The following is a 57,671-nucleotide window of genomic DNA, read 5'->3' on the forward strand; positions in this document are numbered from 1 at the left end:
ACGGACATTTTCCTGCGATAATTGCGATACGGTTCTTGACCGGGATTTTAATGCCAGTTTAAATTTGAAATACGCAAAAGAATACACGATTATCACAGAACGATAACGTGTATATGTAGGGTGGGCTACATCCGAATTTACGCCTGTGGAGTGCTAAACCAACTGTAGTAGTGAGCAAGTAGCGAGGCAGGGTACGGAGAAGCAGGAAATTGTCTAGCGTAGAAGAACTTACACGTTTTTCTATGTTTTTAGTAGCAGGATATATGGAACTAGGAGCATTCTCTGTAAGTCTACCTGTAAAAGACATTTATAAATCAAAAGTATTTTACGAAGACCTCGGATTTCATGTCTTCGGAGGCGATATCAATCAAAATTGGCTTATTATGAAGAATGGAAGCTGCATAATTGGGTTATTCCAAGGAATGTTCGACAAGAACATTCTAACCTTTAATCCAGGTTGGAATGACAATGCTGACAATCTTGAATCGTTTACGGACATTAGAGATCTTCAAAAGCACCTGAAAGCAAAAGGTATTAAAATGTTGACTGAAGCAGATGAATCAAGCACAGGGCCAGCGAGTTTTACAATTGAAGATCCAGATGGTAATCCCATTCTTGTAGACCAACACGTGTAAAGCGCTAGATTCTAGAACAATTCAGAGTTCAATAAGAACCTAAAAAAAGCTGAGCTCATATGAGTCAGCTTTTTTCATTAGAATCAACTTAATTTCAAACTACCTTTACACCGCGATTAAGTTTGCTTTCCGTATTCTTCAAACCTGTTTTTTTAACTTCCATATCTCTGTCGCATAATCTTGAATTGTCCGGTCGCTGGAGAACTTTCCTGAGTGAGCGACATTCGTAACACTTTTATGGAGCCAGGATAATTTATCACGGTAAGTCTGCTCCACAAGCTCTTGGGTTTCAAGATAAGGCTCAAAATCTTTCAAGACAAAATATGGATCATTTTGGGATAGAATATTGTAATAAATATCCTTGAACTCAATTTCATGCGATCCAAATTCGCCGTGATTTAACTGATTTAAAATCCGGCTAACCCTGTCGTCCGTATTATAAATATTCGTAGCATTATAGCCACCATGTTGATAATAATTCAATACTTCATCCGCTGTTAAACCGAAAATGAAAATATTTTCATTGCCAACGGCTTCTTTAATTTCAACATTTGCACCATCTAGCGTACCAATTGTTAAAGCGCCGTTCATCATCATTTTCATGTTTCCAGTACCAGACGCTTCCTTACTCGCGGTTGATATTTGTTCACTAATATCGGCTGCCGGTATGATTTTTTCAGCGAGGCTGACATTATAGTTTTCTAAAAAAACAACTTTCAGCTTACCTTGAATTCCCGCGTCATGATTTACAATTGAGGCCACCTTATTAATAAGCTTGATAACTTCTTTCGCTAAATGGTAGCTCGGAGCAGCTTTTGCCCCGAAAATAAATGTACGGGGAATCATATCTAGATTTGGATTTGCTTTTAATTCATTGTATAAATAAATAATGTGGAAGATGTTAAGTAACTGACGTTTGTATTCATGAAGCCGTTTAATTTGTACATCAAAAATGGATTGATCATCTACTAAAATACCCGTACGGTCATGAATGAGGTTCGCTAATACTCGCTTATTTTCATGCTTCACTTGATGAAACTTTTCTAAAAAAGAAGCATCCTTCGAATACTTTAATAAGCTGATAAGCTGTTTGGGGCGTTGTATCCACTGCGGACCAATTGATTCTGTTATTAGTCCCGACAATTTGGGATTTGCTTGCAACAGCCAACGGCGATGGGTAATTCCGTTCGTCTTGTTATTAAAACGATCTGGGAAAAGTGCATAAAAGTTCTTCATTTCCTTTTTCTTTAAAATATCCGTGTGAATTTGGGCAACACCATTCACACTGAAGCTACCAACAATTGCGAGCCGCGCCATGTGGATTTGCTCATCAGCGATAATGGCTAACTTCGGAATTTTCTCTCTAAGCTCCTTATGATCAAACCAGAGTCCTTTACAAAACCTCTCGTTAATTTCATCAATAATCATATAAATACGCGGAAGTAAATGCTCCATCATCCCTTTTGGCCAGGTTTCAAGCGCTTCACTCAATGTCGTATGATTCGTGTAGGCAATTACTTTTGTCGTTACTTCCCAAGCGCTGTCCCAACCAAAGTGCTCTTCATCCATAAGAATTCTCATTAGTTCAGGGATCGCTAGGGATGGATGAGTATCATTCACTTGAATAACCACTTTTTCAGGTAAATACTTTAACGGTTTTTTATGATTCTTTTTAAAGTCCTTAATGATATTTTGTATACTGGAAGAAACAAGGAAATACTGTTGCTTTAATCGCAACTCTTTTCCTTCGTACTTCGAATCGTCAGGGTATAAATAGCCGGAGATTTGCTCAATCGAATGCTTATGATCAAGATTATGGTAATAATGCGTTTCTTCTTCGGAGGAGTCATCCCCATCTTGACCAACTGATTCTGCACTCCAAAGACGAAGTGTATTAATCACTTCATTTTTATAGCCAACAATAGGGATATCATAAGGGATTGCCATGACTTTATCTGTATTTTCATGCTTAAATTCAATATTCCCATCATTCCGCTGAAACATATGTACGTTTCCGTGATAATGAATGCAAATGGCTTCGTCCTCTTTTCGTGTTTCCCAAGCGTACTGATCCTTTAACCAATAATCCGGAAGCTCAACCTGGTTACCATGGATAATTCGCTGTTCGAATAAACCGTAACGATATCTTATTCCGAATCCATGTCCAGGGTATTTAAGTGAAGCTAATGAATCAAGAAAGCAAGCCGCTAATCGGCCTAAGCCACCATTCCCTAAACCAGCGTCATGCTCTTGGGCATAAATGTTATCAGGGTCGAACCCTAACTGCTTCAGCGCCTCATTCGACTGGTCAAGCATCCCACAATTAAGCAGGTTACTTTCAAGTAAACTGCCTACTAAAAACTCCATCGATAAATAATAAATTTGTTTAACACTTTTTTCGTTATATCTTTTTTGAGTCAATTGCCAATGCGGTAGTATCTCCTCATTGACAATTGAAGCAATCACATAATAAATATCTTTACCGGTCGCATCCACTACTTCTTTTCTGTTGTCTTCATGTAATTTGCTTATAATACGTTCTTTAAACATTTCCACGGTTAATTCTTGCAAGATTGTGCCCCCTATACGTTTATTGGCATTAATTGTTCATAAATATTCGCATATTCTCGAGCTGAATCCTGCCAGCTGAACTGACTTTTATTTACGTTTTTAGCTAATACAGACCACTGAAGAGAATCATGATAAATTCTTAATGAATAGCGTAAGGTGGCTAATAGATCATCAGCATTGTAATTTGTAAAACTAAATCCATTGCCTTCGCCAGTTATTTCGTTAAACGGTAGAACTGTATCTTTCAGGCCCCCTGTCTCTCGCACAATGGGTACCGTTTTGTATTGTAAGGCAATGAGTTGGGCTAATCCACAAGGTTCAAACTTGGATGGCATGACAAAGAAATCTGCACTTGCATATAATTGCCGCGCTAATCCTTCATCAAAAGCCAACAAAGTCACAAGTTTCTTTGGATGGCAATTAGCAGCTTCTGCAAAAAACGTTTCAAATTCCGCGTCGCCGGTTCCTAAGATAATGAATTGAACATCTTCGTGGAGAAAATCATCTAAAATATGTTGAACAAGATGCAAGCCTTTTTGTTCAACAAGCCGGGTAATAATAATATAGAGCGGCTTTCCAGCTGCGATTGGCAATCCTAGTTTCTTTTGGATCATCATTTTATTTTCTTTCTTTTTAGCCCTTGAAGAACGATAGTTAACTGCAATCGACGAATCCGTTTGAGGATTATATTCTTTAGTATCAATACCATTAAGAACACCGATTAAATCAGCGGATCGTTCCAAAAGAAATGGGTGAAGTTCTTCACCATAATAGGGATTTTTTATTTCTTCTCCGTAACTAGGACTAACGGTTGTGATTTTATCTGCATGAAACAAACCACTTTTCAAACAGTTCAACATCCCATTCCATTCAAAACCACTGATATGCTCCCGTGACAAATCAAAGAAATCCTCAAATATTTCGATTGGCATCAGCCCTTGATACTTAATATTGTGAATAGTCATAACTGTTTTCATATCGGTAATTGGCTGAAGTATTTTGGCAAGGGCAACAGCCATACCCGCTTGCCAATCATGTGCGTGGAGTACATCCGGTTTAAAATCTAGATGAGTTAATGCTTCAATAACAGCACGACTAAAAAACAAAAACCTTTCGCCGTCATCATAATATCCGTATACCCCTTTCCGGGTAAAATAATACGTATTTGAGACGAAGTAATAAATGATATTATTATATTTTAAAGTATAAATACTTGCTTCCGAATTTCGCCACCCTAGCGGTACATTGAAGCTCATGTGAAACTCCATTTGATTTCGCCATTCTAGCGGTATTTCATCATAAAGCGGAAGAATCACTCGCACTTCGATTCGTTCATTCTCTTTCAATGCTTGTGGAAGTGACCCGATTACATCTGCTAATCCACCGGTTTTAATAAAGGGTGTGCATTCCGAAGCTACAAATAATACATTTTTCATATGAAATCTTCCCTTTCTAACCCACGATTTCTTATTTTACATGATTTGTCTTTTTGCGATGACATATGGTTTATCCTTCGATCCGATTAATTTTTGATTTGCGGTCACTTGAACGTCTTTATCTAATATCACATTCTCTAAATAGACACCTGCTTCAATCTTACAATGCTGCATAATAATCGAGTTTTTTATCGTGGCACCTTCTTCTACAGTTACACCTCGAAACAACACACTACCCTCTACCTCGCCGGCAATAATACACCCATTTGCCAGTATCGATTTTTTGACACTCGCTTCATCACGATATTTCGTAGGTGGCTGATTCCCAACCTTTGTTCTAATAAATGGTAGCTTATAAAACAGTGCCTGATAATTTTGCTCGGATAATAGATTCATATTATGTCGATAATAACTCTCGATTGAATTGACAAACGCACCGTAACCATTGTTCTTATACGTCTGAACTTTTAACTTAGCAAGATTCTCTTTAATTCCATGGACGAAAAAATGATCTTGATGGTGTGCGATACATTGATCGACTAATGTCATTAATAAGTCTTTATTAATAATGTAAACACCTGTGAAAAGGTTATGATCTTCCTTATCATTCGTGATAGCAGTGACCCAGCCATCTTTATCTTCTTCAATACGAAAAGCAAAATCATGTTCAGTATTTAACGTCTCGACACGAGTAGAAATTAGCGTTACATCTGCTTTATTATCAAGATGACTTTTAAACGCATCTTGATAATTCGTATTTGTTATAAATTGACTTCCGCTAATTAGCACATAGGAAGATTTTCCACGATCAAAATAATCACGGTTATTATGGAAAAAACTCAAATCACCTTTAGAAATATCAGATGGGTCGTTCCAATCCGGTGGAAGAATAAACAAACCACCATTCCGCTCATCCATCTCCCAACTATCACCTGTTTGAAGATGATCCATTAGGGACCTATATTTATTGCGAGTAAAAATCGCTACTGACTCTACACTAGAATTCCCCATATTGGAAAGTGGAAAATCAATCAAGCGATAGCGACCTGCAAATGGAATTGCGGCACCACTACGAAAATAAGTTAATTCATGAAAATAGTGATGCTCATGTTCCAGATTAATAAGACCCATCATTGTGTTCATCTATCTTTTCCCCCTTAAATTGTCTAGTTGAATCAATTTCATAATAGAACAAGTAACCTTGAAATCCGGACGATGTTAATTGTTGCTTCAGGTGGACGATTTCCGCGAGCACGGCTTCATCCCTACTCTGTGCTCGTAACGCCGCGCTTTCGCTGAAGAGTCCAACAAAGTAATTTTACTTCTATGTGCTTGTCTTAATAACTTAACGCTAAAATCTCATCCAGTGTCCCTTGATTGATCACGCGAGGCTCTTCATCAAATCCAACGCTAATCTTTGTCCCTTCAGGAATCTTTGTATTTTCCATTACAATCACTCGTTCTAAAACTGAGTTTTTCCCCACCTCTACGCCTGGGTACAAGATTGATTGTTTAATCATACTGTCAGGGTGAATCACTACATTTTCAAATAAGACGGAACTGTCAACTGTTCCACATACCCAACATCCCGAATTGATCAATGAATGCTTCACGACAGCAGTTTCCCCGATATATTCTGGTGGGATATTCGTTTCATTGGTGTATATTCTCCAGTCTTCATTGTTTAACAAGAGACTCCAATCTTTATCTAGCAGGTCCATGTTGGCTTCCCAATAGCTTTCAATTGTACCGACATCCTTCCAATAACCTTGAAAACGATATGCATATAAGCGAAGACGATTACTAAGCATCGCTGGAATAATATCCTTCCCGAAATCATGACTGGAGTCACTATTTTCGGCATCCTCCAATAAATAGGACCTTAACGTTGCCCATGAAAAAATATACACACCCATAGACGCTAAATTATTTTTTGGATATTCCGGTTTTTCATCGAATTCGTAGATGCGCATGTTCTCAGTCGTATTCAAAATTCCGAACCGTGATGCTTCCTCCCAAGCCACTGGGATTGCAGAAATGGTAACATCAGCACCCGTTTTTTTATGATTTTCCAACATTGCTGCGTAATCCATTTGATAAATATGATCACCGGAAATAACAAGGACATATTCCGGGTCATGCCGGTCGATAAAATGAATGTTTTGATAGATTGCATCGGCCGTACCAGAATACCAATCTCCTCCGTTTTTCGCTGTATAAGGGGAGAGAATTGTCACACCAGTATTTTGCCGATTCAAGTTCCACGGTTTTCCATTCCCAATATGTTTATTTAATTCAAGTGGTGAATATTGAGTCATCACGCCCAATGTCTGAATCCCTGAATTTGTACAATTACTTAGCGTGAAGTCGATAATTCGATACTTTCCACCGAAGTGCACTGCTGGTTTCGCTAAGTTATTCGTTAATTCGCCTAATCGTTTCCCTTCTCCGCCAGCCAACAACATGCCTACACAATTTTTCATTAATTAGCCTCCTCGATAAAATCCGTTATTTTTTTACGTTTAAAAATGGTGATAGCTAAAGGTGGTACCTTTATTTTTATATGCTGTGAGTTTGCGTGCCATTTTTGCGGGATACTAAAGTGGTCAGCTTCGTTTAGCTGTCCTGATCCCCCGAATTGCACAGCATCTGAATTAAATACTTCTTGATAGGTTCCAGGAGTTGGCACGCCAATTTTATAGTCAAAACGGACTTCCGGTGTGAAATTGCAGACAATGATTAGTTCATCTCCTGGGCTTGTACTACGTCTGCGAAAAGCAATCACACTCTGATCGATATTATGAGGATCAATCCACTCAAACCCTTTGGAGTCGTGATCCAATTCATAAAGTTCCGGATATTCTAAATAGAAATGATTGAGCGCTTTTACATAGTTAAAAATTGCTTTATGAAGTGGATAATCTAACAGATGCCAATCCAATTGTTCTTGATCCTTCCACTCGGCATACTGTGCTAGCTCACCTCCCATAAATAATAATTTTTTACCAGGGTGTGCCATCATATAGCCATATAGCAATCTAAGATTTGCAAACTGCTGCCACTGGTCACCAGGCATTTTATCAAGCAATGATTTTTTACCATGAACGACTTCATCGTGTGACAGTGGGAGTAGAAAATTTTCCGAATGGGTATACATAAATGAAAAAGTAAGTAAATTGTGATGCCATTTACGGTAAACTGGATCAGCTTCCATGTATGTAAGCGTATCGTTCATCCAGCCCATATTCCATTTAAAATTAAAACCAAGCCCTCCTGCATATGTAGGCGCCGTAACAAGTGGTAAATCTGAACTATCTTCAGCCATCATCATTGCACCAGGCTCATATAAAAAAATAACTTCATTTAATTTTCGAATAAAGGCATATGCTTCAAGATTTTCATCTCCACCGTATGAATTGTAGATTTTATCCTTGTCATCTGATTTATCGAAGTTAAGATAGAGCATACTAGCTACTGCATCTACACGAATGCCATCGATATGGTATTCTTCCAGCCAAAAAAGTGCATTAGAGATTAAAAAACTTTGCACTTCAGGTCGCCCAAAGTCGAAGCTTAACGTCCCCCACAATTTCTTTTCGGCTTTACGGGGATCGGCATATTCATATAATGGCTCCCCATCAAATTGACGAAGTGCAAATGCATCCTTACAAAAGTGGCCAGGAACCCAGTCCATAATGACGCCGATGTTCTGCTGATGGCACTGATCAACAAAATATTTAAAGTCATCCCGAGAACCATAACGCGACGTAACAGAAAAATAACCCGTTATTTGATAGCCCCATGACAGGTCAAATGGATGCTCTGCAAGTGGAAGTAATTCAATATGTGTATATCCGAGCGATTTTACATAAGGAATCAATTGATCAGCAAGTTCGCGATATGAATAAAATTCTCCGTCTTCGTTTTTTTTCCAGGAGCCTACATGAACTTCATAAATTGATACGGGTGAGGTATACACATCAAACGTTTTCTTTTCTTCTTGCCAATCACAATCACTCCACTCAAATTCGGAGAGAATTGGGGTTAAAGATGCCGTTTCAGGGCGAAGCTCAGATTGAAGAGCATATGGATCTGCTTTCAGTAGTACCTGACCGTTTTCCGATACAATTTCATACTTATAAGGGATGTTTTCAGGAATATCAGTATAAAAACCAATCCATAAGCCTTCATTCGTGATTCTCTTTAAGGGGTGTAAATCGCCTATCCATTGATTAAAATCACCGACTACGTAGATTTCTTTGGCATTAGGTGCCCACACTACAAATCGGTAACCTTGAGTACCCTCCCATTCAATCGGATGACAACCTAACAATTGGTGGCTATGATAATTCGTACCTTGGTGAAATAAAAAAATATCCTGTTGTGAAATATGATAATACACGTGCTGACTCCTTTCTTGAGCCAATTAAGATTATATTCATGAAGGTAAATGAATATGACTATTTTTTTGACGTGGGCCATTTTTCATTTACTACTTGTAATAGCTGGATAAATGAAGGACACGACTTTTATAATCTCTAGCAGCTACAATCGGAACGCAAAAACCTTATGGATAAGGGTTGCACCAAATTCTATATTAGCAGATTATTGTGCAAATAAATTTTAAATCGTTCTACAAATTTCTATTATTTACAATTTTAATGTCGATTAATGCCGAATGAGTGACTAAACTCTGTCTCCATATTTTTAAATCAATCATATTGTTTAAACTTTATTTAGAATGATAATAACTCTATTCAAGAAAAATTTATTACTTTACAGTTAAATTTTAGGTAAGTTTCTTATAATGGAGGTAGAACATATACTAAGGGTAAGCAAGTGTGTTGAAATCGTGGAGGTAGAGACATCGGCGCTCGCACATCCTGTATAGGAGATTTAAATAAGAAAGGGGTTGCTTTTATGGAGACTCATGTAGCTTGGATCGATGATGTTCACGTGTTAACCGTCATCGTGAACGATAGCTCACTATTGCTGCACACGGAAGAACCACCCGTCATTTATTGGGCAGCAAAAGAGAAGTATTTTTTGACAAAAGTTAAAAAATTAAACGCCGATTCCACCGCGACAATTATTCTCTTGGAAGAACTGCCAATCGGAGAAAATCTTGTACTCCTATGGGGCACAGTTAAGGTCCCGGTATATCCTAGAGCAATCGTTCGAACAGATTGGTTTGATCAGCACTATGCCAATTTGAATACTACATTAGGGGTTGACTACGCTGACTCGGCAACAACATTCTCCATTTGGGCCCCGACGGCTACTTCTGTCAAGTTACAGTTAGATAATCGTGATTTTGTATTAAACCGACAAAATAAAGGACTATGGAAAATAAAGATTCATGGTGACTGGCATGGTTTTACGTATGATTATAAGATTATCGTCAATGGACAAACGACATGTTTGAATGACCCCTATGCGAAAGCTATGCTTGCTAATAGTGAAAAAAGCGTGATTATTGATCCTGCTAAAACAGCTCTACCCAACTTTAGCAAGCGGAACAGGCCAAAACTTCAAAATTTACAAGATGCAATTATCTATGAGTTACATGTAAGAGACGCAACGAACCAAGAAGAAAGTGGAGTTGTTCATCGAGGTAAATTTTTAGGTTTGACAGAAACAGCTACAACAACTAAAAATGGTTTTTCAACAGCACTCACTTATATAAAAGAATTAGGTTGCACGCATGTTCAACTGTTACCCATTAATGATTTTGCTCGTGTAGATGAGACCAATCCGAATGCTAATTATAATTGGGGGTACGACCCCTTATACTTTCAAGTACCAGAAGGTAGTTATTCCGTGTCACCTAATGACCCCGTAGCAAGAATCCATGAATGTAAAAAGATGATTCAAGCATTTCATCAGCAAGATATCGCGGTCATCCTTGATGTCGTTTATAATCATGTTTTTATCATGGAAGAATCACCATTCGAAAAACTTGTTCCCGGTTATTACTTCAGGTATCACAGTAATGGCAGTCTTAGCAATGGAACTGGGGTAGGGAATGATTTTGCAACAGAACGTACAATGGCACGAAAGTTCATTTTAGATACGATTGATTGTTGGCTTAATGACTATCATGTAGATGGATTCCGCTTTGATTTAATGGGGGCTATTGATATCGAGACTATGAACAAAATACATGACCGTTGTAAAGAAGAAACAGTGCCGATTATGCTGTTAGGTGAAGGTTGGGATCTTTCAACAGCATTAGCTTCCGAAAAGAAAGCTACCTCGATGCACTCCAATCAATTAACAGGTATTAAATTTTTCAATGACTACTTCCGTGACTCACTCAAAGGACAGTTATTTTACAAACACGATACTGGTTATGTAAATGGTCAAGGTCGTTTCATCGAAAGGCTACCCCACCTCATATCTGGAACCACTTTAGAAGAATTTGGTACACCATTTGTGTCCGAAGTGAACCAAACGATTAACTACGTGGAATGTCACGATAACCATACACTGTGGGATCGGCTTCTACTTAGCAATGATCAAGACAGCGAATTGACGCGTAAGAAAATGCACCAACTTGCTTCAGGAATCACGTTATTAAGCCAAGGGATTCCATTTATCCATGCCGGTCAGGAATGGTTTAGAACTAAACAAGGCGATGACAATAGCTATATTTCCGGTGATCAGATTAATCAATTGGATTGGCGAAAAAGAGAAGTAGAAAATGACAATGTTGAATTTATTAAAACGCTGATTGCACTACGAAAAAAATATGATGTATTTCGCCTGACTTCTAAACAAGATATTAGAAGAAGATTATTTATATTAGAGACACCTACACCCGTTTTTGGCTTCACGTTATTAGGTGATAACGAAGACTTTGCAATCTATGTAAATCCAACAAAAACATCCTATCCGTTACGCTTACCTTCATCGGCTAGATGGCGAATTATGGCGAACAATAATTTTAGTAACAACACAGCGCAACAGGAAGTAAAAGGTGAATTTATTTCTATCGATCCTTATGAGCTAGTCGTCTTAAAGAAATCACGAGAGATCAAATAAGCAAAGGGCACCCAAATGCTTGGCTTTTGGGTACCCTTTTTGTGCGTTTTTTTAGCTGAAGAGTACATGTGCGAGAAACGATTCACAGTTCAATGTTGCTCAGGCAGCCTACAGCAAGGCTTCCCTTTAACTGGATTTCAGGAGCTTCTGTGCATATAAACAATTCAAAAGTCCTTTCACTGCAACTTCGCCTGCATGGATCCATCTGTTTTTATCGATGATTTTCCCGTCTGTATCAATCGGTTGCTGGAATTGACTAAATCCAGTAGCATCTAATAATGAATTTTCATCACTATCTAGACCGACATGCACGACATGCTTAATCACGTAAGGTGTTCCAAACCGTATGATAGCATCATGTTTATCAAGTTCTCCCTCCGTGACGAAAAAAGGAATTCGGATATAAATCGTTTCACCACCTTCGCGGCATAAAACATGGTCAAAGCATCCTTTATGAAAATCCCAATTCCCCCCCAAGTGATAGCCGAGCCCTTCAATACAATTGCTAACAACACCAAAAATGGCCTTTTGTCCTTCAATCTCAGATTGTAATTTCAACATAACTTTCCCTCCTTTTTATTTATTCCTTAGATAGTATTCACAAAAGAAGGAGGAGAAATACTACCATGATTGGTTTGTATTTGTATAACCCTTTAGTGCCGTTAGTAACAAAAACACACAAAACATGATAGGGCAAAATAGTAGGAGCAAAGCCATATGTTAGGGGTATAGAACATAAAACAGCCACCTGAGGTGGCTGTTTTCAAGTTGCAATTCAATCTCTATCCTTCGTCCCATGGTTCTTCTTTTTTTTCGCGTTCTCCCGTTCCTTCCTGAAATCCGGTTCTTCACCGAACTCCGTCCCATAATTTGGATTGGAAAATCGAGAATGGCGGTCAGTTACCGTGTCCATCTCTTCGTTCGGCTTGAATAATAAACCAATACATACCAATCCACTTATTCCAACAAGACCATAGACTACCCTAGACAGAAATACACCTTGACCACCAAATAGCGAGGCAACTAAATCAAACCGAAAAAAACCGATCAAGCCCCAGTTCAGTGCGCCAATGATTACTAAAGCCAGTGCGATCCGTGAAAGCACACTCATGCATTAACTCCTCCTTCAATTGGAAAATAATCGAATCTGTAATTACCGGAGGCAGATTTGTAACGACTTCACAACCAACACCTTACGATAATTGCATTCATTCGTTCTTATCATTTGCCAAAAGAGTTTTTTAATACATTTTTTATTAAAGTGACACTGACAGCCAAACCTTCTTCTGCTTAAACAACCCTGAAATGGGTATTCTAAACCTAACATGAATAGGAGTGATTTACCCATGAGCAATGTTCCAAATCGCTGTCCCCTTACAGCTGTTGAGGCAATTGATACAATTGAAAAATTAGCAGGGTTGTTTCCTGCCTACCGTAGAGCACATGCAAAAGGAATTGGGTTTGATGCAAAATTCTCTCCAAATGGCTGTGCTGCCCCTTACACAACTGCTTCACACCTATTACATCAAGACACTTCTGCAATCGTCCGTTTTTCACATAGCACATCAAATCCGAACCCTACAGAACAGTTAGTTTCAGTAAAAGGAATGGCAGTTCAATTTCAACTACCCGAAGGCAAGGTTACCAATCTCACAATGGTCACCATACCGGTATTTATTACGAAAACACCTGAGGAATTTATACAATTACTGCAATTATTCACCAGTGATAAACGATTATTCTCCCAGAAACTTTCCACTCTCAAGAATAATCCTAATTTCCATGCAGCATTTACAATCTTAAAAAACATCATACCACCAAAAAGCTTTGGAACAGGACACTACTATAGCATTCATGCTTATTATTTGATTAATGATCAGAAACAACAACAAGCTGTTAAATTCGAGTGGGAGCCTATCGTTGAAAGTAAGAACCAAACCGAAAACACATCATTATTTACTAATAGAAATGCGTTGGAGGATGATCTATTGAACCGTCTGAAGGATGGGCCTGTACGTTTCAAGCTACTTATTCAACTGGCACAACCAGGGGATTCCATAGATGATTCTACACAAAAGTGGCCAGACACTCGAGAAAAGATTTGTATTGGCACACTTTCCATACTAGGAAGACGAGCAGATAATGCTGAATCACAAGTATTCGACCCAACTATCGTCCCTGATGGCATTTTATGTTCGGATGACCCTGTCCTTCACTTTCGCGCGAAGGCCTATGCCGAATCAGCAAAAAGAAGGCAGAATTCTCTATAAATAAAACATAATATCTAAGCAATTTAAAAGCCGAATCCATATTAGGAACCGGCTACTTGACTTATTTCTGTCATTAGGTCGTTATATTTCAAATGCGCTAAAGCTTCCATTGTCATCAAAATCTTTAACATGTACAACTCTATCGGAAAACTGTTCAACCGTATTTGTACTGCAACCGATTACGAGAGAAAGTACATTGAAGGATTTCTCTTGCCTCTTCTTATTGAAAGCCTTAAGAAATGAATCCATTACTTGGTCCTCGCCATCTGTCACAAAAATGACATCAGCTTGTTTAAAACGACTTTCATTTATAATGTTCATTGCTTCGTCAAGTGGAAGGGCAAAGTTCGTCCCACCACCTAAAAAGGTTCGAGCCAAACGAACCATATCAGAAGCTTTCATTTTCCCATTTTTATATTGATAGATTTGTGTTCTAGTCGAGAATACGATTAAGCAAAAATCCCTTCGTTGCTTTCTTGCAATTGACATAAGGGCTAATGTAAAACCTTTGGATTGGGTATCCAGTTTGCTCATACTGCCTGACTGATCTAGACAAAATACGATTGGACCTTTCTCTAATACCTCGGGTCCTTTCTGTTTAAATTGCATAGTCTGGCCTTCCACAAAGCGACGAAGGAAATCGTTTTTCGTTATGGGGTGCATGTATAAGGCCAATTCCATCGGTAGTAGCCTCTCCATATCATTCCCTAACGTAACTCCCTTTCTTTCCATAGATTCACTATGTTTGGATTTCTGCTTTTTACGGGCTATCTGTTTGAACCGACCCGCCCAATCTGCTATTTCCTTCATCTTTTTATCAGTAGATATTTTTTCAGCTATTGCTAGTTGGTCACGTAAAGGAACTTTTTTCAAATCTGCATCACCCCGCCCTGCAGTTGAGCCACCAAGTAACGATCTTAGACCCTCTTTCACCTGTTTTGTTTCTTGCATAGCTTGAGCCATTGCTTGTGAAAAGCTTTGGCTATTTTTTCGAAGTGCCTGTTGCAATTTCTCATTCAATTTGGCCATCGCTTGTGTAAGCGTTTCTTCTAGCCTCTGATTGCCTTTTCCAGCCCCCTCTTGCCATTCCTGCTGTTGAAGATCCTCTAACATTGCATGGATTTCCAGCATTAGTTTGTGAAGGTCCTCATCTTGCGCTTTTTGGTCAGCTAACCATTTGTTCGTACTCTCTCCGAATTTCATTGTGCCAATAGCTGACGACACATCATCCAAACGTGTGAAGCTTCGATAGTTTTCAAAGGATTCATCCGCCATAATTCTTTCCATTATTAATTTATTAATAATAAGATCGCTGTCTACGCCGACTGCCTTAATTTCAGGTTTCATCTTAAATAAGGATGCCCAAATATCAGCCAGCAAGGGTTCAAATGCTGGTAATACACCTTCGGCTCTTATCTTCTGAAGCCCCTTTGACATCTCAAAAATTTCTTTGAAACGTCTTTTATCAAACGCATCCGTATTTAATACAGAGCGATTATCATTGTGAAATTTACTTCTCTTCACGAAGCACACCCTCTTTCACATTTTAAAAAAGATGCCGTAAGACTCACTCTCAATGGTCTTCTTTCCATGTGGAGCATCAAAATCCATCGGCTCTAAAATACTGTCAAGAATTTCTTGATGCATGGAATTCACTTTATGAAGTAAGGCGTCAATATCTGTTTCTCGACTTTGGTTGTGTATTTTAAGCTGATTCAAATCAGCCACTAAAGCTTTCAGTTTTTGAGAAGCTTCCATTGCAGCATCTGTCGAGTTATCCTGCAGAATGGAATGGAACACTTCCTTTGCTTCAATTTGCATGGAATCGAGAGCCCTAGTCACAACATCTTGTGCATGGCTACGAATAATGAAAGCCGCTGCATCTTTTTGGTCCACGGTTTCCCAAAGAGCATTTTCAAGGAAGACAATATCATCTACCTTTACGACTTGCCTTTGATTTATCAACGCTTTTGCCCGCAGGACGTTTAATGACTGCTTGAACCGTCGATCTGACGGGCGAATTCCTTCATCCCGCAACTCTTTACGTATCTTCGATAAGGTCTCGTATACTTCATCAGGAATGGCTACCATGTCCGTGAAAAACTGAAGTTGCACCAATTCATCCATCGTCATAGATGGCATCTGCTCATATTGCCCAGCATCTTTCATCATCGAAACAAAATTCGTTTCATCTGCAATATAGTCCATTTCAAATCGCAAAAGGAAACGGTCAAATAGTGCTTCAAGCCCTTCCCCTTCCTCGGGATATTCATTAGATGCACCTATAACAGATATTAAGGGGACTCGCACTGGTGACCCGTTATTATAAAATAGCCTTTCATTAATGAGGGTGAGTAAACTGTTTAATATGGCGCTGTTCGCTTTAAAGATTTCATCAAGAAATACCAAATTTGCCTCTGGCATTTTTGAAGCCGTATTGCGCTTGTACACACCTTGTTCAAGGTCTTTCAGTGATAATGGACCGAATATCTCTTCAGGTGTACTAAACCTTGTCAGCAGCCATTGAAAGTATTGTGTGCCTTCTACAATATTCGCCATTTCTACTGATATTGCGGATTTCGCAGTACCAGCCGGACCAATCATAAGCAAGTGTTGTCGTGATAAAATCGCGATCAAGATTGCTTCCACCACATTTTCGCGCTCAAAGAACTTGGCATTCAGCGCATTTTTAATGTCCTCTAGTTTCGAAAAATTGTTCGTCATTTATACTCCATCCCTTCATCTGTCAGTTTAATACGCAAGGATGACCGCATTCCGATTGTCGACTGAAATCTTAAACCCTTCCCTGTATTGAAAGGATCATGTGAATTTAATCAGCTTTCCCAATCCAGCTATGTCTAAATCTGAAACAAAATATATTTCAAATTAAAACATGGATAGAAAAGTACAGGGAACTGAAGAACTTTATCGGCCACAACCTTTCTACCAACAAAATCCAGGCAGCGGTGAGTAGTCCGCCTTTCCTTACTAAAAATGAACATGTGACCAAATCGAATTTGACTGCGTTTTAAGTGGTTGTGGGCATGATAGGACATATCATGATCTATACGCCTTTCATTATTTAGGAGGTAAAAGGGATTTTGATTTGTGGAATAGAGAGGAGATTCGTTTCAATACAGTGTGAGCAGCCGAAGATACAATTTCTGCTGCTTTGTGCTTTTTCATGAAAGTGCCAGGTTCTATTGCAATGCAATCGCCGGAGCCTGGCACTCATAAGTAGTGTTAAATGAACGTTACTTTATCCTCAATCGCGATGCGTGTTGTCTGATGAGCTGGAGCGTTTTCTTTGCCTATTGTAATTAGAACAATCGGGAAAAAGCGGTCAGATAATTTGAAGCGCTCTGCGAACTTGACTTTGTCGAACCCACCCATTGGTCCAGTAGCATAACCCCGTTCCTTAGCGATTAGCATAAATTGCATCGCGGCCAGCCCAGAATCGAAAGTTGCTAAGTTCTTTCGTGCCTCCTCAGGTGCATAAGGATAGGCTTTTTTAGCATTGCCGACGATTACTTCTTTACTAGCGTCATCTATATACCCTGCCTCAGACATGCTGTCATATACCAGCTCGATATTTTCATGAAATTCTTTGTCTCCTAATACCGCAATGACAGCTGAAGCCGTTTCAATCTGCTCCTGATTGTACGCAATCGCACGTAAATCTTTTCTCTCTTCGGCATCTAAGAAAACGATAAATTCCCAAGGCTGCAAATTGCTTGTAGAAGGCGCTTGTGTGGCTGCCTCCAACATTTCTAGTATCTCTTCTTTGTTAATTTTATAGTTTGGATCGTATTTCCTTACCGAACGCCGTTCTCGAATTACTGTAGAAATCGTATTAGTCATTTAAATTCCCCCTATTATTTGAACTAATTTTTAGTAAGTACATTTCCAGCATACTTTTAGTAAGTGCAAAATGTCAAGTGTTTTGTGATATGGTATGATGAAGAAAAGTGAGAAAAGAGGTTTTGCCGAATGAACAAGAATGCAAAAGAACATGCGCCAAGCAGTGAATCTTCGTGCAATGCTTACCGGCTCGCAATTGAATTTATAGGGAAACGATGGACGGGGATCATTATTTATCAGTTATTCGAGGGGCCAAAACGCTACCACGAATTGCTGAATGCTATTGACGGAATTTCGGACAGGCTGTTATCAGAGAGGTTGAAGGATTTGGAACAAGAAGGTCTACTGAGGAAGCATGTCATTGCAGATGCACCAAAAAAAGTAGAATACGAACTGACTCCCCCCGGCTATGAATTTATAGAAGTATTCAAAGCGATTATGGATTGGGCGGAGAAAAAAGAAGCGTACTTGAATGAGCTAATGTGATGTTTCTGTTGACGTTATAAAAATGAGAACAAAAGTACAGGTTTTAGGCCTGCTTGGTATATGAAAATAACAGCGTGAAAAAAGAGCAATCCATAAGTCGAAAAACTTCTGGATAGTTCTTTTCATTATTTCTGCTCTAACAGTCTTTTCATTCTATAAATCCTTCCATTTAGAAATCTATAGCTAGAAATTATAATCTTTGTCTTTGTTACCTTGTAGAAGATGAAAGTAACAAGGCACGACACAAAATGCTAGTATCCTTTGCATCTTAAGCAGGCTAACTGTCGTCCTATTTGTAAGAACTTATAGAAGCGAGTGAATGATATGAAAAAGAAGATCGTCATTGCGGGTGGAACAGGCTTTATCGGTCACTATTTTGAGGAGAAATTTACGAACTTAGGATACGAAGTCATTATTATCTCAAGGCAGTCACAACATCTTTCTTGGACAGATAAGACAGGAATTGTTCAGGCTTTGGAAAACGCAGAATTGCTCATCAATCTTGCGGGTAAGTCCGTCAACTGTCGCTACAACGAGAAGAATAAGCAAGAAATCCTACATTCCAGAACAGAGACGACTCACATCTTAGGGCGTGCACTGCTTGCCTGTAAAAACCCACCCTCTTTATGGATTAATTCAAGTACCGCTACGATTTATCGACATGCGCAAGATCGTCCTATGACAGAAGCAACTGGTGAGATTGGAACTGGTTTCTCCGTTGATGTAGCTAAAGCATGGGAGAAATCTCTATTTACGTTCGACCTTCCTCAGACAAGGACAGTCGCTTTACGAATAGCTATCGTACTCGGTAAGGATGGCGGAGTGATGGAGCCCTACCGTAATCTCGTACGCTTCGGACTTGGCGGAGTCCAAGGTTCCGGTAACCAAATGTTCAGCTGGGTTCATATAGAAGATGTATTCCGAATTATTCTGTTCCTTCAGGACAATAAACAGTTGAATGGCGTATTCAATTGTTCAGCCCCCCACCCCATTACGAATCGGGAATTCATGACACAACTGCGCCAATCGATGGACCGAAAGATGGGCTTGCCGTCACCGAAATGGATGCTAGAAATGGGTGCGGTCTTTATGCGAACCGAAACAGAATTGATTTTAAAAAGCCGTTGGGTTGTTCCGGAGAGGCTGGAAAAGGAAGGGTTTCAGTTTGGGTTTCCCACAATTGAGACAGCGCTTCAGGACATACAAAAAAGTTAGCATTGGCATGAATTATTGTTGTCTTCTCATCACTACCACGACAAAAAAATAACCAAGTTAATGACCACTTGATTGTAGGGTCATCAGCTTGGTTTGTAGTTAGAACTTGTTCTGCCGTATCATGTGAGGCAGGTGCATCAATACACGTTTCAAAAAAGTCTGTAATCATCGTTCCTTCAAGCGCGAAGTATCCTTCAATTCCTGTATCGTCTGCGCCCCGATTCCGAACATCGACATCCGAAGTTCCATTTCCCGAATTTGCATCACTTCAAGGACATCTTCTGGGCTTTGGGTCGCTTCTTTCAGAATGGATCGCCCGAATCCGACTAGGTCGGCACCCAATGCAATGGTCTTAGCACCATCCAGCCCCGTCCGCATCCCACCACTGGCAATCAGCGGACGGAGGGACCCAATCTTTTCGCGAACCAACCTGATGGATTCCGCCGTCGGTATTCCCCATTCGCTAAATGCTTCAGCGGCAATACGTCGGATTGGGTCTTGGGCACGGAACTTTTCCACCTGGCTCCAGGAAGTGCCTCCCGCTCCGGCGACATCTATAAACGCAACACCAGCCTCAATTAACTGTTGGGCAATCTGACCATCGATACCCCATCCAACTTCCTTGACGCCAACCGGAACCTCCAGCGTACTACACAGTTGTTCAATCTTCTGTAATAACCCTTTAAAATTCGTATCTCCCTTTTCCTGAATCACTTCCTGGATACTGTTCAAATGAAGGACAAGCATATCTGCCTCGGTTATCCCGATAATCTTCCTGCATTCCTCGACACCGTATCCGTAATTGAGCTGAACAGCGCCCAAATTTGCAATGATTGGGACACTCGGTGCGTACTTTCTCATCAAAAAAGAGGAGGCATGTCCGCCGCTGTCGAGCAGCGCACGGGTAGATCCGAGTCCAAGCGCCCAACCCCTTTCCTCTGCTGCTATTGCCAGATTCCTGTTAATTGTCTCAGCAAAGGCTGTCCCACCTGTCATGGAACTGATAAGGAACGGCGTTTTGCATTCAAAACCAAGGAATGTGGTTTCAATAGTGATTTCATCAAAGGCAATTTCGGGGAGCGCATTATGGATGAACGCAAACGACTCCAATCCTGTGGAAATCGACTCCCCCGTAACTTTTTCGTTTAGCGTAATTTGAATATGATCTGATTTTCTTTGCTCGATTGAATTAGTCAACTCCAGCACCTGCCTTTACTATCTTAGAGTCCTCTACACCTGAAATTAATGGAGTCGAACTTCTGCCACTGTTTGTTCTACTTCTGCACGTGTCATTTTTTCGCGCCCCTCTTTCATCGCTTTTAACGATTTGTGAGCCAGGGCAAGCGGCAAACGGCAGAATAATAAAATGGTTTTCTTATTGAGTGACTTCATATATTCATCTGCTTTTGCCAGGTTTTCATCTGCATATTCGAATAGCTCTTCACGATTCCAACCATCAGGCAGAAAACTTATACCACGTTCTTCCAAATCTTCCTTCTCATTGCGCAAAATGTTTACTGCCTGAAGCCCTCTCCCATAACCGATGGCAAGTTCCCGATCAGTTTTTTCTTCGCCATGATACTCCCACAGGTCCGAAAGCATGACGCCAACAAGTCCGGCAACGTAATACGTATAGTCATCCAAATCTTCACGTGTGCGGATTTCCCAGCTTGCTTTTGCCCATTTTGCCATACCAAATGCCATTTCACGAACAGCGCTCGTCACGATCGGTAGGGCATTTTTCGGACAAACTTGCAGCCAATCTCCTAAACGAAGTGTAACCTCAGGCAGTTGATCTTTTGTTCGTCCAAGAATTCTTAAATACGCTTCGTTATCAAATGGTTGTTTAAATAATTCGCTTATTTGCATTAAAATCGTGTATTTTACATCATTGTCCAATTGTTCATGATCTTCAATTTCATCAATTGCCCGAAATATTAAATAAGCAGATGCAACCGCATCCTTTAACTCCTTTTGCAAAAAAGTAATCGGAATATAAAATGTACGACTCGTCTCTTTTAGCACACGCATTGCATCTTTTGGAAATATACTCATTGTAATTTCGACCTCCCAGTATAAAACTAGCTATACCCCTCATCTTAACTTAATTTTCAAAACAATTCACTAAAAAACAAAAAAGGGTTCCAAAACAATTCTAAATTGAGTTGGAGCCTTTTCGCATCACTAAGAAAGGTACCACACAATGATGACAATTCAACTATCAGAATAAATATACACTCTGTATATGATCTTTCTCATACCACGCTTATTTTTATCCGATTGTGTTGTATTTTCTGAAAAGCTTCGTGCACAGGTAGCATTTTTTCGTTATGCCGTTATGCGATAGACGAACAACCATACCGACTATTGCTTCATCTTTAGTATACATTTTATGTATTTGAATAACCTATACTTAATTAGACAATAAATTTTTGGCCTAATAGTAAAACCACTAACAAGGAAGAGATGTTAGTTTCAAATTAAACTCTGAATTGTTCGGGGACCAAGTAATTTATTTGAGGTGGTTAACAGCTAATGGTAAATACGCAAACGTTTGAATTCAAAAAGAATATACCACTAATGGCCGTTTTATTATCAGGTGCATTTATTACAATATTAAATCAAACCCTTCTTGCAACAGCCCTGCCGCCAATTATGAAGGATCTCCAAGTTACAGAAAGTACAGTTCAGTGGCTACAGTCGATTTTCATGCTCGTCAACGGGATTATGATCCCAATCACAGCATTTTTAATTGGAAAATTTACAACAAGGAAATTATTCATTACTGCGATGAGCATATTCGCCTTTGGTACATTAATTGCTGCAGTTTCTCCTAACTTTGTCTTCTTGTTATTTGGACGGGTTTTTCAAGGAGCAGGTGCGGGGATTATGATGCCACTTTTGCAAACGATTATGTTCCTCCTCTTCCCCATTGAACAACGAGGAAAAGCGATGGGTATGTATGGTCTTGTCATTGCATTTGGACCAGCAATCGGACCAAGCCTATCAGGATACCTTGTGGATCACTTCGCATGGAAAAGCGTCTTTTATGTTGTCCTACCAATTGCTTTCGTGATTATCATTGCAGCCTTCTTTTTTCTGAAAAACGTTACGGAACTAACCAATCCAAAGATGGATTACTGGTCCATTGTCCTTTCTACACTTGGTTTTGGCGGACTCCTTTACGGCTTCAGTATTGCCGGTAACACGGGGTGGCTTCATGTAAACGTTGGCATATCCATTATAGTCGGAGCTATTTCGCTCTTTCTATTCATCCAGCGACAATTGAAGTTAAAAGAGCCTATCCTCGAATTTCGGGTGTTTAAATATTTGGTGTTCACGTTGGCCACTGGACTCGGGATGATTGTATTCGCCTCCATGATTGCAACAACCGTGATTTTACCAATCTTCATGCAGAACCTACTTGGATTCAACGCCTTTCATTCCGGTCTAATGCTCTTGCCAGGCGCCATCGTAATGGGCATCATGAACCCAGTGACAGGAACACTGTTCGATAAATTTGGAGCAAAATGGCTGTTGCGCACTGGATTTGTCATCCTTACAGTGACAACGTTCATGTTTGCAAATCTTTCCCAAGAAACCACTTTCACGTATTTAGCAGTCTTGAATGCGGTTCGGATGTTGGGCATCGCCATGGTCATGATGCCATCTACAACGCTTGGGTTAAATCAGTTGCCAAATCACCTAATTGCTCACGGAACAGCCATGAACAACACGTTCCGTCAGATTTCTGGTGCAGTTGGTACTGCTGTTCTTGTCGCCATCACGGTTACAGCGGCGGCAGGTGACGAGTCGGTTTCAGGTGCCATCCATGGTGTCAATGTAGCCTTCCATGTGGCAGGATACATTGCCTTTTTCGGACTTCTGTTGTCATTTACAATTAGGGATTCGAAGAAAAAACAAAGATCGACGATAGTATAACGTAAAAAATCTCCCGCACCATTTGAGTGTGAGCTCTGAAACAATTCTAAAGGGATATCAAAACGAGTATGTGAGCAATAGTTGCTCACATACTCGTTTTTTATTTGGAACTCCTTGATATCTGTTCCAGGCGGATGCGTTCCTCTGGCATGGCTTCAGCCGCTTTTGCCAACAAGATGTTGGTCCTCCAGTGGAGAAGGATGGAACTATATCCCTCTTTGATGCGGTAGGACGTCGCGAACTTAGACTCAGTAGCAGTGTCAGGTACATTTATTACAATTCAAGATAACGGTCAGAAATCATAAAGCAATCGGATCATAAACTCTTTGATATCAAACACATCCTCTTGAACTGACGACTAAATTTCAACCATTAGTTAGATTGCACATTCGCATCTTTATTGTAATTAAACTGAGAAGAATCAACTGGTGTATACCCAGTTGGCGTATAGAATCTCAATAAGTCTCCACTTACAACTTTATCAGAAAGTTTCAATTTGTATTCCACTTCTTTTTTGATCGTATTTGCAAACTCTAATTGACTATCATCAAGTGGTAAACCTGTTTTATTATCATAAAATTTTTCATTAATGGAATTAATCGTAGGACTGACAAAATCGCCATTTCTAAATGGAACAATTTCATTATGCTCTTCTGATAATAAATCTGAACCAAATTGGATAAAGTTTTTCGTATCAATTCCTAGTAAATGTAATAACGTTGGAAGAAGGTCTGTTTGGCCACCATAAGTATGGTTGGTTCCTCCTTGCATTCCTGGAACATGTATGATTAACGGTACGCGTTGTAAATTAGCACTTTCATATGGTGTAATTTCTTTTCCCACGACTTGTCCCATCGCTCTTTTATGATTATCTGAAATACCATAATGGTCACCATAAAGAACAATCATCGTATTATCATATAAGCCTAATTCTTTTAATTGATTGAAGACTTGTTTGATTGCTTCATCTGTATAACGCGCTGTTTGGAAATAATCATCAACACTTACATCTCCAGTATTGGCTTTATCAATTGTTACTAAGTCTTGATTAAGATTATATGGAAAGTGGTTTCCTACCGTAATAAATTTCGTATAAAAAGGTTGTGGTAACGAACTTAGAAGGCTTTCTGATTGTTCATAGAATGGTTTATCTAACAAACCATATTCAGCCATGTCATTTGAAGAACTCGTGTCATAATAACTAGCATCAAAGAAGTTATCGAATCCAAATGATTTGTACATTACATTTCGATTCCAGAAACTCCCGTTATTACCGTGGAATACAGCTGATGTGTAACCATAATCTTTTAAGATACTAGGAGCTGCTTGGTACGTATTTTGTGCTTTTGTAATAAAAGCAGACCCTTGTGGTAACCCAAATATCGAATTTTCCAGCATAAATTCTGCATCGGAGGTCTTACCTTGACCTGTTTGATGAAAGAAATTATCGAAATACATTGTATTTTCATCTTTTGTTAATGAATTTAAAAATGGTGTAACTTCTTCACCATTTAATTTGTAATTGATAAGAAAGTTTTGGAATGATTCTAAATGTAAATAGATAACGTTCATTCCTTTTGCTGCACCAAAATATTTTGCAGTAGGTTTTGCGTAGTTAGATTGTGTATAGTTAATCACTTCTGTAATATCACTACTATCCGCCAACGCTCTCTGTGATGATGCTGCCATAGTTTCTACTGAGTCATAAATCGAATAGTTATACATTCCTAGGTATTTCACAATGTAGTTTCTATCAAAACCCCGAGTTAATAGTTGTGGACGACTTATTTCAGCTAGTCCCAAGTTTATGATTGATACTACTAATGCAAAAGCAATAATTGCTATTGCTTTTTTATATCCAAAACGATTTGTTTCTTTTTGTATTTTTCTTGAGAATCGTAGGTAAAACATGACAAATACATCCACAAAGAACAAGATATCAAAAGGTTTAATTAAAGTAAGAATACTACCACCTAAATCTCCAAAGTTCTGCGTTTGGAAAAGCGTGGGTAATGTAATGAAATCACTAAAAAATCGGTAATAAACAACATTGGCATATAAAAGAATAGAGATAAGCGTGTAAACTACAACTAGTGATGTATATTTTTTCTTCCCTTTAAATAAAAATGACAATCCTAGAAATAACAATGCTGAACCTAGTGGATTTAATAGTAAAAGGAATTGTTGAAGAGGTCCTTCTACACCTAGTTCAAATTGTGATGTTTGAGTGATATATGTTTTAATCCATAACATGAAAACAGCAAATAAATATATCCCTAAAAAGTTGTTAAAAAGATTATCTTTTTTACTAATTAGATTTTTCATTTTTGCACCAACCTTTTATTTATTTGAATTAAAATATTTATTTATATTAATTTAGATTATTAGTATTAAATCCCAAAAAAATGTTACTTCACAATAACTTTTTTTTGCAGTAAAAGAAGTTTACTCCCTTTTTCACCCTTCTGTCAAGGTTTTGAAATCCAACAAAGAAAGAGGTACCTGTGTCAGACACAAAGACGAACAATTCATGCATTCGAGTAATTATACAAAAATAAAGAAAAATGGCGTTGGTATTTATTCATTTTGTATTATTATACAGTTGTGTTGTATTCACTGAATAGTGCCACGAACAGGTACCTAACACTATGTTTCTATCTTGTAAGCAACGTACAGTCGAGAGATTTCCGGAAAAGTTTCAATGAAATTTAGAAAGATTTAAAAGACGTAGCCTGTGTTCAGTCATTAGTGTGTGGTGCCTTTGCACGAAAATTTCATGTTTGTCTCTTGGAAGAAACAACCCAGAATTGTGTTTGAATTATGTGGTGCACAAGCAGCCATCACTAAAAAATCTAAAATGCAAAAGCAGGATTCCCGATAACATCGAGTCCTGCTTTTTATAAAAATCACTTTATACTATTACTTCAAATAAAACGACGACCCATCAATCATCTCAACATCGTCCCTATTTTTAACCTCTTTAATAACGTTAAAAAGAGCTTCATCCTTCTTTTTCGCCTCAATCATACAATCGATTTGAGGAACCGAACCTTTGATTTCCTTTAAAAAACTGAAAAACATGTCCACATCCACATAATCTGAATGGTGACGGAATGCGTCCTCACTTTTTGGACTAGAGATATGCATTTTGATTGGGAGGGGCGAGTCCTTCCATGTTGCTACTACACGGTCCCAATTATCTTCCCACTTTTCATGATGATGGTGAGCCAGATGATGATGAAAATCAAATACAAGCGGAATTCCTAACTTTTCACATACATAAAGCGTATCATCCAGTGTAAATGAAGTATCATCATTTTCGAGCATGATCATCTGTTGAATGTGCTTTGGGACATCCACCCAATTTGCAACAAATCGGTCCAAAGACTTTTCTGTTTCTTTATAGTTGCCACCGACATGGAGCACACAACGATGAGTAGAATCAATGTTCATTCCCTTTAACAATAAATAATGCATAGTTAAGGTTTTTAATGAATTCTCCAATACCTCTTTTCTTAAGGAATTCAGCACAACAAAATGATCGGGATGAAAATCAATTCTTAGCTGATGTTTTCTAACAAACTCCCCAATTTCCGCCAATTTCTTTTTTAACGGCTCCATATAACCCCAATTAGGAAGTTCTACATGGTTCGCCAATGGAATCAGTCGAGAGGTTAAGCGATAAAAATGAATTCCATTAAATACATTATGTTTCAGCAATCTATGTGTATTTTCAAGATTAGCCAGCGCGATCCTTTCCAATTTGCGAATCGCCGCCTCACGATCCCCGATCTTTTGGAACTGAGCAAACGTCATTGTTTTGGATGGAGAAGCATTTTTCAGTTCCATACTCATCGCAACATATCCTAGTCGTACAATCGTCATTTTACCACCTCATCCATCAGTATGAAGCTAATGTGGTGACAGTAGACATTGTTATGCCCTTACGATTAAACTATCTTTCTTGCTTTTCAAGTAGATTGCATAGGTAGTATAAGCAGGTAGATCACATCCAAATTTTTGATCCAGTTCATATAGATTCTCTTTTTGTAGATACGAATCCGAAGAAATCCCCACTCATCAAGTGATTGACGAGAAGTGCTATTTGAATGATCTAATTGTATTAGTGCGATGTTAAATAATTAAAATTCGATAATTGTTATAAAAATACAAATGAAATCGTTCTAAACATTGTTTTAACAGACTTTGCATTTTTTTATACAATTGCAGTCAATTTTCTGGATTGTTCATCGCAGGTACCTGAAATTAAGACAAACAGGAAGAGTTGCTTTATGGCAAGCGTGGACTCGTTTTGACACGGAAAAAGGGAATTTCACACCATTCGCCTACAGAAGCATCCGCGTAGCCGTGTTGGATGAATAAAAAAAGAAAAATATATTTGATTCGAACACAACCCAAATGGACAATGAAGCTCTAGAAGGGTTGCTCAAAGTCGCTGATACAGTCGAATTCGAATGGTCTGAGGCAGTAGACGAAGCATTTGAACAACTGACAGCAGCTGACCGCAATCTCGTTCACTGGCTATTTGTGGAGGGGTTGTCCTTGTCCGAATGCGCAAAAAGGGCTGCTATTTCACTTCCGGGCATTAAAAAACGTCGGCAGAAAATGATCGCGAAGTTACGGGAGGTTATGGTGTAATAAGTTGAAGGTTCAAGGAGAAGGTTGGAGAGTAACAAACAATTAGAGAATAAGAGATTTAAAGCCATTGGAAAAATAACATTCCAATGGCTTTTTTGCAGTACCTGATGTATTAAAACAACTAATCATTCAACTCTCCAACAAAACTAAATCATCCTTCGTAATTTCTTTTTCGAGCGCAAGCCTATTTTGTTTATTGCTTGCCACAGCCATTCGATAATCGACTTTACGCGTCATTTCTTTCGCTATTTTTTTAGCAAGACCGGCATTTCCGAAATGACTATCTCTACGCGCATAAATCTCTTCATAGTGACGAACTAATGCACTCTTTGCTTCATCTGTTATGCCGTACCCTTTACTATAGAGGTCGGTAATCTCCATTAATTCCTTTGGTGTATAATCTTCAAAATGGAACGTTAGTCCGAAACGTCGACGGAGTCCGGGGTTACTGTCTAAGAAACGATTCATTTCTTTTTCGTACCCTGCGGCAATTAATAGGAACTCGCCTTGTCGATCGGACATTTTTTTCAGCAACACTTCCACTGCTTTTTTCCCGAAGTCATTCTCTCCACCACTCGCAAGTGTGTACGCTTCATCAATAAATAACGCACTACCCATCGCTCGTTCAATTAGCCCGGCTGTCAGCTTCTCCGTTTCACCAATATGACTACCGACTAAATTGCTGCGATCTACTTCAATCAGATCGCCTCGTTCTAATAATCCAAGTGCTTGATAAATACCAGCGAGCACACGACCGACCTCGGTTTTACCTGTCCCTGGGTTACCAATCAATAGCGTATGGTTCATCAACTTCTCTGTAGAATGATTTTCTCGTTTGTAGTATCTCATTAATTCAATCATTTTATCTATTTCAGCCTTCACAGAACCAAGGCCGATAAACTGATGGAGTTCTGCACGTTTATGAGCGAGTAGTACTTCATCGATTGGAACTTCGTACGTCTTCACTCCACGCTCTTGTACCGTTTGTACAACGTCTTGTTCTTCAAACGTCGTCAATATCTTTTCCGTCCACTCTTCACGCGGAAGTTTCGCAATTCTCATCGACTGAGCAAGCCCGATTTGATCGTATAGTATACGTGCCATTCGAGCGTTACTAAATGTTTCATCGCGCATACGATAACGTTCCACGAACTCCTCATAAACTGCTTGTTTGGCAGCAGGAGTAAGCACATAGCTGCCTTCACACTGGCTTAAGAAGATTTGAAGCAACTCATCTGGTGTATAGTCTTGAAAGTGAATCTTTTCAGTAAAACGATCTTTCAATCCCGGATTAGACGCTAGGAAACTGTTCATTTCTTCGGTATAGCCTGCCGCGATGACAATGAATTCACCGCGAGAATTTTCCATTGCAGGAAGTAACGTTTCAATTACTTTTTTACCGAAATCATTACTAGAATTGCCCCCTGCTGCAAGCGTATACGCTTCGTCTATAAAGAGGACGCCACCCATAGCTTCCTTAATAATTACTTTCGTTCGTTCTTCTGATTCACCAACATGCGTTCCAACGAGATCTTCCCGCTTCACTTCAGTTACGTGGCCTGTCTTTAATAAACCTAGTTCCTTAAAAATCTTTCCTATAAGCCGAGCGACTGTCGTTTTTCCAGTACCCGGATTACCTTGAAAGACCATATGAGGCGCTACCATCGGATTAGCTTTCATTCCACGCTCTAATTTAAATTGATTAATGTCGCTTACGTTTTTAAACTCCTGGATTTTGTCTTTCACATCTTCCAGTCCAATAAACCCGTTCAAACCATTCATGAAAACATCCATCTGATCAGTAGGTGATGAATCTACAGTAGAGGAATGTCCAGCACTGCCGCCTAATTTACTAGTGATTGGTGGAACCTGCAAGTCCGTATCGGTGAGCACAGGAACACTGTCATCCCAACGAACTAAATCTCCTGCTTGGTTGTTCTCAAAAGAACAGTCGTTAAGAACCGGAACTGAACGCTCGAGTCTCAGTCCAGCCTTCTTTCCATTCATCACTTGCACCCCAGTGAATACAGCATCCGAACAATCTTGCAAGATGATTTGATCATCATGATGACCATGTACTCGAGTTACCGTCACTTCAGTACGCTCCACCTGACTCAAGACGATTCCTGACGAGTTACCGTCATAGATTTCACACTCCGTTATAAAGACTTCTTCAGATTCCGTTGCTCTTATTTGTGGCCTTTTATGTTTGAACAAAATTGACCGTTCTAATGAAATAACTACTTCAGGACCTACAAGTATGCCGTTCTTATCACCACTCGATATTCTACAATCGGTAATTTCTGCTTTAGCCGCAGCACTGAGTAAAACGTTGGATCCCTTATGACCGAAGATGATGCAATTGGCTGCCGTCAACTTGGATTCCTTCACAACTATCCCTGCACTATCCCCACTCTTTACTTCGGTCGCCGACAGAATTACTTCCGATTGTTCAGAAGCAAAAATCTGTACACCACTATGATGGCTAATAAGAGAATCCGAAATAGTCACTTGACTACTTGTCACGTAAACTCCTTTATTGTTTCCACTCTCAATTTCACAACCCAGAATCGTGAACACGCTTTGAGTAAACGCAGAGAGTTGAGTCATCTGATTGTACTTCACTTCAGATTCAATGAGTGTACACGTGGAATTTCCGGAAACAATTCCTCTAGACTCACCCGAAAGGATCTGTGTTTTTGTAATCGCGAGTTTGCTTTGTTCGTTACAGGAAATTTGGTCTCCTTTTTGGTTTTTAAACTGTGAGTCGGATAGCTCAACTGATGAACCACTGACGTTCATTCCTTCAGCCTCACCATTTTCAAACGTACTTGCCTCGACTTCGATATGGGATCCATTCGTAAATGCTACATGCTCCAAACTTTGGTTTTTAAAGACACAATTTTTCAGGACACCCTTAGATTGATCACAATAGATTCCTTGGACATGTCCAAAATAAAAATTCGTACTTTCTACGTCCATAGAACTGTATTGTTCCAAACGAAGTTGAACCCCGCGATTTCCGATGAATGAACTTTTGGTGATTGTTGCTCGACTCGTTTCATACAAGCAAAGGCCTTCTTCTTGCCCACTTAAAATTCCGGAATTCGTTACCGCTACTTCTCCTCCCCCGCGCACACTAATTTGTGCAGACTTGACTGTGTCTTCTACTATGCATTCGAACAAAGCCAAACGCCCTAATACCTCAATCCCTTGTATGTTTTTTTGAAAGATCGAATGCTCTGCGGATACTTTTGCAGCTGCATCAACTCGCATTGCAACTCCTTGAATCTCAGAGAAAAGACAGTGGTGAAGCGTTACATCTCCTGATTCGATATGTAAACCATAGTCCACTGGATCAGTGCCTCCTCCAATACTGATCGATTCGATACGCACTTCTTCCGTTGTCGCGATACGAACACTTCCTGTTAGACGAACTGAGCTCGCTTCACCTTCTGAACTTCGAAGAACGAGCGGCTTATCGATTGTTACATGTTCATAATAAACACCTTCATCAACTTCCACTGTATCTCCTGGTAGAGCTGCCTCTACTGCAACCTGAATGGTTTTGTAGTTGGATCCTTCACGCTGAGACACTTGAATAATTGCCACGTATCTTCCCACTTTCTATTCGTAAATTCAATTGATTTCTATACTTTGTATTTTTCTAAACACAATTATACGAATGAGTTCTATCATGAGTTAAGTATACTAGTAAGCCTAGGGACAGAGTAAAGAACTGCTTGTGAACAAGAGTAGATAGCAAAATTTTAAGGTACCCTTCAAGTCACTTTGTTCTTGTACTTATAATTTCATATGCAGGTACTTAAAATAGACATTCTTTAAATACTTCAAAACCATCACTTTGAGACTCCAAAGTGATGGTTTTGACTGCTCAAACCTCTTGCTTTGAGCTCCATTTCCACTAATTGACGATTGGATTCTGCATTCCCAATATTCTACGATGAAAGCACCCGGGGATAAAAGAATCGTGCACGGTCGAAAGCACCGCAGTCGTGAATAATTTTGAAGAGGTTTTGAACCAGTACGAACCGATTATATCGGCATTCATCCGCACTCTCAACATTTACCGTGACCAGGAAAGTTTTAGACAAACGGAAGAGTTGCATTATGGCAAGCGTGGACTCGTTTTGACATAACACAATACCGCTATGTCTCTTTTCAAGCGCTAAATTCGACCGATTAATTAACCATATAGGTTGCATTTGTATCTCCAAAAAAGTAATTTTGCCACTTCTTAAAATCCCGAGCATAACTTTCGTTCTCCTCCTCCGTCAAATGAGAAACAATTGTAATTGTCCACTCCGAATCTCCAATACGCACATAAATATCTGGATAGTACTTGTCCAAATGCTCCACCAATACCCATACTCCATCTCTACCTGTTGCTTGTCCTGATTCGCCGTTTCCAACTCATCCTTCACCAAACCAACCAATACTTTCTGACGTACAGACTCATGCTTTATTTGCTTTTGATAATTATGATAGGCTTGGTCTGCACGTTCTGACTTCGCACAAGTTAAATTTTTGGGATGAGCAAAATGATGCACATTCTTTTCACCTGCACGGACACTCATTGGTACCGAACAATATGGACACTCAAATACACCTTTTTTAGCACTTAACCTCAGGCCCTCAATGCTCTCAGTTTCTAATAGCAGATTAATCCATTCCATCTTCCTATCAATCCGATGCATTGCAAACATCATATGCCTGACCTGCTGTGTTCAGTTAATTAGTTCGCGTGACTTCTTTAATAACTTATGTCATTTCCTTCCGAAGTCAGCTTTTATTTCACCCCATATTTTAGTTTCCCATTTTATTATCTCGTTGGAGTAGGTATTGTTTAACAGCCATTTTTGAGCACGTTCAATTATTTTCCACAATTGCTCTGTAGATTTATTTCTCGGAATGTTGGTGTTAACTTGTTTTTTTCTTACCCAAGCCATCGCCGTTAATGAATCACTATAAATAGGTATAGAATTATTACTTTGCTGTAACAATGCTAAGGCATGTACAATTGCCAAAAACTCTCCAATATTATTTGTTCCATTGGGAACTGGCCCATATCGAAAAATCACTTTTCCAGTTTTGGTACAAACTCCTTGATACTCCATATCCCCCGGATTACCACTACACGCTGCATCAACACAAATACTTTCCTTATAATATGTAGTTGGCGCAATATCACTAAATAAAGTTAATTGATTACCATCCCTTCCTCTTAGTTGAGTTGATGTACTAACAATTGCAATATTCCCGTCTGCCTTGAAAGCCTCTTCCGCTTCTATTTTCGTATTATAGGATTTATATTTTGCCCCTTTATATCCTAATACCTGTTCTTTACACTCATCCCATGATAGATAGATTCCTGTATTCTTTCCTCTCCAAACCACATAGAACTTTTCACGTCCCATTTCTTCATCCCACCCTATACAATGATATTATTCAGTCAGTTTTCAAAGTACTTCCAATTATAACAAACTATCCATTCTTAAAAGTCGAATAATGGTATAATAGGATTATCAAATTTACAAGTAGGTGTGAATAATGGCGATTATGATCGATATAGGGAAAAAGAGGGTTATAACAGCTGGGGAACGCCAATTACATAAAACATTGCAAGATTATTTGCCGGATGATTATATCGTTTATTTTGAGCCAGAAATTTTGAATCGTCGGCCTGATTTTGTCATTATTGGACCGGATATTGGGATTGTTGTGCTGGAGGTTAAAGACTGGAATAAAAGTACGATTTTGAATGCTAATAAAGATGACTGGATGATTTTTGGTACAAATGGACAGCAAGCGATTGTTGATAGTCCTTATAAACAGGCTGAGCAATACGGGTTTAAAATTATTGATTTCCTCAAACAAGAACCCTTGATGAAACAGCAAGAAGGGCCATTTATGGGACATTTAAAAATGCCAGTTGGTTGGGGAACTGTTTTTACTCGCTTGGATTCAGAATGGTTTTCGGATCAGAATTTGTATAGCATCATCCCCCCTGAATTTTGTTTGTGTAGGGATGAAATTGATCCTGAACATGAGCATTTTTCTGAGGAAATGTTGATGGAAAAGCTAATGAATATGTTCCGTACTCGTTTCCGTTTGACAAAGCCTTTAACCGACGAGGAAGTACAATTCATACGCTATAAGTTCTTTCCAGAAGTGCGTATTTCCACAGCACAAATTGCTACTCCAGCCGTTCATGAGGAACAAATTTTGCTTACGATGCACAACTTGAAAACGATGGACATTGTACAAGAAAAGTTAGCTCGTACAATTGGAGACCAGCATCGAATCATTCGCGGCGTTGCTGGCAGCGGAAAAACAATCATCTTAGCAACCAGAGCCGCTTTACTCGCTCGTGAAAATCCCGATTGGCGCATCCTAGTCCTGTGTTTCAATATTCCATTAGCCAAATATTTAAACACACTTGTACAAATCAAGGTCGATGAAATTCCGAAAAAAGAACAACAAGCTAGTCTATTTGAGGAAGATAAACCCGAAGCAAATGGTTCTATCGATGTGAGTCATTTCCATGAATTCTTAAAGAAACACTTGAATTGCTATCATGACGCTGAAATCCCTGCCATTATCGAAGCAATTGCAAACAAAGAACGGATTGCACCAAGATTTGATGCGATTTTGATTGATGAAGGACAAGACTTCGAACCAGCCTGGCTACAGCTTATTAGCCAATTGCTGAACCCTACTACAAAATCAATGCTCATCGTAGAAGACCGCGCACAAAATATTTATAAACGAAAAACAAGCTACTTAAATGACACAGGCTTAGACTTTAGAGGGCGCTCGAATGTCCTCGCCATTAATTACAGGAACACAAAACAAATTCTTGAATTCGCCTGGAACTTTTACAAAGACAATACAGCCTTTAAAGATAAAGTAGCCGCGATTGATATAAATGGCGAAATCATTGCTCCTAGATCAACAAGACATAGCGGCCCCGATCCCCATATCTATAAAGCCGATACATTCATCAATGAAATGGATTGGGTCAGTCGCACGATTCATAAGATGCACGAAACTCATCACATCCCTTATGAGGAAATGCTCATTCTTTACAGAGTCAAATACACATCCCAAAATAAATATATCGACATCATGAAAAGAAAACTGCAAGAATACCAAGTCCCCTTTCACTGGATTGCAGAAAATCGCGATGCCAAAAACAAGTTTTCCAAACTAGACTCAACCGTCAAAATCAGCACACTCGAATCTAGCAAAGGACTCGATTTCCAAGCCGTTTTCATCGTCAATATTGATAACATGCCATTTGCGAGAGTAAATGATCCGATGCGTGAAGCAGCGTTGCTTTATATTGGCATGACAAGGGCGCAGCGGTTTTTGACGCTTTCTTATTCAGGGGTTTCTGAGTTTACGGTGTGGTTGGAGAAGTATAACGGACTGAAGGATGAGATGTTGGAGAAGAAGAAGGCTTTGCGGGGGTCTTGAGTTTGGGGTGCCTGGTAATTTTTTTTGAACTAGGCACCTTAAACATATTATTGTGGATTCAACATTGTTGATATATCGGCTATTCTTTTCACTATTTTGAAGTTAATCCACTTATTATTATTACTAAATAACATAAACGCCTCCATTAATCTTCATCTTAATTAGTATGAAATCAACTTTTCCATTTACTTGTATCCCTTCAGACTCTTAAAGTGAAACTTTACGCCAGCCACTTATTTATTAATACATTCCACTTTTCACGACTATGATATTTCGTCAATTTATAGTGTGCTTCTTCAACAGAACTAAAGTAATTAAAATCTATTTTCGAATTAACTGGAGATTGGAATCCAAAAGCAGCTGCTTCACTAATGGATGGTTGAAAGAAACGAGAATATAAATAATTACCTCTCACTCTATTTCGTGAAAGACCCAAGTAATGAGCATCTTTTTTCATCTCATTTTTTAAAGCTTTATATCGCTCTTGAATTTCTTGTTTCGTTCCATTACTTTTACTTTCCAGACACTCACTTACATCATTCATTAATTCCTGTGTTCGATCAATGTATTGAAGAATATGTAATGCCAATTCTTTATCGCTTAGATTTTTGTAATCAAGCATACTCTTTCCCCCTCCAATAATATCGGACTCCGATTCAAATCAAAATTACACAACCGTCTTGCATTTCCACTTTCTCATTTAAGAACATCAACTAACTCTTTTAGAGACTTTACAATATCTTCAGTTGAATGTATAGCAGTGTTCATTGCTAACATATCTGTCAAAGTTAAATTTAGTTTTTGAATTTCATCACGTGTGACATTATGCCATATTGGCAAAATAACTGAACCATCAGTAGTCGCATCCTTTTGGAAAATACCGTTCAACTCATAATTCGTCCAATACTTCTTTAAAAAATTTTGTGATAACACAATCAAACAAAAGCGTGAATTAATTAAACCTTTATCAATGCTTTGGCGAATACTTTGGCCCCATCCAATCTGATCTGAATCATACCAAGTATCAATACCTGCCTCTTGCAAAGCTCTAGCTAAAGGTTCCACAAAATCATCTTTGTCTTCAGATGCATGTGAAATAAACACATCATATTTCTTGTCCAAAAAAGTATTATCTGTATCAACTTTTATTATTTCTTGAATATGTGATTTTTGTGTTGTAAGAGCTTCCCGCTGAAGACTTTCCATAGATTTTTGATGCTGTTCCCGTTCTTTCGCTTGTGCTTTCATCAAGTCACTTCGTTTATTAGTTAGATTCTTAGATTTATCAACAAGTTGTTTGGATAATTTAACTTGTTCTGCTTGTGCACTTGTTAGTTCCTTAGATGCCGATTGATATTCTCTCTGAGCGGAGCTTATTGTTGATATAGTTTTTGCTCCAATCGACTTTTTCTGCGCCTTCGCTATCTTCTCAATTGCTTTTGCTTCTTTTAATTTTTGCGTATCTATTTTCTTATTGATACTAGTAATACCAGTTTCTAAACTTTTTATCTGGCTAAGTAACATACTAATTGACAAACTCTTCCTCTCCCTTTCTTTTATCTACCTTTTCTCAAAATCCTCTCTAGCAAACCGACCTGCCACTACAAACATATCCCAATTATTAATTCGAAAATCAGTTCCAGCATAAATCACCAGTTCCAATCTATTCATCTTTACATTTTCACGCACATCTCCAATACCGGTGAATTGAACTTGTCCTAGTTGGTCAAGAAAACGTGCTATGGACCAGAACTTATTTAGATAACTGCTATTTAGCGGTTCAGCAATAAAAGCTTCTTCAAAAACCACCGTGATGGTTTCGTTATTATTTTCAATAACTATTTCCGCTACTTCACCCCGTTGCTGAATGCTTTTCACATTACCCATTATTAAGCGAATTTCTCCAATATCTGACGGAGTTATTTCATCAACGAACCGTTTGAAAATATTCCTTCTTCTAAGAAGAAGTTCATCTTCATAGATATCACCATCAAACAAGACCATTTGAATTGAAGACGCGTTCCTTTTGGCATTTGTAACTTCTCTCTCTTTTTTTCTTGCTCCGGTTGCAGCTCTATTCTTCTGTTGTATTTCCTTTTCCTCTTCGGTTAAATTCATTTGTACAAAAGCATCTTGCAAAGCATTTTGTCTTCTATTATAAGTAATTTCAAAACTGATGATATTCGTTGTGTTCCTGCCTAAACTCATGGGTATCCTGTCAAAATAAAACAAACAGTCTCTCGAATGCTCGTCAAATCTCCAAGTTCTAAAATGCGCTGTCTTCCCACTGCTAAAGCTAATTCTGGCCGATCAATTTTCTGTCGGGCAGTATAGTTTTCCTTTTATTTCATTCTCATAAGTACGAGCTGTTATCTCTTTAGGATGAATCTCTTTTTTCACTCCATCCTTCTCCAAATAGATAGCACTCAAAATCCGCATAAAATCCCCCTTCAATCGTTGCTGATTTTAAAATCCTCTCTTCAGCCAACTAGTTAATTTAATAGAAAATAGACTACACCTTAAAGAACGCACATTCTTAATTCCATCCTACCATAGACTTAACTGTTTATACCAATAAATCAAAACCATTAATCTATTCATATCGATTCTAAAAGCCCCAGCATCCATTTCTGAATACTAGGGCCTTAAAACGATCCTATAGGATTCTAAACTACCATCATCATTTCTTCAAAAAACACTTGCAGGATAGGCTACGTCACCATTTACTCTAAATACATACCACTTTGTATTTGGAGGTATCGTATTGAACAATCGAGAATTATATTTTAATCAGTCACTATGGTCGTGAAAGGAATTTGTTCAGCTTTTAGTTCTAGTGTTAGTCTTAGTTCCCTTTTTCGTTGAGTCTTTATTAATGAAATACTTGTCAGAGTTATTTCAAAATGACTTGTATGCTGATACTTTGGTTGGTTTTATGATGTCTATCATTTTTATGTCGGCGCTTTATTTTATCGCGCTAAAGCCTAAACGACTCTCTTGGCATGATGTAGGACTATATCGTTTCCTTCAACTCCTATTTAGCACATATAATAAAGATAACGGGAATGCACTTGTTAAAACAAAGTAAAAAGGACTACCCAAACTGCGTTAACGTGCGATATTAAATGATCGTCAGTGCAGTTTTGGGATTTTTAAAATGCTAGCCTTTTTTAAATAGGAATTTTTATAAGCGTGCTGGTTCTAAACAATTCGAAATTGTGTTGGAACATAGTACCTTAAATTTGTTGAGATACGGGAAATGCAAAGAGAATCAGATGAGTGTCTGGCAACCTACACTCAAAAGCAGCTACCCCTCCCCCTGATGCATGCTTGATTCTGTTCATTTTTTCAATGAATGTTTCTTTCCGTTCACGTCAATAATTTCCACAGTCGTAACCGTCAACTTCATATCTTTTGCCTCGATACTGGATATTTTTTTCGTTTTCCCGTCTAGTAAGCTGTATGAAAATACACCTTTTGTATTGAAATAAAACATCGTGCCTGCATCGAATTTGACGGACTTGTTATTTTGCGTTACTTTGGTTGAAAATCTTGATCCTTCCAGTGGTTCGAAAATGACGCGTGCGTCGAACTCTGTCACTTTCACCGGTTCCACTGTGAAAGTCCCTTTGTGATAAAGGATCAGCGTCTGGTCCACATTAACAGCATCGTTGAATGTCGGATCGAACTGTCGCATTTTCTTCTCTACAGTGTAATAGTAGTCATGCCCGTGGACGCTGAAATTCCGCATGCTCGCCGCTTGGCTTGCATCGACCACATCCAGATCCCAATACTTGATATGATTTCTTCCGCCCTGTGCACTTGTCTGAAACACCCCATACATATAGGGCATATCTGTCCCTTGGGATACAGCAGCCCAGTATGGGACATAAATCATGCCGTTCTGGATGATGATCGGAAACACTGTTTCCAAATGGACTTCAAACAATCCATCTTGTGTCGGGAAATCCCGTTCCGTCAGCAGTTCTGTTTCCTCTTTTGTTTTTTTATCAATTTTCACGAGCTTGTCGCCTTTGATTGTATACTGGAACCCGTCCTCTTCCACCACCATCCCCTTCTGGCTGACATAGGGATGCGGTTCCGGCAATTTCATCTTGTCGTCAATTGCACGTGCAAGGAAAGAAGAGAATTGAGCGCGCGTGACCGGATTTCCTGGTTTGAATGTGCCGTCTTGGTAGCCGCCCGCAATTCGATTCAGTGCCACGCTATTGATATCTGCGAATGCCCAGTTAACCGGTGAGACATCGATGAACATCGGTTTCTGTTCCAATGGAAGGTCGAATGCCCGGCGCAAGATGGCTGCCATTTGGGCACGCGTCGTCTGTTCCGCTGGTCGCATATAGCCGTTTTCTCCACGTAGGATTCCCTTTTCGTTAATGGTTGCAAGCGTCCTATAGTGAGTCGACTTTTTCGACACATCTTTGAAGGTGGCAGTCGGATTTTCCAGTAACGGAATGTCCAGTGCCCTGAGGAGCATAGCGGAAGCTTGAGCACGGGTGATCGGCTCATTCGGCCGGAACGTGCCATCTGGATAGCCCCCGATAATATCCTTTTTGTACAAGAACATGATGTCCCACGTCGCTCCGTGCCCATCCTGCATATCTTTGAAAGAGATCGGGTCGTTATAGGGCGGATATTCCGTCTCTGCTTTCGCTGTGGTCGTTAATGAAAACATAAGCAATAGCAATAGCGTTAGCAATGAAATTAGGTATTTTTTCAATTGTGTACACCCGCTTTCTATGAATATGGCATTCAATCAATGATCCATCTCGTAATTTTTACTCACATCAACGTTCACAATGGAGCCAATTCGCTGGACCTGTACATATAAGCCTGTCCAAGCAGAATAGCACTCCGGTTCTATAGCTTCACAATATCTCTCGCTTAACCTGCGATCATAGTCAATAATGATCGTACCTTCTTTCTGGCCAGTGGCTTTGACGCGAAATAGATTCGTGCCTGGATCTCTTGTGATAATGGCTATCTGCTCGGCGTCTTTTGTTCGGATTATGTGCTTGACCAAGTCGGCTGTCGCTGTCTCCTCATAGACATCAGACGGATTTTCTTTCAACGTTTTAATTTCATAATAAAAGCGGTCATCGTTCTGCTTTACATCAATCCCATGCCGCTCTTCCTCCCCACCCTCAAACCGTAGCGTGGCAATATACTGGCCAGGCTTGTCGATATCAAACCATACATTGAAACTATTTCCATACTCTTCTTGCTTGAACGTCACACTGTCGGACAACTTTTCCCCTTGCATTGTGGTCAGGGAAATATTTTGAACCTTTTCCTTAAGGAAATAAAACTGCACCGCAGTCGGAAAGATGTCATCCGTCTCTTCCATCGTCAGCTTCAATTCACCATTCACCTTTTTAATAGTTACGTAATACTTTTTATACGCCAATTCATAGGAACCGTTGCTAGGAAGACCCGCAATATTAAGTTTTCCGGCCCCTTCCTTCAATGGGACCAATTGAACTTGATCCTCCGTGTAGCCCTCTTTTCCGGCTACCTGTATTGATTTAAACAAACCGTCATTCGACTTATCGTAAACAATTTCACTAATCCGCCTCCAGTTGAAATCACTAGCCCTTAGCGTTATCATCGTTGGCTTCGCTTCTTCAGTCGCTTTCAACATTTTGGCCGCCTGTCCTCTTGTGATAGCAGCATTCGGGCTAAATGTGTCAGGTGATGTCCCCGAAGTGATGCCGAGTTTATAGATGGTAAGAATATTTTCGCGATGTGACTGTAGATATTCAATATCTTTGAATGGGTTTATTATGTTCCCATCACGCGGCAAATCGAACGCTTTGACAAGAATCGAAGCCATCTGCCCCCGTTTAATCGGATCGTTCGGACCGAAACGGCCATCTTCATAACCACCAATAACTCCTTTTTCGGCCAGCGCTGCAATCGCTTTGTAGTAGCCGTTCGCTGTCGAGACATCTTTAAAGTCTGGATTCTTCACGTTCGAGGTGTCCAATTTGATCATCTTTGCGATGATTGCGGCCGCCTGTCCTCTCGTGATAGAGTTACCCGGTTTGAATGTGCCGTCCGGATAGCCTCCAATAATATTACGTTCGGCCAAATCATAAACCGCTTCTGCAAAATGTTTTGATGAGGGTACATCTGAAAATCGTTCAGTGCTTGCGGCGAACGTGCCGGATAAAGGCAGACTGCAGACAAGCAATAGTGCGCTGAGTATTATAAGTAGTTTCTTTCTCACTTGCATTCTTCCTTCCTTTTCTAGTAACAGGTTTTGTTTAGAGGAAAATATCCCCTATTTCTAATGCTTTTCAAACTAGCTGTTGGAAAAACAGGTTGGTGCCTCCATATAGTAAGCGGTTGGTTGACGGCTACTTCTTCTGGAGAGCTGCTCACCAGTTTTTCAAAAAACGTGTCGGGGTTCCCATACCCCCACTTCTTTATTGTGCTATCACCCAACGATCTGAGCCTGCATCCCGCTTCATAGTAAATACCCGATCTGCTACCCCTTCTCGCCCATATTGGTAGCGGATCTCTACCTCATTGTCAGAAATAGGAACCGTTTTCCGATAAGATGCCTCTACAAACAGTTCACCTAACCGGCTAATTTCTGTAAACGCAGGCGTTTTTGACAAATTGCCGAAGCCCAACAAATCGTCATATACATACAAATCAAAATATTGCTCCGGTGTATAGTTACCTGTAAGCTGTTCGGATAAATAATCCATATACATCGAAAGGGTACGCTCTTCCGTTGCTAGGCCTACAACTTGCCCATAAATTTTATGCACTGGCGTAATCGTTGCCCCCTGCACCGTTTTACTTGCCGGGAAATGGTTCAATAAAAAATATTCCCGCGCATTCAACAGCTGGTCGTACCCCCCTGCAATCGTGATTCCCTGCTTTTCATAATGATCCATAAGTTCAGATTGCAACGGTTTGCCGTTTATCTTCAGCTGGCCTTTTTTCAGCACAACTCGATCCCCCGGGACTGCAATCACCTCATAATAGGCATCCATATAGGTCGGCAAATGGCTTGTCGTATTGGTCATCGTACGTACAATGTCGCCCGCCTCATAGACAACCTCATCGAATAAATTCGATTTGCGCTCAATGACCGTATGCATTGCATCCGAACTTCCGTTTAATGAAAACGTTTCTTGATCCACATAATATAGACCATCGACTTGATCAAAATGCGGAAGTGCCGCAAATTCCTCATAATCAATGGCTGACAGTTGCTTCTTCTTCTGAAGTGCCGATATTTGCGCCAAATCAACCAATGGATCATATGGGACACCAGGCCCCTTATCTGAAGAAAGATAATTCGTAGGGTCAATTGTGAGAATTAGAAACAGTGCTACTACAGGAATCGCTACCGTGACAAACAGCACTTGCCAAGAAAATGTTTTAGCCGGTTTTCGTAAACGTTCATGCACACCCTGCTTTATCCGCCTTTCCTGCTTCGTTGTATCGCCCATCATTTGATCAAGCTTACGTTTGAAATCGCTCAATGGCTCTCCACCTCCCAGTCCTCTTCCTCAAAAAATCCCTTTAGCTGCTGCTTTGCCCTTCGTAGCCGTGTTTTCACTGTATTTTCATTCAGCTGCAGATAGTTGGCTATTTCCGCTATCGATTGCTCGTCATAATAATATAATAGTAATGGTTCACGGTATTTTAACGGCAGCTGGAAAAGATTTTTTTCAAGTAGCACCAGCCGCTCTTGCTCCAACACGACTTCTTCTGCACCTTTCGCAGTAACAAAGATTGTATCGAACAGCACATCTTTTTTATGCTTCCACGAGCGCAAATAATCTTTAGCACGATTGGCTGTTATTTTCGTTAAATAGGTTTTCAATGATGCCTCATTGCGAAACTGGTCACTCTTTTGAAAATACGAAACAAATACCTCTTGAACAATATCCTCAGCAGTCGACCAATTCTTCACATATAAATAAGCGATGCGCACTAAATAACGCGAATGCTCATCAATTATTTGATTAATATTATTCATTTACGAACCCTCACCCTCTTCTACGGCCACGTCATGTCCCCCTCCACATACATAACAAATTGCTCAAACGATTTTTTCTCTGTTATTCCGTATCGGTGTACTTCATAATTGGAAGTCTTTTGATTTGCATACCCTTCGGTCGTCGTAAAGCCAATCAACAACCCTGCCTCCTTAGCTGCCGCGATGAACTCCTCATGATAATGCCCAAACGGATAGGCTAATGATACGGCTGTCGGTACTTGCTCGATATTGTGCTGTAAATCCAAAAGAATCTCTTCTTTTGAATGTTCTAACGCAACCCCTACAGCCGACTCCTCATTCAATGAATGCAATTCATATGTATGTGCTTCGAACTGAAAAACATCTGCCAGCACTTCTAAATCCGCAGCGGTAAAAAACTGTAGCGGACCATCCGCATCAAACAGCTGCGCTCCCTGCGCCCGATCCGTACGTGAAGAAATAATGTGCTGAAGCGCACGAAACCCGTATTGCTTTAAAATGGGATAGGCATATTCCTTCGTCGATAATAACCCGTCGTCGAATGTAATGAGCACAGCTTTGCTCGGTACAACAAGGCGCCCTTCCAAATAATCATACAACTGATGTGCCGTCAGCGTCTCGAAATGATGATCCTTTAAGTACCCCATCTGCTGCTCAAATGCTTCCAAGGAAATCGTACTATCCATCGTTCTCATCAACTCGCGCGGCAAAACCTGATGGTAGACAAGCACAGGAAGGCCTTCGTCCAAAGCAACGGACTGCTTAGCAATATAACCCGGTCGCTCTCCTATTGCAAGGATATACCAATCCCCTTCCTCCCCTACAACCGGGTAGCGATAGCCTTCTTCCATCTCTAGTATAACGCTGCTCTGCAAGTCAGCATCCTCGTAAACCGCGGTTTTTTGCAGCGTATGAACCGCGGCAAAGCGCTCCGTATGTAAAACTGTCGAAAGCTTCTTTTTTTCAACCGTCGCCTGCCCCTTACGAACAAAGGCAGTCATATTTCCCAATCGAAGCTCATAATACGCCTCATCCTCACCAGTGATCGCAACAGGCTGATTCGCCTCCAACTCGCCAATCTGCGTCAAGGCCGCCCCTTTCATATAAATCGGCTGACGCTCCTGCAAAGTCAACACCCGCTCAAATACCCGCTTCGTGACAAACGGATCCCTTTCTTGCGCGAACACTCTTCCTTGCGTTTCAATCAAAATCCATATCGCACTAACACTTATTATAAATACAATCAAGCACGTGAATAACGGCATGTTTCTAGAAATTTTCCTCATACATTTACCCCCACTGTCAATTAAGTAACGTACAGACGAGGTTTTTCAGAAAAAGTTTCAAAGATTTTTTAAAAGTTTTTTTGGACTACCCTGTATTTTGACAAGATGCCCAGTTGTAATAGAAAATAAGATTCGAAAGGCTTAGTCCCATTGGTTATTATGCTGTTGCACCCCTTCTTCTCCTTAAAGCGTACGAACAAAATGTTCTTCAGCTTTTTTGGTCCGTATATGAATGGATAATCTCATAATAGGGGCTGTTCTTGGAGCTGTTCTTGGAGCTGTTCTTGGAGCTGTTCTTGGACACGTCCTTAAACCGATTTTTCACTGCCGCCTCTGCCTACATTGGTAAAACAATAGCAGGAATAGCAATAGCTGCCGCCTAGTCCTTTCCAAAAAGTCGTACATCTTCATTGTGAACCGTTTCCATTTTCGAAACAGGTAAAGATCTCTCCAGTTCTTCAGATTCATAATCTACGACAAGCCATTCTTGAAAAATATGCAATGGTTAGTCGATGAGTCTTATGGATTCATATCTCTATGATGACGCGCCTATCACGAACTTTGCATCTATGAATTATGAAATTAACTCAATTGATAAAAAGCTGACAACCACTCCATTGAAGAGGTCGTCAGCTTACTTTAGTTTATAGTCAGATATTCATTGATGGTATTGCGTACATCTCTAATCCAACTTCGAATAATGCAAAATCCGGTATGAATGTTATCCTATGACGCACACACCTATTGCCGTTAAAAGTGTACCCCATACCATAGGTTTTTCAGCTCTGAGTTTTACGAACATTCACTCTCGGGCGCGAATCATCCCAAGAATAGCGACCAAATAATTGAGTGACAACATACCTGATTGAAAAGCAGTAAAGCCACGTCCTACTTGAACATACGTATTTGCTACAACGAGGTTTCTGGCAAAAATATAGACAGTAGCTCCAACAAGTTGCCAAGGATTTTTTATAATGTCCTTTACAAAGGGAACAGTTTAGATTAACGATGCGAGTTTGAGTTGTTATTGTTTCAACAAATTTGTTTACATACTAGGTTCAATTTCTACTTCACGTTCATTTAAAGGTTGAACCGGGCGATGATTGTCCTTAAAAATTTGACGGAATAAATCAATTTGTTCCTTAGACATTTCAATTGGCTGCTCCAAGACGATCCATTCAACTTCTTCTGAACATGGAGGAGTAGTTAAAGAACCTTCATAACGGAAAGTTTGCTTATTTTCTGGCAATAGTCCCATTAAATCAATTGCCTCAGTTACTTTTACATCTTTAGTTGTTACTTTTTTAGGAAGGACTTTCCATGATTGTTCTAAAGCCGTGTTAGTCGCACCTTCTTTAATCATTAAACCGATAACGGCTAATTCATTACTCGCACTTTTATGCACAAGATGCACTTCCATATCAAAATTCTTGCCGTCAAATTGGTGTTCACTCGGAGTATGGAAATGGAATTGAGCTAACTTGTACTCTTCTCCGTCTAAGACAATGGAATTATCTAATGCTGCTGGATTTCCTTGTATCGTATGGCCGTTGTTAGCTAAAGAAAATTTTGTTGGGGCATAATTAAATTTCAGTTCCTCAACTTTGTCGTCTTTCTCTGTTTTTGCCGTTTCGATGTTAATCGGAGACTGTTCCTCGCCGTTTGTACAGACAGCGTTTTGAGGATCTAAATTCCCCCAATGTTCCGGACCGGTTTCTCCTTCATAGGACCAGTGAGCTGGTTGAACCTCCGTTGTTTGCTTCTCTTCTTGGACCTTTTCTGGAGCCTTTACTTCTTTTGGCACATTGGCTGTTTTAGAAGAACAAGCAACGAGTGATAACAAAAGACAAGTCGACAAAATTGAATAAATAATTTTTTTCTTCATTTTTCTGTAGGTCTCCTTTCTCATTATAACCTATATTAATATAATATAAGTTATATTAGTATACGTCATCCGCTAAGAATATAAACGGTTAGTCATCAAATTACGAACATTAGATTCAACGAAGTTAAGTTCATCTTTTCAAATTTTATTATGGGGTTGTGACCGAAACCATTGAACTTCTTTTTTTATGAAAAATGCCTCGATAGTCGTTCCCTTTTATGGTTAGATTAAATTGAAAACGTTCGTTAGCTTGACCTTCAAACATGGTGTAATTACTTCAACAGTTCCCAGCAAAATGAAAATTTCCTTCCTTATTAGTTGGTCTTTAAAGTATTCCCTAAATTGTTTAGTTTATGTATTGTTTCCGTTTTGTTTTGTTCTTATATTAACTACCCCAAATTAGAGAAAGGTACCACACAATGATGCCAATTCAACTATCGGAATAAATTTACACTCGATAAATGGCCTTTCTCATACCTCGCTTATTTTTATCCATTTGTGTTGTATCTTCTGGAAATTCCTGTGAACAGATACCTAGAATTAAGTAGGACAACTAAAGGTTTTCCTTACCTCGTATTTACACACGTTGGAAGTTTCAATGGCACGTTTGATGTATTTATTAATGGCATTATTCAACATCTCCGTGAATTTTTGCGCTTTCACCAAGTTTGTTCGTTGTACGTTTTTCACTTTGCCTTGCAGCAAGCGATTTAATAGCTCTACCGCCAAATTTTTCTGGGACAAGACTCGTACTTCATCTAAAACTCATCGGATAAAATCGAAATGTCGGGATTTTCGATACCGATTGACGTGTAAATATCAATGACTTCGTCAGAAATGACAGTTTTGAAATGAGCTGGTTTAGTTGCGTGTCGATTTGCGAAGAGGTCTCTTGCGCTTCTGGCTCAGTTGCGCACAGTGCGATTGCTTTTGCAAATTCCGTAACGACCTGCATAAATCGTTTCTTTTCTTCTTCGCTTAGTTCAATGACAAAATCCATTGCCTATCACACCGATTTCGGCATTCGGGAAATAATACCTCATTACTGCTCCTACTGATATCTAGCTAAATTATCTCGTTCTTTGCCATTCAAACTATCAACTCCCAAACTTCACTCAATTTCTAGTTTAAGTGAATTAATTCCAATAATCGGATTATAGGCATGAATTAAGGAGCACTCCTAATTTTTAATACTACAACTCTATCCACATACGGTCCAAGCAATTCGATATATATGTAAATGATATCCAAATTGAAAGGTATTTTTTGGTTGTTCGATATGCAAACAACTGGATTCCAATAACTACCGTAGAAGAAATGGCACAACAGGAATATGATGTATTGAACTTTTGAAAAACCAAGGTGTCAAAAAGATTGGCGTATTGGAAAGAGGTACGAAGCTGTTTCATTTCCACTCACTCAATGGAATAGCCAAATTAAAGCCCGATTTCTCAGCATTAATTAGTACTAAGTATTTTCAACTAAGAGGAGGAACGACATGGACATATTTGTTAGACCTGGAGATTCGTTTTGGAATTTTAGCCAGCTATTCCAGATGCCTCTTCAATTGATTATCGATTCCAACCGAAACATCAACTCACTATTACTTACCGTTGGCCAGCAAATTAAAATTCCTGGATTTGTTGCTGCCAATTATACAATTCAAACAGGAGACTCTTTATGGTTGGTTGCCCAAAGACAAAATATTCCTTTGTATACGCTTCTTCTTGTCAACCCTAATCTTGAACCGAATCGACTGCAAGTTGGACAGATGATTAAAATTCCTCAAAGGATTACCTGGAGGCTTATTAACGGGAAACAAAATTATGATTACGACATCATGATGAATGATATCAAAAGGTTACTAGCCGTTTATCCATTTTTGCAAACCCCTCCTATCGGAAATTCCGTTTTAAGAAGAGAAATACCAGAAATTGTGGTTGGTAAGGGTACTAAACGAGTTCATTATAATGGTTCATTTCATGCGAATGAATGGATTACCACCCCTATCGTTTTGACCTTTTTAAATGATTATTTGCTTTCCCTAACGAATCAAACTACTATCCGCGGTCTTTTCACATTCCCTTTTTACCAGCAAACGACATTATCCATTGTTCCGATGGTCAATCCGGACGGAGTCAATTTGGTGATAAATGGTCCGCCTGCAAATGAGCCTTGGCGAAGCAGAGTTGTTGAATGGAATAATGGTAGCTTGGATTTTTCGAAGTGGAAAGCCAATATAAATGGTGTGGATCTGAATGATCAATTTCCTGCCAATTGGGATTTGGAAAGAGCCCGTAATCCTAAAAATCCGGGTCCAAGAGATTATGGTGGTGAAAGTCCTTTGTCCGAACCTGAGGCGATTGCGATTGCGGACCTGACAAGAAGACGGGATTTTGCAAGAGTACTAGCATTTCATACACAGGGAGAAGTTATTTATTGGGGGTATGAGAACCTTGAACCTCCTGAGTCTGAAGTTCTTGTTAACGAGTTCAGTAGGGTGAGCGGATACGAACCAGTTCAAACAATTGACAGCTACGCTGGATATAAGGATTGGTTTATTCAGGAATGGCGGAGACCTGGATTCACAGTTGAACTTGGTTCAGGAAAAAATCCGCTTCCATTAGACCAGTTTGATGAAATTTATCAAGAGGCGTTAGGGATTTTTTTAGCTGGATTATATGTATGATTAATTAACAAAATTCGACTTAATGTGCGGGTGCCCTTGAACGAAACAAAGGTGAATAACTCACGTAATTAAGTTACCATCCATCTATCGTGCGATTACGGATGGGTACGGGGGCGTTTCGCTGAAAGAAGTTGCTGCTTTTATATAATTATAAAGCTGGTAATTTTTGAATGGATGCGATAGCCTACTGCAATAATGGCATTGAGATTATAAAAGTTTGTATTATATGTTTTACCGTCATAAGCAGTATGTGCAAAATTTGCACATACTGCTTTTTCATCTAGTTCTTACAGAGTCTCACAAATTCTAGTCGATGCTCACGTTCTCTTTAATTGCCTTCGTCAACTCATGCACGATTACTTTCAAGATGGTGTCGTAGAAAGCTACATCTTCTTTGATTAACCACTATGCTTCGCCTGCTTAATAGGAATCACTCATTTCCTTTGCCATTACGATTAGTTCTTTGATGACTTTGGGTGTTTCAATGTTACGTTTGTAGATGTATGGATAGCGTTGTTCAACATTTTTGTGCTTTCACTAAGTTCGTTCGTTGTACGTTTTTCATCGCAAGAATAGATGAGGTAACGATTTAGATAAAATACAGAAGGTGGAAACGAAAGGAACCAGTAGTTAACTGAATCAATCTAATCTCCAACTTTACCCGTTAACGACCACGAAAAAAGCCACAAGATCTTGATGATTGTCTCGCGTGACACCATGTCCGTCATTGTATGTCTTAAAGGTCACTTTCGCACCTAGCGTTTCGAAGTACTCCTTACTTTCCTCCCCCCAATGCGGTGGAATGATATAATCATACGCCCCATGTGAAATAAAGATGTTCAAATGAGCGACTGGGTGCTGTTCATAATCCAACTTAGCATATTACCTGCTAATCGCTTCCCCTGAAATAATCTAACCACAACAAAAGCGATTGCATCTATGATAGATGTAATCGCTTGTTATGTGCCCATGTCATTTCCAACTATCGCCAAGTAATTCACCTAACCCATTTCAACTGTGCTTCATGATCTGATGTCTTTATCGTCAGCATATCAATTAATTTTCGCTGATGCAGCAGGATTTCTTCAAATAGCACATCATTTTCTTTTAATTCTTGAATGTCGATTTTCATTCCATCCGTCGTTTCTCTTACCGCAGCTAATTCATGACGTGATTCTAATATAGCTTGTTTAATTAACGGAATGTCTGCTACATCAGCTTTAGTTGCTAGCATCGAGATGTCTTCCTTGGTTGCCATACTTGAGATGTCTTCCTTGGTTGCCATGTCGTTCTTCATAATTGCCATGTTATTCTTCATATTTGCCATGTCTTGTCGCATTTCTTTCAATTCATTTTTAATTTCAAGTAAAACATTTTCCATTCTTGTCCCTCCTCTCTTATTATTCCAAGTATCTTCTTCATTATTCACTGTCCCTGATAGCAGCAATGAAAACCATAGTCACCAAAACTACCACGTGAGCTTAATCACATAAAGTTACTCAAAAGAAGTCCTTTTAATTATATCACACAAGAACATACGTTTCAATCATGGACAGTTGAAAAGTTGTTATTTCAGATTGCAATGGCAATTGAGTAGATTTCTTTGAAAAAGGAACTTATCTTTTATTTTATTCAGTATCCCAGTCTATATCCTCAAGCCGAACATATTCGCCATTTTTCATCTCTTCCCGAGCCTCATCAATGCTTTTTTGTTCACGTGGAGTTAATTTTGTGAAATCAGGATCCCATTCGCGAACAAGGGTATAAATATATTCGATTGCCAATTTTTGTTTATCTTCTGGTAAAGCCTCGAGTAAATCTATGATTAGTTCTGAATCTATCTCCATATATTTAAAACTCCTTTCTTAAATATTCTATCGATACCATCATATATCATCAGGTCAAAAATATGGTGAATGTTATCGTGATTTAAAGGAATAATGAGATTAACCATCTATCACCAAACTCACTTTTAACCTAAGTTCATTTTGTAATTATTTCTTAAATTTATTGAATAACGGTTCTAAACAATTCGGAATTATGTCTGATTTTTAAATTAGCACCTTAAATTATAAAGTTTTTAAGACCCGATTCGTCTCTAATCCGTTGGTCACGACGAGAATGTTCAATCGTATTTAGCAAAAGCTCAAACTCATGACGTGATTTATTATTTGTATAAATTTTATAATGCAATTCTTGAATTAAATCTTTATCTATTACTCCCCCCAGTGCATCCAAATATTCCTTCTTCATGTAATCAAAATAGAGCTCAACATATTTTTCCATTCCCATTCGCAATCCCTCCGCGATGCCTGCATCCCATGATTCAATACACTTTATCCTATTTTCCAAAATCATACCCCCATTAATATGATAAACATCGAATACATATCTCATTATCCTGTCGAAACACCAAGTATTTCTTCATAAATCATTTTTCAGTCGGCTTCTTCAATAACGCTTGGCATATTAATTAGATAATTCCCGATACCTTCGTAACAAACAATCATGATTATTTAAACTTTCACGATCATTTCTTGCACAAGTAGAATTAATTAAGAGTCGCTTTCGAAGTTCATAATAAAGGCTTTTACAATGATTCCGTCGTTCATCGGTTCTAAATCAAGTTCAGGGAAATGCTCAAACCCCATACTTTCATAAAGAGACAAGGCCTTTTTCATAAAAGAGGCAGTGTGGAGACCAATTTTCGGTTTTTTTTCTTCTTTTGAAACTTTTAAACAATGTTCCACTAAGGCTTTGCCGATTCCTTTACCACGAATCGAAGGATCAACCGAAAGCATACGTATTTCTGGAAACTCTTGAACACTATCGCTCCAATCATAGGCTTGAATAGAAGGTGGAAATAAAACAACACTACCTACGATTCTGTCATCTAGCTCTGTTACGTATATTTTTGCGTTATTTTTCAAATCGTTGTCAGAAATAAGTGTGTTTTTTAATACCTCCCAGTGTTCTTTTGAAACGTATTGTTCATATTCTTTGTAACTTTCTAGCCTAAGGTTTCTAATTGTTTCTATTTCTTCGATTTTCATTTCTCTTATTTTCATTGAATCCATCTCCTTTAATCCGTAATATGTATTGCATTATATGTATACTATAAATATTGATTTTTTAATTTCCAGTACAACAAACAATCATGATTGTTTAAACTTTCACGATAGTTTCTTGCACAGGTACTTTAATCCAAACCCCATTGTCGGATGTTCACTATCCACACGATCATGAACAATCTCAGCTGCCGTTTTCCCAGTTATCGCAAAGTGCATTTTATTTTGAACGAAAGCATAAAATCGCTTTGTTACTTCTGAGCCCGATTGATAATCACTACTACATTGTTCAAATACATCCGCTATTTTTTGATAAGCTCTTCGTTCAGAAGCCCTGATTTCACGAATGCGTTCTAGTAGTTCGTCAAAGTAATCTTTGCCAAAAGGTCTTCCATTTTTCATCATTTCATCATTTCATCATTTAGGACAAACCCTTTTACAATGAACTCTTTTAACGTCTGCGTAGCCCATATTCGAAATTGAGTGGCCTTTTTTGAGTTGACGCGATAGCCAACTGCAATAATGGCATCGAGATTATAAAACTCAATATCTCTTTTGACATCTCTGCCACCTTCATTTTGAACTGTTTCCATTATGGAAACAGTTGAAGACCTCTCAAGTTCTCCAGATTCATAAATATTTTTTAAATGTCTTGAAATCGCCGCTTTCTGTACATCAAACAGCTCTGCCATCGTCTTTTGCGTCATCCAAAAATTTTCATCAGCAAAAAAACGTTGACTGAAATTTTCCCTTCATCCGATTGATAGATAATGATTTTATTTTCTTTTGACAGCTCATCCATCTAAACATCTCCCCTTTCAAAACGTTAGTTTCTACCACACTTTTCTTGAAATGTATAGTTCACTTTTTTCTAGTATGAATCTCTGTTTTCCACTCAATCTTTCTCCTAGCAGATAGAGCTACAAAGAATGTACGTTCTTAATCCTATCCTATCATAAACTATCCTGTTTGCACCAACAAATCAAAGCATTAATTCATCTAACTCCAACCGCAAAAACCCCAGCATCCATTTCTGAATACTAGGGCCTTAAACTATTCTTATAAATCCATCCCACCAGCCATCAACTCCGCCTACTTCTGCAAGTCGGGTGGATAGCCGTACTTGTTCAGCAGTATCGTGGGCATATTAGAGGGTTGTGCTTGGCCCTAGCACCCCAGATAAGTTAAAACAGATTCATCTGCTCTGATACATCCCCTGTCCCATCTGCCATCACATACCCCATCAATTTATAACCTGGTACACGCTTGCCATACATCGCCTTCAAAACAGGAACCTTATCGTCTACATAATCATACACTTGGACTTCCTGCTTTTGATCGTGGTTTCGATGAAGACGACCGACATATTGTTGCAAAGTTCCTTTCCATGAAATTGGCATAGTTAAAAATAAAGTATCCAGTCGGGCATCATCAAATCCTTCGCCAATGTATTTTCCTGTGGAAATGATGAGCCTCTCTTCGCTATCTGGAATCGAGGTTAGCCGTTCAAACTCCTTTTCCCGTTCTTTTTTCGTCATGTTTCCTGCCAGCACAATGATATTTTTGGCGAATCCATGAAACATCTGTTTCATGGATTCTAAGTGCTCCAGACGCTCGGTTAAGATAATCGGGGAACGTCCATCTTCCAATGCGTTTAGTACATCGTCAAAGATTTGAGTATTTCTATTCAAATCCAATGCCAATTCCTCATAAATTTCATGAAACTCCGTTTTCTTCGTCATAAAATCTGTTTCTCTCTTGATTAACCGATGGCCAAACGGGCGAACTTTCGCCTGCGATTTAGCATCGATTGTGGCACGAATTGGACCACATTGCATCGTAATAATTGGATGTAACCCATCTTTTCGTTTGGGCGTAGCTGTTAATCCCAATACGTATTTTGCTCGAATTTGTTGTAACACTTTCTCAAAAGTAACTGCTGAAATAACATGACATTCATCCACAATAACTTGTCCATATTGAGTGATAAAAGACTTTAATTGGCCCCCATAGTTTAAACTTTGGATTGTTGCTACATCTACTTTTCCAGTTATATCGTTTTTCCCTCCACCAATTTGTCCGATTTCTTTTGGGGATATGTTCAAAAATGTTGCAAGTCGTTCCACCCACTGCTTCATTAATTGAGTACGATGGACAATGACTAATGTATTGACCTTTCGCTTGGCTATTACAGCAGTAGCTACAACTGTCTTACCAAAACCAGTAGTTGCCGCAAGCGTACCATGATTGTTCTCAAGTAATGTATTGACGACCTCGTCTTGTGGCATGGATAAATTTCCATGAAAGTCGATGTCAATATTTTCACCGGCATAAGATTGATTTAAAATGTCTAGTTGAATTGATTCATGTTTCAACAAATTTTGTAGCTCTTCTAAACAGCCCCTTGGTAAAACGAGCTCCTTCTGTCCATCATTTGCACATTGAACCAATCGAGGAATCCCATGCGTAGACATTCTTTTCACTTGCGCTTTATAAAACTCAGGATTATTAAACGATGCTACGTTTCCTATTTTTTCTAATAAATCTGAAGGAATCCCTTCCTTACAAATATGAATACCATTTTTTAATTCAACACTAATCTTGTCAGGCCTCAAGAAAGAACGTTCCTCTTTTACGTGATCATGATCACGAAGTATCAAATGAATCTCTTGCTCTGTCATTTTTCGAACAGACGACAGATACATCCATTGGTCAGGATAAGGAATAAAATGCTGGTCGACAAATAAACTATTCCCTAATTGCCCTGGTCCTTTTTGAAGTGGCAATGCAATAAGGTTACCAAATCCTCCTTTCGACAAAACGTCCTGATTCGGAAACAAACGGTCGAATGATGCTAATTGGTGCCCACCATTTCGTTCCTCTGTTTTCGATAAAAGATACATCCCTAGCTTTCTTACAGTCACTGCCATCACATATGAAGTGAAGAAAATCCAGACATGCGCACCATTGCCAGAACGAGATCGTTCAATATTAAAAGGAACATTCAACTTAACGCAGGTTCCCGAGAATAATTTCACATCCACTTTCCATTGATCCCCATCGAAATCAACCGCCAAAAAGGTACAGGTTCCATCCGGTAATATTGGGTAAATTCCAATAGTCTTTTCGCCGTTCAACTGTTCCATTAATACCTGATCAGTCAAGGGAAGCAATTGGCGATGCTGACACTGATTGCATTTAATAAGCGGCTTTTGGCAAATGGGTTTCTGCCATTCCAAGGCGCACGCAGGTGTGTATCCACTTCCGCCACTTTGCGATTCCCAGCGCAATGCATAGACGTCCTTTCGCCCTTTAAATAGACTTTTAAAGAGACTGACTTTCTCTTCTATAGAAGATAGCTTACTCACTATATTTCCAGTAATATAGTTATTCTCTCGATTCATCATCTTCACCAATAATTGTTTCAAATAATGGTTTTCCTGCTGCAGTTTCTCCATTTCATCTTTCATATCAATCCCTCAATTTACATGACGTTTACTGTTACTATATCCTATTTAGTTAGGAAATTATCAATGGAAGGTTTCTTTTATGATGAAATAATAAAACTGACAACCACTACATTGAAGAGGTCGTCAGCTTGCTTTGGTTTATAGTCAGATATTCATTTTAAAACATGAGACAGGCCTATCTTCTAATGTGAATTTTTTTAGTCTACAGAGTTTCAATTCAAAGATGATGTTAGTTAGCAATCAGATCTTTTTCGTAACGCTTTAAAATATACTCAGCCCAATATTGTTCATCAAAATGATGAACATAAAAAATTAATTCCAAATCTAGTTCATCAAATATATATATTGTTCAAAGTTCAATTTCCTTCACTCCCATCACTGTTAAGCATGATATTGCTACTTCTGAGTGCAATGACAATTGAGTAGATTTCTTTGAAAAAGGCTTAATTCCCCGTTAAAACTCATTTGTCCTGAAATATTAGCTTTCTCGCGGAATCGATAACTGGCTCAATCCGATCACAGCAGAAGAAATTGCACCTTTCTTTCATTAGTATCTAACTGCAAAATATCGACTGCTCTACGCAGTTTTTTCGGAGAAACAAGGTAAAGACCTTCGTGTATATGATGAAAAGAAAATTGCGCCTCTGATTGCGCGGATGCCGATGAGCATCAGAGGGATTTTGTATGAATGGACGAGAGGATTTAGATTGCATGGATATTTTGGGAGGAAGGCGGCGGTGATTTATTGACATAAAAGGAACAACTTCCGAAGAGAGGTTCAGATACAAAATCATCCTGAAATTTTGGTAGCGCCTTCTTTTTTCATTGTCAAAATGGTAAACTCAGGATTGCAGCGGCATCTAGCGGATGGACGGTTGGCACTCCCTTGAGAAAGGGGGTGTTTATATGGTGACTTACGCGGCAATGAACATGCTATTTCAATTCGGCATATTCCTCGAGACAGCGGCAACAGCCGTTATTGTGACGATTGCTCTTTGCACCAATAGAAAAAAGTAACCACCCTCCGCTAACGTCCAAGTAAGCAGGGTGATTACTCTTTAGAAACACTCTTCAACTGGCCGACCGCTCTTCTTGCGGTATGTCAGCTGCATTGATCGGACATTTCCTGATGTTCGGTCTTTTTTTATTATATGTTTATTTTACCACACTCATACGAAACAAACACTCATTTGGATTAATTTCAAGGTACCTATCAGATGATTGTCATAGCACCATCGGCTAATCTTTGCTGAAGTGTATTATATTGTCTAATGAATCCTAAATACAGGTATTTAGAAAATAAGTCAAGCCCGATAAAAAATTCTCTACATGGTTTTAATGCTACTATACATACTTTCTAATGTTTTTTTCATATTTGTATTCTTACCACAAAAGAAAAATGGAATATTATTTATCGATGAAATCATTTTGACTTTGTTAAACATGGAGTGGCTATTAAAAGATTCGTTAAAGAAAATCACATCCATGTTGATTAGACAATGTAAATCCCTTCCAAGTTCATCAGGCTCTATGAATTGACAATTGGGAAGATAGGTCTTTAAGTTATTTTGCCAGTTTATATTACCACCAATGATTGCACATGTTTTTTTAATAATATAATTGGCTAATTC

General features: G+C 39.1%; 47 protein-coding genes and 2 pseudogenes (1 of these 49 running past the window's edge). 11 read left to right on the top strand and 38 right to left on the bottom strand.

Annotated features, from left to right (window positions below; all coding sequences use genetic code 11):
• The coding region (locus R2B72_RS12955) for a zinc ribbon domain-containing protein (protein ID WP_318617101.1) at positions 1-106 on the top strand (106 nt) is incomplete at its 5' end.
• Positions 107-263: 157 nt separating this feature from the next.
• On the top strand, positions 264-635 hold the full coding sequence (locus tag R2B72_RS12960) for a VOC family protein (RefSeq protein ID WP_318617102.1): 372 nt from the start codon (positions 264-266) through the stop codon (positions 633-635).
• Positions 636-773: 138 nt separating this feature from the next.
• On the opposite strand, the gene R2B72_RS12965 is transcribed toward R2B72_RS12960, so the two are convergent.
• The 5 genes from R2B72_RS12965 to glgB all read right to left on the bottom strand — a co-directional run bounded on the left by R2B72_RS12965 (position 774) and on the right by glgB (position 9,044).
• Complete coding sequence (locus tag R2B72_RS12965) at positions 774-3,185, bottom strand: glycogen/starch/alpha-glucan phosphorylase (RefSeq protein WP_318617103.1); 2,412 nt, start codon at positions 3,183-3,185, stop codon at positions 774-776.
• A gap of 32 nt (positions 3,186-3,217) precedes the next feature.
• Positions 3,218-4,642: a glycogen synthase GlgA gene (glgA, locus tag R2B72_RS12970; RefSeq protein ID WP_318617031.1), complete on the bottom strand. Its 1,425-nt coding sequence runs from the start codon at positions 4,640-4,642 to the stop codon at positions 3,218-3,220.
• A gap of 36 nt (positions 4,643-4,678) precedes the next feature.
• Complete coding sequence (gene glgD / locus R2B72_RS12975; protein WP_318617033.1) at positions 4,679-5,785, bottom strand: glucose-1-phosphate adenylyltransferase subunit GlgD; 1,107 nt, start codon at positions 5,783-5,785, stop codon at positions 4,679-4,681.
• A gap of 194 nt (positions 5,786-5,979) precedes the next feature.
• Positions 5,980-7,125 (bottom strand): glucose-1-phosphate adenylyltransferase, encoded by a 1,146-nt coding sequence (locus R2B72_RS12980; protein WP_318617034.1) that lies wholly within the window; start codon positions 7,123-7,125, stop codon positions 5,980-5,982.
• Positions 7,125-9,044, bottom strand: coding sequence for a 1,4-alpha-glucan branching protein GlgB (glgB, locus tag R2B72_RS12985; RefSeq protein ID WP_318617035.1), 1,920 nt, complete (start codon positions 9,042-9,044; stop codon positions 7,125-7,127). The genes R2B72_RS12980 and glgB overlap by 1 nt, the downstream gene beginning before the upstream one ends.
• A 518-nt stretch (positions 9,045-9,562) precedes the next feature.
• Here glgB and pulA point away from each other — a divergent pair.
• Entirely contained in the window at positions 9,563-11,686 is a 2,124-nt protein-coding gene (gene pulA, locus R2B72_RS12990) for a type I pullulanase (protein WP_318617036.1), read from the top strand.
• A 126-nt stretch (positions 11,687-11,812) separates the two neighbouring features.
• Here pulA and R2B72_RS12995 read toward each other — a convergent pair whose 3' ends face one another.
• Both R2B72_RS12995 and R2B72_RS13000 read right to left on the bottom strand, forming a co-directional pair.
• The gene (locus R2B72_RS12995; protein ID WP_318617037.1) at positions 11,813-12,247 is read right to left on the bottom strand and encodes a YugN family protein; all 435 of its coding nucleotides are present in this window, start codon (positions 12,245-12,247) and stop codon (positions 11,813-11,815) included.
• 214 nt (positions 12,248-12,461) lie between these two features.
• Positions 12,462-12,797 carry a DUF378 domain-containing protein gene (locus R2B72_RS13000; RefSeq protein WP_318617038.1) on the bottom strand — a complete coding sequence of 112 codons (336 nt, stop codon included), beginning with the start codon at positions 12,795-12,797 and terminating at the stop codon, positions 12,462-12,464.
• Between the two features lie 235 nt (positions 12,798-13,032).
• On the opposite strand from R2B72_RS13000, the gene R2B72_RS13005 reads away from it, so the two are divergent.
• A complete protein-coding gene (locus R2B72_RS13005; protein WP_318617039.1) occupies positions 13,033-13,956 on the top strand; it encodes a catalase family peroxidase in 924 nt (307 codons plus the stop codon).
• A gap of 81 nt (positions 13,957-14,037) precedes the next feature.
• On the opposite strand, the gene R2B72_RS13010 is transcribed toward R2B72_RS13005, so the two are convergent.
• From R2B72_RS13010 to R2B72_RS13020, 3 genes are all read right to left on the bottom strand, one after another.
• On the bottom strand, positions 14,038-15,480 hold the full coding sequence (locus tag R2B72_RS13010; RefSeq protein WP_318617040.1) for a VWA domain-containing protein: 1,443 nt from the start codon (positions 15,478-15,480) through the stop codon (positions 14,038-14,040).
• A 15-nt stretch (positions 15,481-15,495) separates the two neighbouring features.
• Positions 15,496-16,680, bottom strand: coding sequence for an AAA family ATPase (locus tag R2B72_RS13015; protein WP_318617041.1), 1,185 nt, complete (start codon positions 16,678-16,680; stop codon positions 15,496-15,498).
• 519 nt (positions 16,681-17,199) lie between these two features.
• Positions 17,200-17,817: a nitroreductase family protein gene (locus tag R2B72_RS13020; RefSeq protein WP_318617042.1), complete on the bottom strand. Its 618-nt coding sequence runs from the start codon at positions 17,815-17,817 to the stop codon at positions 17,200-17,202.
• 129 nt (positions 17,818-17,946) lie between these two features.
• Here R2B72_RS13020 and R2B72_RS13025 point away from each other — a divergent pair, with 129 nt between their 5' ends.
• Positions 17,947-18,303, top strand: coding sequence for a helix-turn-helix domain-containing protein (locus R2B72_RS13025; RefSeq protein ID WP_318617043.1), 357 nt, complete (start codon positions 17,947-17,949; stop codon positions 18,301-18,303).
• A 324-nt stretch (positions 18,304-18,627) separates the two neighbouring features.
• Complete coding sequence (locus R2B72_RS13030; protein WP_318617044.1) at positions 18,628-19,518, top strand: TIGR01777 family oxidoreductase; 891 nt, start codon at positions 18,628-18,630, stop codon at positions 19,516-19,518.
• A 165-nt stretch (positions 19,519-19,683) separates the two neighbouring features.
• Here R2B72_RS13030 and fni read toward each other — a convergent pair whose 3' ends face one another.
• Together fni and R2B72_RS13040 are read right to left on the bottom strand one after the other, a co-directional pair.
• The gene (gene fni / locus R2B72_RS13035; RefSeq protein WP_318617045.1) at positions 19,684-20,715 is read right to left on the bottom strand and encodes a type 2 isopentenyl-diphosphate Delta-isomerase; all 1,032 of its coding nucleotides are present in this window, start codon (positions 20,713-20,715) and stop codon (positions 19,684-19,686) included.
• Between the two features lie 45 nt (positions 20,716-20,760).
• The gene (locus R2B72_RS13040) at positions 20,761-21,573 is read right to left on the bottom strand and encodes a squalene/phytoene synthase family protein (RefSeq protein ID WP_318617046.1); all 813 of its coding nucleotides are present in this window, start codon (positions 21,571-21,573) and stop codon (positions 20,761-20,763) included.
• Between the two features lie 480 nt (positions 21,574-22,053).
• Between R2B72_RS13040 and R2B72_RS13045 the strand changes: the two genes are divergently transcribed.
• Positions 22,054-23,460: an MDR family MFS transporter gene (locus tag R2B72_RS13045; RefSeq protein ID WP_318617047.1), complete on the top strand. Its 1,407-nt coding sequence runs from the start codon at positions 22,054-22,056 to the stop codon at positions 23,458-23,460.
• Positions 23,461-23,832: 372 nt separating this feature from the next.
• Here R2B72_RS13045 and R2B72_RS13050 read toward each other — a convergent pair whose 3' ends face one another.
• Positions 23,833-25,785, bottom strand: a complete 1,953-nt coding sequence (locus R2B72_RS13050) for an LTA synthase family protein (protein WP_318617048.1) — start codon at positions 25,783-25,785, stop codon at positions 23,833-23,835.
• Between the two features lie 594 nt (positions 25,786-26,379).
• Positions 26,380-27,345: a UV DNA damage repair endonuclease UvsE gene (gene uvsE / locus R2B72_RS13055; RefSeq protein ID WP_318617049.1), complete on the bottom strand. Its 966-nt coding sequence runs from the start codon at positions 27,343-27,345 to the stop codon at positions 26,380-26,382.
• A gap of 339 nt (positions 27,346-27,684) precedes the next feature.
• Here uvsE and R2B72_RS18675 point away from each other — a divergent pair, with 339 nt between their 5' ends.
• Together R2B72_RS18675 and R2B72_RS13060 are read left to right on the top strand one after the other, a co-directional pair.
• Positions 27,685-27,843 carry a sigma factor gene (locus R2B72_RS18675; protein WP_412177850.1) on the top strand — a complete coding sequence of 53 codons (159 nt, stop codon included), beginning with the start codon at positions 27,685-27,687 and terminating at the stop codon, positions 27,841-27,843.
• Between the two features lie 36 nt (positions 27,844-27,879).
• Positions 27,880-28,119, top strand: coding sequence for a hypothetical protein (locus R2B72_RS13060; RefSeq protein ID WP_318617050.1), 240 nt, complete (start codon positions 27,880-27,882; stop codon positions 28,117-28,119).
• A 129-nt stretch (positions 28,120-28,248) separates the two neighbouring features.
• Here the strand turns inward: R2B72_RS13060 and R2B72_RS13065 are convergent, their stop codons facing one another.
• The 3 genes from R2B72_RS13065 to R2B72_RS13075 all read right to left on the bottom strand — a co-directional run bounded on the left by R2B72_RS13065 (position 28,249) and on the right by R2B72_RS13075 (position 33,557).
• The gene (locus R2B72_RS13065) at positions 28,249-31,731 is read right to left on the bottom strand and encodes a right-handed parallel beta-helix repeat-containing protein (RefSeq protein ID WP_318617051.1); all 3,483 of its coding nucleotides are present in this window, start codon (positions 31,729-31,731) and stop codon (positions 28,249-28,251) included.
• A 683-nt stretch (positions 31,732-32,414) separates the two neighbouring features.
• Positions 32,415-32,849 carry a competence protein CoiA family protein gene (locus R2B72_RS13070; protein WP_318617052.1) on the bottom strand — a complete coding sequence of 145 codons (435 nt, stop codon included), beginning with the start codon at positions 32,847-32,849 and terminating at the stop codon, positions 32,415-32,417.
• Between the two features lie 57 nt (positions 32,850-32,906).
• A complete protein-coding gene (locus R2B72_RS13075) occupies positions 32,907-33,557 on the bottom strand; it encodes a ribonuclease H family protein (RefSeq protein ID WP_318617053.1) in 651 nt (216 codons plus the stop codon).
• Between the two features lie 133 nt (positions 33,558-33,690).
• Between R2B72_RS13075 and R2B72_RS13080 the strand changes: the two genes are divergently transcribed.
• Positions 33,691-35,619: a 3'-5' exonuclease gene (locus R2B72_RS13080; protein WP_318617055.1), complete on the top strand. Its 1,929-nt coding sequence runs from the start codon at positions 33,691-33,693 to the stop codon at positions 35,617-35,619.
• A 220-nt stretch (positions 35,620-35,839) separates the two neighbouring features.
• Here the strand turns inward: R2B72_RS13080 and R2B72_RS13085 are convergent, their stop codons facing one another.
• The 11 genes and pseudogenes from R2B72_RS13085 to R2B72_RS18680 all read right to left on the bottom strand — a co-directional run.
• Positions 35,840-36,241: a hypothetical protein gene (locus R2B72_RS13085; protein ID WP_318617056.1), complete on the bottom strand. Its 402-nt coding sequence runs from the start codon at positions 36,239-36,241 to the stop codon at positions 35,840-35,842.
• 74 nt (positions 36,242-36,315) lie between these two features.
• On the bottom strand, positions 36,316-37,155 hold the full coding sequence (locus R2B72_RS13090) for a TIR domain-containing protein (RefSeq protein WP_318617057.1): 840 nt from the start codon (positions 37,153-37,155) through the stop codon (positions 36,316-36,318).
• Between the two features lie 24 nt (positions 37,156-37,179).
• Positions 37,180-37,827 (bottom strand): hypothetical protein, encoded by a 648-nt coding sequence (locus tag R2B72_RS13095; protein ID WP_318617058.1) that lies wholly within the window; start codon positions 37,825-37,827, stop codon positions 37,180-37,182.
• Between the two features lie 102 nt (positions 37,828-37,929).
• The gene (locus R2B72_RS13100) at positions 37,930-38,058 is read right to left on the bottom strand and encodes a hypothetical protein (RefSeq protein WP_318617059.1); all 129 of its coding nucleotides are present in this window, start codon (positions 38,056-38,058) and stop codon (positions 37,930-37,932) included.
• Between the two features lie 901 nt (positions 38,059-38,959).
• Positions 38,960-40,360: an S-layer homology domain-containing protein gene (locus tag R2B72_RS13105; RefSeq protein WP_318617061.1), complete on the bottom strand. Its 1,401-nt coding sequence runs from the start codon at positions 40,358-40,360 to the stop codon at positions 38,960-38,962.
• 36 nt (positions 40,361-40,396) lie between these two features.
• Positions 40,397-41,869, bottom strand: coding sequence for an S-layer homology domain-containing protein (locus tag R2B72_RS13110; RefSeq protein WP_318617062.1), 1,473 nt, complete (start codon positions 41,867-41,869; stop codon positions 40,397-40,399).
• A 199-nt stretch (positions 41,870-42,068) separates the two neighbouring features.
• Positions 42,069-43,142, bottom strand: coding sequence for a S26 family signal peptidase (locus R2B72_RS13115; RefSeq protein WP_318617064.1), 1,074 nt, complete (start codon positions 43,140-43,142; stop codon positions 42,069-42,071).
• Positions 43,139-43,642 (bottom strand): sigma-70 family RNA polymerase sigma factor, encoded by a 504-nt coding sequence (locus R2B72_RS13120; protein ID WP_318617066.1) that lies wholly within the window; start codon positions 43,640-43,642, stop codon positions 43,139-43,141. The genes R2B72_RS13115 and R2B72_RS13120 overlap by 4 nt, the downstream gene beginning before the upstream one ends.
• A 20-nt stretch (positions 43,643-43,662) precedes the next feature.
• A complete protein-coding gene (locus tag R2B72_RS13125; RefSeq protein ID WP_318617068.1) occupies positions 43,663-44,928 on the bottom strand; it encodes a polysaccharide deacetylase family protein in 1,266 nt (421 codons plus the stop codon).
• Between the two features lie 1,045 nt (positions 44,929-45,973).
• Complete coding sequence (locus R2B72_RS13135) at positions 45,974-46,813, bottom strand: carbonic anhydrase family protein (RefSeq protein ID WP_318617069.1); 840 nt, start codon at positions 46,811-46,813, stop codon at positions 45,974-45,976.
• 582 nt (positions 46,814-47,395) lie between these two features.
• Positions 47,396-47,813, bottom strand: a pseudogene (locus R2B72_RS18680) (type I restriction enzyme endonuclease domain-containing protein); the annotation flags it as partial.
• 498 nt (positions 47,814-48,311) lie between these two features.
• On the opposite strand from R2B72_RS18680, the gene R2B72_RS13145 reads away from it, so the two are divergent.
• On the top strand, positions 48,312-49,502 hold the full coding sequence (locus R2B72_RS13145) for a M14 family metallopeptidase (RefSeq protein ID WP_318617070.1): 1,191 nt from the start codon (positions 48,312-48,314) through the stop codon (positions 49,500-49,502).
• A 140-nt stretch (positions 49,503-49,642) separates the two neighbouring features.
• Here the strand turns inward: R2B72_RS13145 and R2B72_RS13150 are convergent.
• From R2B72_RS13150 to R2B72_RS13195, 10 genes and pseudogenes are all read right to left on the bottom strand, one after another.
• Positions 49,643-49,762 (bottom strand): annotated as a pseudogene (locus R2B72_RS13150) (hypothetical protein); the annotation flags it as partial.
• 397 nt (positions 49,763-50,159) lie between these two features.
• Entirely contained in the window at positions 50,160-50,375 is a 216-nt protein-coding gene (locus tag R2B72_RS13155; RefSeq protein ID WP_318617072.1) for a hypothetical protein, read from the bottom strand.
• 124 nt (positions 50,376-50,499) lie between these two features.
• A complete protein-coding gene (locus R2B72_RS13160; protein WP_318617074.1) occupies positions 50,500-50,883 on the bottom strand; it encodes a hypothetical protein in 384 nt (127 codons plus the stop codon).
• 247 nt (positions 50,884-51,130) lie between these two features.
• Positions 51,131-51,349, bottom strand: coding sequence for a hypothetical protein (locus R2B72_RS13165; protein ID WP_318617075.1), 219 nt, complete (start codon positions 51,347-51,349; stop codon positions 51,131-51,133).
• A gap of 217 nt (positions 51,350-51,566) precedes the next feature.
• On the bottom strand, positions 51,567-51,794 hold the full coding sequence (locus R2B72_RS13170) for a hypothetical protein (protein ID WP_318617076.1): 228 nt from the start codon (positions 51,792-51,794) through the stop codon (positions 51,567-51,569).
• A 263-nt stretch (positions 51,795-52,057) separates the two neighbouring features.
• Positions 52,058-52,570, bottom strand: coding sequence for a GNAT family N-acetyltransferase (locus R2B72_RS13175; RefSeq protein WP_318617077.1), 513 nt, complete (start codon positions 52,568-52,570; stop codon positions 52,058-52,060).
• 105 nt (positions 52,571-52,675) lie between these two features.
• Complete coding sequence (rhuM, locus tag R2B72_RS13180) at positions 52,676-52,975, bottom strand: RhuM family protein (RefSeq protein ID WP_318617078.1); 300 nt, start codon at positions 52,973-52,975, stop codon at positions 52,676-52,678.
• Positions 52,972-53,277 carry a virulence RhuM family protein gene (locus R2B72_RS13185; protein ID WP_318617079.1) on the bottom strand — a complete coding sequence of 102 codons (306 nt, stop codon included), beginning with the start codon at positions 53,275-53,277 and terminating at the stop codon, positions 52,972-52,974. Before R2B72_RS13185 ends, rhuM begins: the two co-directional genes overlap by 4 nt.
• Before the next feature lie 477 nt (positions 53,278-53,754).
• Positions 53,755-56,040 carry a TOTE conflict system archaeo-eukaryotic primase domain-containing protein gene (locus tag R2B72_RS13190; RefSeq protein WP_318617080.1) on the bottom strand — a complete coding sequence of 762 codons (2,286 nt, stop codon included), beginning with the start codon at positions 56,038-56,040 and terminating at the stop codon, positions 53,755-53,757.
• A 1,325-nt stretch (positions 56,041-57,365) separates the two neighbouring features.
• Positions 57,366-57,671, bottom strand: the 3' end of a protein-coding gene (locus tag R2B72_RS13195; RefSeq protein ID WP_318617082.1) for a hypothetical protein. The gene runs 1,287 nt beyond the window's last position; the window shows 306 of its 1,593 coding nt (coding positions 1,288-1,593); its start codon lies beyond the right edge, outside the window — the gene reads right to left on this strand; it ends in the stop codon at positions 57,366-57,368.

Origin of the sequence: Sporosarcina sp. YIM B06819 (genome assembly GCF_033485175.1) — a bacterium.
Taxonomy (GTDB): domain Bacteria; phylum Bacillota; class Bacilli; order Bacillales_A; family Planococcaceae; genus Sporosarcina.

What these genes read in the sequence shown, in the direction of transcription:
- R2B72_RS12960 (WP_318617102.1), top strand. Translation starts at nt 264, where the DNA reads ATGGAACTAGGAGCATTCTCTGTAAGTCTACCTGTAAAAGACATTTAT.
- R2B72_RS12965 (WP_318617103.1), bottom strand. Translation starts at nt 3,185, where the DNA reads ATGTTTAAAGAACGTATTATAAGCAAATTACATGAAGACAACAGAAAA.
- glgA (WP_318617031.1), bottom strand. Translation starts at nt 4,642, where the DNA reads ATGAAAAATGTATTATTTGTAGCTTCGGAATGCACACCCTTTATTAAA.
- glgD (WP_318617033.1), bottom strand. Translation starts at nt 5,785, where the DNA reads ATGAACACAATGATGGGTCTTATTAATCTGGAACATGAGCATCACTAT.
- R2B72_RS12980 (WP_318617034.1), bottom strand. Translation starts at nt 7,125, where the DNA reads ATGAAAAATTGTGTAGGCATGTTGTTGGCTGGCGGAGAAGGGAAACGA.
- pulA (WP_318617036.1), top strand. Translation starts at nt 9,563, where the DNA reads ATGGAGACTCATGTAGCTTGGATCGATGATGTTCACGTGTTAACCGTC.
- R2B72_RS12995 (WP_318617037.1), bottom strand. Translation starts at nt 12,247, where the DNA reads ATGTTGAAATTACAATCTGAGATTGAAGGACAAAAGGCCATTTTTGGT.
- R2B72_RS13000 (WP_318617038.1), bottom strand. Translation starts at nt 12,797, where the DNA reads ATGAGTGTGCTTTCACGGATCGCACTGGCTTTAGTAATCATTGGCGCA.
- R2B72_RS13005 (WP_318617039.1), top strand. Translation starts at nt 13,033, where the DNA reads ATGAGCAATGTTCCAAATCGCTGTCCCCTTACAGCTGTTGAGGCAATT.
- R2B72_RS13015 (WP_318617041.1), bottom strand. Translation starts at nt 16,680, where the DNA reads ATGACGAACAATTTTTCGAAACTAGAGGACATTAAAAATGCGCTGAAT.
- R2B72_RS13020 (WP_318617042.1), bottom strand. Translation starts at nt 17,817, where the DNA reads ATGACTAATACGATTTCTACAGTAATTCGAGAACGGCGTTCGGTAAGG.
- R2B72_RS13025 (WP_318617043.1), top strand. Translation starts at nt 17,947, where the DNA reads ATGAACAAGAATGCAAAAGAACATGCGCCAAGCAGTGAATCTTCGTGC.
- R2B72_RS13030 (WP_318617044.1), top strand. Translation starts at nt 18,628, where the DNA reads ATGAAAAAGAAGATCGTCATTGCGGGTGGAACAGGCTTTATCGGTCAC.
- R2B72_RS13040 (WP_318617046.1), bottom strand. Translation starts at nt 21,573, where the DNA reads ATGAGTATATTTCCAAAAGATGCAATGCGTGTGCTAAAAGAGACGAGT.
- R2B72_RS13045 (WP_318617047.1), top strand. Translation starts at nt 22,054, where the DNA reads ATGGTAAATACGCAAACGTTTGAATTCAAAAAGAATATACCACTAATG.
- R2B72_RS13050 (WP_318617048.1), bottom strand. Translation starts at nt 25,785, where the DNA reads ATGAAAAATCTAATTAGTAAAAAAGATAATCTTTTTAACAACTTTTTA.
- uvsE (WP_318617049.1), bottom strand. Translation starts at nt 27,345, where the DNA reads ATGACGATTGTACGACTAGGATATGTTGCGATGAGTATGGAACTGAAA.
- R2B72_RS13060 (WP_318617050.1), top strand. Translation starts at nt 27,880, where the DNA reads ATGGACAATGAAGCTCTAGAAGGGTTGCTCAAAGTCGCTGATACAGTC.
- R2B72_RS13070 (WP_318617052.1), bottom strand. Translation starts at nt 32,849, where the DNA reads ATGATGTTTGCAATGCATCGGATTGATAGGAAGATGGAATGGATTAAT.
- R2B72_RS13075 (WP_318617053.1), bottom strand. Translation starts at nt 33,557, where the DNA reads ATGGGACGTGAAAAGTTCTATGTGGTTTGGAGAGGAAAGAATACAGGA.
- R2B72_RS13080 (WP_318617055.1), top strand. Translation starts at nt 33,691, where the DNA reads ATGGCGATTATGATCGATATAGGGAAAAAGAGGGTTATAACAGCTGGG.
- R2B72_RS13085 (WP_318617056.1), bottom strand. Translation starts at nt 36,241, where the DNA reads ATGCTTGATTACAAAAATCTAAGCGATAAAGAATTGGCATTACATATT.
- R2B72_RS13095 (WP_318617058.1), bottom strand. Translation starts at nt 37,827, where the DNA reads ATGAGTTTAGGCAGGAACACAACGAATATCATCAGTTTTGAAATTACT.
- R2B72_RS13100 (WP_318617059.1), bottom strand. Translation starts at nt 38,058, where the DNA reads ATGCGGATTTTGAGTGCTATCTATTTGGAGAAGGATGGAGTGAAAAAA.
- R2B72_RS13120 (WP_318617066.1), bottom strand. Translation starts at nt 43,642, where the DNA reads ATGAATAATATTAATCAAATAATTGATGAGCATTCGCGTTATTTAGTG.
- R2B72_RS13125 (WP_318617068.1), bottom strand. Translation starts at nt 44,928, where the DNA reads ATGAGGAAAATTTCTAGAAACATGCCGTTATTCACGTGCTTGATTGTA.
- R2B72_RS13135 (WP_318617069.1), bottom strand. Translation starts at nt 46,813, where the DNA reads ATGAAGAAAAAAATTATTTATTCAATTTTGTCGACTTGTCTTTTGTTA.
- R2B72_RS13145 (WP_318617070.1), top strand. Translation starts at nt 48,312, where the DNA reads ATGGACATATTTGTTAGACCTGGAGATTCGTTTTGGAATTTTAGCCAG.
- R2B72_RS13160 (WP_318617074.1), bottom strand. Translation starts at nt 50,883, where the DNA reads ATGGAAAATGTTTTACTTGAAATTAAAAATGAATTGAAAGAAATGCGA.
- R2B72_RS13165 (WP_318617075.1), bottom strand. Translation starts at nt 51,349, where the DNA reads ATGGAGATAGATTCAGAACTAATCATAGATTTACTCGAGGCTTTACCA.
- R2B72_RS13170 (WP_318617076.1), bottom strand. Translation starts at nt 51,794, where the DNA reads ATGGGAATGGAAAAATATGTTGAGCTCTATTTTGATTACATGAAGAAG.
- R2B72_RS13175 (WP_318617077.1), bottom strand. Translation starts at nt 52,570, where the DNA reads ATGAAAATAAGAGAAATGAAAATCGAAGAAATAGAAACAATTAGAAAC.
- rhuM (WP_318617078.1), bottom strand. Translation starts at nt 52,975, where the DNA reads ATGATGAAAAATGGAAGACCTTTTGGCAAAGATTACTTTGACGAACTA.
- R2B72_RS13185 (WP_318617079.1), bottom strand. Translation starts at nt 53,277, where the DNA reads ATGACGCAAAAGACGATGGCAGAGCTGTTTGATGTACAGAAAGCGGCG.
- R2B72_RS13190 (WP_318617080.1), bottom strand. Translation starts at nt 56,040, where the DNA reads ATGAAAGATGAAATGGAGAAACTGCAGCAGGAAAACCATTATTTGAAA.